At 62.2% G+C, this 56,440-nt stretch carries 55 protein-coding genes, 2 tRNA genes and 1 pseudogene; 25 read left to right on the top strand and 33 right to left on the bottom strand.

What is annotated here, in order from left to right; genetic code table 11:
- Positions 1-161 precede the first annotated feature (161 nt).
- A pseudogene (locus CK228_RS27000) lies at positions 162-381 on the bottom strand (integrase core domain-containing protein); the annotation flags it as partial.
- A gap of 135 nt (positions 382-516) precedes the next feature.
- Here CK228_RS27000 and CK228_RS35460 point away from each other — a divergent pair.
- The gene (locus tag CK228_RS35460; protein ID WP_179296059.1) at positions 517-816 is read left to right on the top strand and encodes a hypothetical protein; all 300 of its coding nucleotides are present in this window, start codon (positions 517-519) and stop codon (positions 814-816) included.
- A gap of 154 nt (positions 817-970) precedes the next feature.
- Here the strand turns inward: CK228_RS35460 and CK228_RS26990 are convergent.
- Together CK228_RS26990 and CK228_RS26985 are read right to left on the bottom strand one after the other, a co-directional pair.
- A tRNA-Phe gene (locus tag CK228_RS26990) sits at positions 971-1,046 on the bottom strand.
- A gap of 316 nt (positions 1,047-1,362) precedes the next feature.
- Complete coding sequence (locus CK228_RS26985; RefSeq protein ID WP_095775269.1) at positions 1,363-2,235, bottom strand: helix-turn-helix domain-containing protein; 873 nt, start codon at positions 2,233-2,235, stop codon at positions 1,363-1,365.
- Positions 2,236-2,339: 104 nt separating this feature from the next.
- Here CK228_RS26985 and CK228_RS26980 point away from each other — a divergent pair, with 104 nt between their 5' ends.
- The 5 genes from CK228_RS26980 (at position 2,340) to CK228_RS26960 (ending at position 8,551) form a co-directional block, all read left to right on the top strand.
- Entirely contained in the window at positions 2,340-3,611 is a 1,272-nt protein-coding gene (locus CK228_RS26980; protein WP_095789769.1) for an extracellular solute-binding protein, read from the top strand.
- Positions 3,612-3,705: 94 nt separating this feature from the next.
- Complete coding sequence (locus CK228_RS26975; protein WP_095775271.1) at positions 3,706-4,566, top strand: sugar ABC transporter permease; 861 nt, start codon at positions 3,706-3,708, stop codon at positions 4,564-4,566.
- Complete coding sequence (locus CK228_RS26970; protein ID WP_019860421.1) at positions 4,563-5,399, top strand: carbohydrate ABC transporter permease; 837 nt, start codon at positions 4,563-4,565, stop codon at positions 5,397-5,399. The genes CK228_RS26975 and CK228_RS26970 overlap by 4 nt, the downstream gene beginning before the upstream one ends.
- 8 nt (positions 5,400-5,407) lie before the next feature.
- Positions 5,408-6,487 (top strand): sn-glycerol-3-phosphate ABC transporter ATP-binding protein UgpC, encoded by a 1,080-nt coding sequence (gene ugpC, locus CK228_RS26965; protein ID WP_095775273.1) that lies wholly within the window; start codon positions 5,408-5,410, stop codon positions 6,485-6,487.
- 36 nt (positions 6,488-6,523) lie between these two features.
- A complete protein-coding gene (locus tag CK228_RS26960) occupies positions 6,524-8,551 on the top strand; it encodes an aldo/keto reductase (RefSeq protein ID WP_095775274.1) in 2,028 nt (675 codons plus the stop codon).
- Between the two features lie 22 nt (positions 8,552-8,573).
- On the opposite strand, the gene CK228_RS26955 is transcribed toward CK228_RS26960, so the two are convergent.
- Positions 8,574-9,629 carry an AraC family transcriptional regulator gene (locus tag CK228_RS26955; protein ID WP_179296060.1) on the bottom strand — a complete coding sequence of 352 codons (1,056 nt, stop codon included), beginning with the start codon at positions 9,627-9,629 and terminating at the stop codon, positions 8,574-8,576.
- Positions 9,630-9,697: 68 nt separating this feature from the next.
- On the opposite strand from CK228_RS26955, the gene CK228_RS26950 reads away from it, so the two are divergent.
- The 6 genes from CK228_RS26950 to CK228_RS26925 all read left to right on the top strand — a co-directional run bounded on the left by CK228_RS26950 (position 9,698) and on the right by CK228_RS26925 (position 18,678).
- Positions 9,698-11,164, top strand: coding sequence for an alpha-glucosidase/alpha-galactosidase (locus tag CK228_RS26950; RefSeq protein ID WP_095789768.1), 1,467 nt, complete (start codon positions 9,698-9,700; stop codon positions 11,162-11,164).
- 100 nt (positions 11,165-11,264) lie between these two features.
- Complete coding sequence (locus CK228_RS26945; RefSeq protein WP_095775323.1) at positions 11,265-13,346, top strand: ABC transporter substrate-binding protein; 2,082 nt, start codon at positions 11,265-11,267, stop codon at positions 13,344-13,346.
- Positions 13,347-13,462: 116 nt separating this feature from the next.
- A complete protein-coding gene (locus CK228_RS26940; RefSeq protein WP_095775276.1) occupies positions 13,463-14,470 on the top strand; it encodes an ABC transporter permease in 1,008 nt (335 codons plus the stop codon).
- A complete protein-coding gene (locus tag CK228_RS26935; RefSeq protein WP_095775277.1) occupies positions 14,471-15,610 on the top strand; it encodes an ABC transporter permease in 1,140 nt (379 codons plus the stop codon).
- Positions 15,611-15,620: 10 nt separating this feature from the next.
- Positions 15,621-17,288: an ABC transporter ATP-binding protein gene (locus CK228_RS26930; protein WP_095789767.1), complete on the top strand. Its 1,668-nt coding sequence runs from the start codon at positions 15,621-15,623 to the stop codon at positions 17,286-17,288.
- A gap of 19 nt (positions 17,289-17,307) precedes the next feature.
- Positions 17,308-18,678 (top strand): alpha-glucosidase/alpha-galactosidase, encoded by a 1,371-nt coding sequence (locus tag CK228_RS26925; protein ID WP_095789766.1) that lies wholly within the window; start codon positions 17,308-17,310, stop codon positions 18,676-18,678.
- 15 nt (positions 18,679-18,693) lie between these two features.
- Here CK228_RS26925 and yacG read toward each other — a convergent pair whose 3' ends face one another.
- From yacG to CK228_RS26880, 9 genes are all read right to left on the bottom strand, one after another.
- The gene (gene yacG / locus CK228_RS26920; RefSeq protein WP_095775280.1) at positions 18,694-18,891 is read right to left on the bottom strand and encodes a DNA gyrase inhibitor YacG; all 198 of its coding nucleotides are present in this window, start codon (positions 18,889-18,891) and stop codon (positions 18,694-18,696) included.
- A complete protein-coding gene (locus tag CK228_RS26915) occupies positions 18,888-19,514 on the bottom strand; it encodes a Maf-like protein (protein WP_095775281.1) in 627 nt (208 codons plus the stop codon). Before CK228_RS26915 ends, yacG begins: the two co-directional genes overlap by 4 nt.
- Positions 19,515-19,537: 23 nt before the next feature.
- Positions 19,538-19,756, bottom strand: a complete 219-nt coding sequence (gene infA, locus CK228_RS26910; RefSeq protein ID WP_006200926.1) for a translation initiation factor IF-1 — start codon at positions 19,754-19,756, stop codon at positions 19,538-19,540.
- A 196-nt stretch (positions 19,757-19,952) separates the two neighbouring features.
- Positions 19,953-20,423 (bottom strand): low molecular weight phosphatase family protein, encoded by a 471-nt coding sequence (locus tag CK228_RS26905; RefSeq protein ID WP_095789765.1) that lies wholly within the window; start codon positions 20,421-20,423, stop codon positions 19,953-19,955.
- A complete protein-coding gene (locus tag CK228_RS26900) occupies positions 20,411-20,896 on the bottom strand; it encodes a UPF0262 family protein (RefSeq protein ID WP_023776484.1) in 486 nt (161 codons plus the stop codon). Before CK228_RS26900 ends, CK228_RS26905 begins: the two co-directional genes overlap by 13 nt.
- A 6-nt stretch (positions 20,897-20,902) precedes the next feature.
- Complete coding sequence (gene hisD, locus CK228_RS26895) at positions 20,903-22,195, bottom strand: histidinol dehydrogenase (protein WP_095789764.1); 1,293 nt, start codon at positions 22,193-22,195, stop codon at positions 20,903-20,905.
- Positions 22,196-22,202: 7 nt separating this feature from the next.
- The gene (locus CK228_RS26890) at positions 22,203-22,634 is read right to left on the bottom strand and encodes a DUF2948 family protein (RefSeq protein WP_095789763.1); all 432 of its coding nucleotides are present in this window, start codon (positions 22,632-22,634) and stop codon (positions 22,203-22,205) included.
- A gap of 168 nt (positions 22,635-22,802) precedes the next feature.
- Positions 22,803-24,095, bottom strand: coding sequence for a UDP-N-acetylglucosamine 1-carboxyvinyltransferase (murA, locus tag CK228_RS26885; RefSeq protein ID WP_010914066.1), 1,293 nt, complete (start codon positions 24,093-24,095; stop codon positions 22,803-22,805).
- A 128-nt stretch (positions 24,096-24,223) separates the two neighbouring features.
- Positions 24,224-24,400, bottom strand: a complete 177-nt coding sequence (locus CK228_RS26880) for a hypothetical protein (RefSeq protein ID WP_095789762.1) — start codon at positions 24,398-24,400, stop codon at positions 24,224-24,226.
- A gap of 163 nt (positions 24,401-24,563) precedes the next feature.
- Here CK228_RS26880 and CK228_RS26875 point away from each other — a divergent pair.
- A tRNA-Thr gene (locus tag CK228_RS26875) sits at positions 24,564-24,638 on the top strand.
- Positions 24,639-24,728: 90 nt separating this feature from the next.
- Here CK228_RS26875 and CK228_RS26870 read toward each other — a convergent pair.
- The 7 genes from CK228_RS26870 to CK228_RS26840 all read right to left on the bottom strand — a co-directional run bounded on the left by CK228_RS26870 (position 24,729) and on the right by CK228_RS26840 (position 30,223).
- Positions 24,729-26,174 carry an adenylate/guanylate cyclase domain-containing protein gene (locus CK228_RS26870; RefSeq protein ID WP_095775286.1) on the bottom strand — a complete coding sequence of 482 codons (1,446 nt, stop codon included), beginning with the start codon at positions 26,172-26,174 and terminating at the stop codon, positions 24,729-24,731.
- Positions 26,175-26,322: 148 nt separating this feature from the next.
- Positions 26,323-26,622, bottom strand: coding sequence for an antibiotic biosynthesis monooxygenase (locus tag CK228_RS26865; protein ID WP_095775287.1), 300 nt, complete (start codon positions 26,620-26,622; stop codon positions 26,323-26,325).
- Between the two features lie 44 nt (positions 26,623-26,666).
- Entirely contained in the window at positions 26,667-27,743 is a 1,077-nt protein-coding gene (locus CK228_RS26860) for a class I SAM-dependent methyltransferase (RefSeq protein ID WP_095789761.1), read from the bottom strand.
- A gap of 260 nt (positions 27,744-28,003) precedes the next feature.
- On the bottom strand, positions 28,004-28,525 hold the full coding sequence (locus CK228_RS26855; RefSeq protein ID WP_095789760.1) for a GNAT family N-acetyltransferase: 522 nt from the start codon (positions 28,523-28,525) through the stop codon (positions 28,004-28,006).
- Between the two features lie 99 nt (positions 28,526-28,624).
- Entirely contained in the window at positions 28,625-28,861 is a 237-nt protein-coding gene (locus CK228_RS26850; RefSeq protein WP_245318306.1) for a GNAT family N-acetyltransferase, read from the bottom strand.
- Between the two features lie 95 nt (positions 28,862-28,956).
- A complete protein-coding gene (locus CK228_RS26845; protein ID WP_245438121.1) occupies positions 28,957-29,388 on the bottom strand; it encodes a DoxX family protein in 432 nt (143 codons plus the stop codon).
- Between the two features lie 289 nt (positions 29,389-29,677).
- Positions 29,678-30,223: a carboxymuconolactone decarboxylase family protein gene (locus CK228_RS26840; RefSeq protein ID WP_095789758.1), complete on the bottom strand. Its 546-nt coding sequence runs from the start codon at positions 30,221-30,223 to the stop codon at positions 29,678-29,680.
- A 118-nt stretch (positions 30,224-30,341) separates the two neighbouring features.
- Here CK228_RS26840 and CK228_RS26835 point away from each other — a divergent pair, with 118 nt between their 5' ends.
- The gene (locus tag CK228_RS26835; protein WP_095775324.1) at positions 30,342-31,256 is read left to right on the top strand and encodes a LysR family transcriptional regulator; all 915 of its coding nucleotides are present in this window, start codon (positions 30,342-30,344) and stop codon (positions 31,254-31,256) included.
- A gap of 117 nt (positions 31,257-31,373) precedes the next feature.
- Here the strand turns inward: CK228_RS26835 and CK228_RS26830 are convergent, their stop codons facing one another.
- The 5 genes from CK228_RS26830 to CK228_RS26810 all read right to left on the bottom strand — a co-directional run bounded on the left by CK228_RS26830 (position 31,374) and on the right by CK228_RS26810 (position 35,046).
- Positions 31,374-31,850 (bottom strand): DoxX family protein, encoded by a 477-nt coding sequence (locus CK228_RS26830; RefSeq protein WP_095789757.1) that lies wholly within the window; start codon positions 31,848-31,850, stop codon positions 31,374-31,376.
- Positions 31,851-31,861: 11 nt separating this feature from the next.
- Positions 31,862-32,617, bottom strand: a complete 756-nt coding sequence (locus CK228_RS26825) for a DNA-binding domain-containing protein (protein ID WP_245438120.1) — start codon at positions 32,615-32,617, stop codon at positions 31,862-31,864.
- Between the two features lie 16 nt (positions 32,618-32,633).
- Positions 32,634-33,662 (bottom strand): DUF692 domain-containing protein, encoded by a 1,029-nt coding sequence (locus CK228_RS26820; RefSeq protein WP_095775293.1) that lies wholly within the window; start codon positions 33,660-33,662, stop codon positions 32,634-32,636.
- Positions 33,663-33,704: 42 nt separating this feature from the next.
- The gene (locus CK228_RS26815) at positions 33,705-33,974 is read right to left on the bottom strand and encodes a DUF2282 domain-containing protein (protein ID WP_095775294.1); all 270 of its coding nucleotides are present in this window, start codon (positions 33,972-33,974) and stop codon (positions 33,705-33,707) included.
- 229 nt (positions 33,975-34,203) lie between these two features.
- Positions 34,204-35,046 carry a hypothetical protein gene (locus CK228_RS26810; protein WP_095789755.1) on the bottom strand — a complete coding sequence of 281 codons (843 nt, stop codon included), beginning with the start codon at positions 35,044-35,046 and terminating at the stop codon, positions 34,204-34,206.
- Between the two features lie 379 nt (positions 35,047-35,425).
- On the opposite strand from CK228_RS26810, the gene CK228_RS26805 reads away from it, so the two are divergent.
- From CK228_RS26805 to CK228_RS26790, 4 genes are all read left to right on the top strand, one after another.
- Positions 35,426-36,340, top strand: coding sequence for a LysR family transcriptional regulator (locus CK228_RS26805; protein ID WP_095789754.1), 915 nt, complete (start codon positions 35,426-35,428; stop codon positions 36,338-36,340).
- Positions 36,341-36,535: 195 nt separating this feature from the next.
- Complete coding sequence (locus CK228_RS26800; RefSeq protein ID WP_095775297.1) at positions 36,536-37,018, top strand: cupin; 483 nt, start codon at positions 36,536-36,538, stop codon at positions 37,016-37,018.
- A gap of 93 nt (positions 37,019-37,111) precedes the next feature.
- Positions 37,112-38,314 carry an MFS transporter gene (locus tag CK228_RS26795; RefSeq protein WP_095789753.1) on the top strand — a complete coding sequence of 401 codons (1,203 nt, stop codon included), beginning with the start codon at positions 37,112-37,114 and terminating at the stop codon, positions 38,312-38,314.
- A gap of 41 nt (positions 38,315-38,355) precedes the next feature.
- Complete coding sequence (locus CK228_RS26790) at positions 38,356-38,820, top strand: DUF302 domain-containing protein (protein WP_095789752.1); 465 nt, start codon at positions 38,356-38,358, stop codon at positions 38,818-38,820.
- 63 nt (positions 38,821-38,883) lie between these two features.
- On the opposite strand, the gene CK228_RS26785 is transcribed toward CK228_RS26790, so the two are convergent.
- Positions 38,884-39,795 carry a LysR family transcriptional regulator gene (locus tag CK228_RS26785; protein ID WP_095775300.1) on the bottom strand — a complete coding sequence of 304 codons (912 nt, stop codon included), beginning with the start codon at positions 39,793-39,795 and terminating at the stop codon, positions 38,884-38,886.
- 274 nt (positions 39,796-40,069) lie between these two features.
- Between CK228_RS26785 and CK228_RS26780 the strand changes: the two genes are divergently transcribed.
- Genes CK228_RS26780 through CK228_RS26765 form a run of 5 tightly spaced genes read left to right on the top strand, consistent with a single transcriptional unit; the run spans position 40,070 to position 44,459 of the window.
- Positions 40,070-40,852, top strand: coding sequence for a 3-hydroxybutyrate dehydrogenase (locus tag CK228_RS26780; RefSeq protein ID WP_095789751.1), 783 nt, complete (start codon positions 40,070-40,072; stop codon positions 40,850-40,852).
- A 23-nt stretch (positions 40,853-40,875) separates the two neighbouring features.
- A complete protein-coding gene (locus CK228_RS26775) occupies positions 40,876-42,033 on the top strand; it encodes a patatin-like phospholipase family protein (protein ID WP_095789750.1) in 1,158 nt (385 codons plus the stop codon).
- 42 nt (positions 42,034-42,075) lie between these two features.
- Positions 42,076-43,470, top strand: a complete 1,395-nt coding sequence (locus tag CK228_RS26770) for an NAD(P)/FAD-dependent oxidoreductase (RefSeq protein ID WP_095789749.1) — start codon at positions 42,076-42,078, stop codon at positions 43,468-43,470.
- 19 nt (positions 43,471-43,489) lie between these two features.
- On the top strand, positions 43,490-43,726 hold the full coding sequence (locus CK228_RS34980) for a hypothetical protein (RefSeq protein ID WP_142877456.1): 237 nt from the start codon (positions 43,490-43,492) through the stop codon (positions 43,724-43,726).
- 28 nt (positions 43,727-43,754) lie between these two features.
- Positions 43,755-44,459, top strand: coding sequence for a peroxiredoxin-like family protein (locus CK228_RS26765; protein WP_095775304.1), 705 nt, complete (start codon positions 43,755-43,757; stop codon positions 44,457-44,459).
- Here the strand turns inward: CK228_RS26765 and CK228_RS26760 are convergent.
- Positions 44,443-45,348: a LysR family transcriptional regulator gene (locus CK228_RS26760; protein WP_095775305.1), complete on the bottom strand. Its 906-nt coding sequence runs from the start codon at positions 45,346-45,348 to the stop codon at positions 44,443-44,445. The two genes, CK228_RS26765 and CK228_RS26760, sit on opposite strands and share 17 nt — an antisense overlap.
- A gap of 146 nt (positions 45,349-45,494) precedes the next feature.
- Positions 45,495-46,385, bottom strand: coding sequence for a LysR family transcriptional regulator (locus CK228_RS26755; protein ID WP_095775306.1), 891 nt, complete (start codon positions 46,383-46,385; stop codon positions 45,495-45,497).
- Between the two features lie 110 nt (positions 46,386-46,495).
- On the opposite strand from CK228_RS26755, the gene CK228_RS26750 reads away from it, so the two are divergent.
- Together CK228_RS26750 and CK228_RS26745 are read left to right on the top strand one after the other, a co-directional pair.
- Positions 46,496-47,161 carry a peroxiredoxin-like family protein gene (locus CK228_RS26750; protein ID WP_095775307.1) on the top strand — a complete coding sequence of 222 codons (666 nt, stop codon included), beginning with the start codon at positions 46,496-46,498 and terminating at the stop codon, positions 47,159-47,161.
- Positions 47,162-47,179: 18 nt separating this feature from the next.
- Positions 47,180-48,412, top strand: a complete 1,233-nt coding sequence (locus tag CK228_RS26745) for an MFS transporter (RefSeq protein ID WP_095789803.1) — start codon at positions 47,180-47,182, stop codon at positions 48,410-48,412.
- A 184-nt stretch (positions 48,413-48,596) separates the two neighbouring features.
- On the opposite strand, the gene CK228_RS26740 is transcribed toward CK228_RS26745, so the two are convergent.
- The 5 genes from CK228_RS26740 to CK228_RS26720 form a co-directional block, all read right to left on the bottom strand.
- Positions 48,597-49,349, bottom strand: coding sequence for a GGDEF domain-containing protein (locus tag CK228_RS26740; protein ID WP_245318310.1), 753 nt, complete (start codon positions 49,347-49,349; stop codon positions 48,597-48,599).
- Between the two features lie 161 nt (positions 49,350-49,510).
- Positions 49,511-50,233, bottom strand: a complete 723-nt coding sequence (locus tag CK228_RS26735; RefSeq protein ID WP_245438119.1) for a thermonuclease family protein — start codon at positions 50,231-50,233, stop codon at positions 49,511-49,513.
- 18 nt (positions 50,234-50,251) lie between these two features.
- Entirely contained in the window at positions 50,252-51,451 is a 1,200-nt protein-coding gene (locus tag CK228_RS26730; protein WP_095789748.1) for an ABC transporter substrate-binding protein, read from the bottom strand.
- A gap of 329 nt (positions 51,452-51,780) precedes the next feature.
- Positions 51,781-52,149, bottom strand: coding sequence for a hypothetical protein (locus CK228_RS26725; protein ID WP_245318312.1), 369 nt, complete (start codon positions 52,147-52,149; stop codon positions 51,781-51,783).
- Between the two features lie 27 nt (positions 52,150-52,176).
- Positions 52,177-56,440: Ig-like domain-containing protein (locus tag CK228_RS26720; protein WP_143750628.1), on the bottom strand; the 4,264-nt coding region annotated here is incomplete at its 5' end.

The following is a 56,440-nucleotide window of genomic DNA, read 5'->3' as shown; positions in this document are numbered from 1 at the left end:
CGTGGCGTTGGTGTCAAACTGTATATGCCGACGGATGCCGAACGCCAGCGAACGGATTTATTCAGTCCTATGTGGCGCACATATGAAGTCAGGTGAGTGGACCTTGATCACGCCCCTGCGATGCGGTCGATTTCGTCGCAGCCGCGGTAAGCCCCGTTTGGTTAGTTGTGGAACCTCAACAGGTTGTTAGCCCGGGGCGGCTGATAGGCGGTCTTGATTTTAAGCTGCCGTGTGGCCTGTGCCAATTGTAGCGATGAAGCTATCGTGGCAGTTCTGCGGTGCGTTCATGAGAAGTGTTGTAGGCTCGAGCATAAACCCATTCGCGCAGGCTCGTCTGGATGAAGCCGCCGCCTTGCCGCTGGTCTCGGGCGTGTATGGTCGGCCAGCCATCGTACTCATCGATCGCCACGAGGAGCTGACCGAATTTCTTTTCATCCGTGATAGCGGCACGACCATTGGCCTTAGGCGGCTGGAGGCGCCCCGGAGGGCAGGGTCGGGTCGCCCTCGGCCTGCAGGGTGACAATCGCCAACCGGAAGGCACTGCCGATCACGCCGCGCAGACGCCGCGCCGTTTTCCCGTCGGCCGCTCTTTTCGATCTTCTGGAGAAGTTGAAGAATCTCCGCTGGAGTGATCTCTTTGATTGGACGTTTGGCGAGCGGGCAGGCCAAGTCTTCGAGGAGCCATTTGGTTTTGGTGGCGGCCGCTGCGGCGTCCCGCTCCTGCATCCGCTTGACGTATTCCTCGGAGATCAAGCCAAAGGTAGTGCGCGCTTCTATGAGAGCCGTGATCTTCTCCTCCCTGCGCGACATGGGTAACGAACCTCCCGGGCAATGGGGAACGTCTGGATCGTTACCCACAAACCGATGCGTTGGAACGGCACACGGCGGGTCCGCATGAGCAGCTCAGACAAGCTAACGCGTTGATTATGTTGATTGGTGGGATGCCGTGAGAAGCTATGGGAAGGGGAAATGGTGCCCAGAGGCGGATTCGAACCACCGACACGCGGATTTTCAGTCCGCTGCTCTACCAACTGAGCTATCTGGGCCTGTTCCGGCAAACGAAAACGCGTGAACCGGATTTCATGAAGGCACCGTGGGGCGCCCCTTGAAAGCGCGTGGGTTATAGCACGGGAATTTAGCCTGTCCAGCGCCTAGGTGGCGATTTCCGGCAGGAAAAGCGAGGCTGTGGAAAGGCTGGCTTCCTCAGGCGCTTTCATTGCCGTTATGGCGCGAGGGCCGGGCCCTTCCGGCCTTTTTTGCCTCCGTCCCGGCGCCGTAGCAACTGCGGGATCCGTCGTTAGGCAATGATCGAGTTGCCGCAATGCATTCGCATCGATGGGAAGGCGGCAACGAGCCCTCACTCTACCTTGCGCCGGCCACACCCTTGCGGAAGTCGGAGGGCGTCATGCCGGCCAGCTTGCGGAAGGATTTGTTGAAGGCGCTGAGCGAGCCGAAGCCGGAGTCCATGGCGACGCGCAGCACGTTGGCATCCTGATGCATCAGCAATGCCTGCGCGTAGCTCAGCCGCAGAAGGTTGACATATTCGTTGAGCGTCATGCCGGTCGATTTCTTGAACAGGCTCATGGCGTATTTGGGATGGATGTCGGCGGCCGCCGCTATGTTCATGCAATCGATGTCGTAGAGGAAATTCTCGGCGATGAAGTCGCACATGCGTCCGACATTGCGGGAGGATTGCTGGTCGAAGGCACTGCCGGCTTCCTGCCCGGCCGCCGTCTCGGGCACCAGCCGGTAGGGCTCGAACCGCACCCGCTCCAGCCGCAGCAGAAGCTCGTTGACGGCATGCTCGGCCTTGGCCGGATCGCCCGAGCGGGCATAGCTGTTCCAACGGGCGAAATTGTCGTTGTCGGATTGGTCGGTGGCGCTGGTCACCAGCGTCGCACCCGTCATCAGCCGGTGGCGCACGTCCGCCGGCAGATGCAGGCGGAAAAAATGCACCAGCGGCAGATGCGCGCCGGCATAGATGGCGTCGTCGCTGAGATCGTCCATCTGGTGCGGCAGGCCACCCCAGAAGAAGCACATCTCCCCGGCCGAAAGCGAGATTTCGTGCTCGTTCATGCGGTAGTGCACGCTGCCGCGGACGATGAAATTCACCTCGACCTGGGCATGCCAGTGCGGCTTGAGCATCACCAGCGGAGCGGTGTGAAACATCTGCAGGAGCAGCGGCAGACCTTCCACGCTGCTGGCCCCTGGCTGGTAAAACGGCCGCTCCGGCATCTTACTTTCCGCCAATTCCGTATTCCCTTTGTCGGCGACAAGCCTTCCGCGCCGAATAGTGTAGCCACGCTCGCAGAGAGAGCAAATGAAATGGGAGGATTTCAATGCGCATCACACTGACCTGCGCCGCGCTCGCGCTTGCCCTGGGCTCAGCCCCGGCCTTTGCGCAGTCCGGCGAAATCACCATCTGGAGCTGGAATGTCGCCGCTTCGTCGCTGAAGGCGACGGTTGCCGGCTTCAACAAGCTGCATCCCGACATCAAGGTCACGGTTCAGGATCTCGGCAACCAGCCGACCTACGACAAGTCGATCGCCGACTGTGCGGCCGGCGGCGTCGGCCTGCCCGACATCGTCACCATCGAGAATGGCGAAGCCGAGAATTACTGGAGCCAGTTCCCCGACTGCTTCGTCGACCTGCATACGCTGGGCTACAGTGCCGAGGACCAGAAGAAATTCCCCGATTTCAAGCGCACCGAGCTCGAGGTCGGCGACAAGGCCTATGCCATGCCGTGGGATTCCGGCCCGGTCGCCGCCTTCTATCGCCGCGACTTCTACGAGAAGGCTGGGGTGGATCCGGCATCGATCAAGACCTGGGACGATTTCATCGCCGCCGGCAAGAAGATCCAGGCCGCCAATCCGGGCGTCTCGATGACCAATGCCGATTTCAACGGCGACACTGAATTCTTCCGCATGATCTCCAACGAGCAGGGCTGCGCCTATTTCGCCGAGGATGGCCAGTCGATCACGGTCAGCGAACCCAAATGCGTCGACGCCCTGACCAAGGTCAAGGAGATGAAGGACGCCGGCATCGTGTCGTCCGCCGACTGGGGCACCAAGATCACCAATAACACGGCGGGCACTGTCGCCACCCAAGTGTATGGCGGCTGGTATGAAGGCACCATCCGCACCGAATCAGCCGGCGAGAACGGCAAATGGGGCGTCTATCTGATGCCGAGCCTGACGGCCGACGGTCCCCGCGCCGCCAATCTCGGCGGCTCGTCGCTGGCCATCACCTCGGCCTCGAAGAACAAGGAAGCGGCTTACGAATACCTGAAATACACCCTCGGAACCAATGAAGGCCAGATCACCATGCTGAAGGAGTTCGGCCTGGTCCCTTCGCTGGTCTCGGCGCTGGATGACCCCTACGTCAGCCAAGGCCTGCCCTATTGGGGTGGCCAGGCGGTATGGAAGGATATTCTGGGCACCTTGCCCAAGGTCGTCCCCAGCCGCGGCACGCAGTTCCAGAGCGATGCCGAAATCATCGTCCGCGCGGTGCAGACCAAATATCTGGCCGGAGGCTATCCCGACGCCAAGGCGGCACTCGACGACGCCGCAAAACAGATCGCGGCGGCGACCGGATTGCCGGTCAAATCATAACCTCCCAGGGACGGGGTCCGGGACGGCTCTTGCCGCCCGGACTCTGCGCCTGCGAGCTTGTCTGAAACACCGGATATGAGGGAGGAGGAGCAGGATGCGAAACCGCAACGCCACGGCCTATCGTTTCCTGGCGCCTTATCTGCTGATCTTCTCCGTCTTCTGGGTATGGCCGATCATCTCGTCGTTCATGATCTCCTTCCAGGCGACACGCACCGTGCCCTGGCGTTTCGCGCCGGGCTTCAACTGGGGCCGGCTGATCGGCGATCCGGCCTTCTTCAACGCGCTGAAGAACACGCTGCTCATCCTCGTCATCCAGGTGCCGGTGATGATCGCGCTGGCCATGGTGATGGCCGTGCTTTTGAATTCGCCGCTCTTGAAGGCGAGGGGTCTCTACCGCTTTGCGTTCTTCGCTCCGGTCGTCGTCGGCGAGGTCGCCTATTCGGCGGTGTTCCGGCTGATGTTCAGCCTCGATTTCGGCATCGTCAACAAGCTGCTGAACAGCGTCGGGCTCCCTAAGGTCGACTGGTTCTCCAATGTCACGCCGGCCATGGCGCTGATCATGATCGCGGTCACCTGGCGCTGGGCCGGCTACAACGCCATCATCCTTCTGGCCGGCATGCAATCCATCCCCGAGGATGTCTACGAGGCGGCGACGCTCGACCGCGTCAGCAAGCTCAAGCAGTTCTTCTACATCACCTTGCCGCTCTTGAAACCGGTCATCGTGTTCTGCCTGGTGCTGTCGATCATCGGCACCATGCAATTGTTCACCGAGCCCTTCCTGATCACCGAGCGCGGCGGGCCGGGCGGCGGCACCGAGACGCTCGGCCTGCTGCTCTACCGCCAGGGGTTCCGCTCGCTCAATTTCGGCTATGCCTCGGCCGTCGCCTACACCATGGCGGCGCTGGCGATCGCGATCACGCTGGTGCAACTGTGGCTGACGAGGGAAAAGCAATGAGTTCGCTCTCCTCCGCCCGCCTGAGGCGCAGCATCGCGCTGCATCTTTTCCTCACCCCGCTGGCGCTGATCTGGCTGTTCCCACTGTGGATGATGGTGGTGTTCTCGACCATGCCCGACAACGGCATCTTCAGCCCTGGCATCGAGCTTTTGCCGCACGGCAATTTCGTCGACAATTTCAACAATCTGCAGCGCGACACCAATTTCGTCGGCGCCATCGGCATCTCCGTCTCGGTGGCGGTGACCTACACCTTCCTGTCGGTGCTGTTGACGTCGATGGCCGGCTGGGCGCTGGCCCGCTACCAGTTCTTCGGCAAAGGTGTGGTTGTCGGCATCATCTTCGGCACCATCACGCTTCCCTATGCGGTGGTGCTGATCCCGCAATTCATCATGGTGGCGCGCGACTTCCAGCTCGCCAACACCTGGGTGGCGCTGATCGTGCCGCCGCTCTTCAATTCGCTCGGCGTGCTGTTCATGCGGCAAAGTTTTTCGATGATGCCGGACGATCTGTTCGACGCCGCCCGTGTCGAAGGCGTGAAGGAGTGGCGTATCTTCCTCTTCGTCGCGCTGCCGCTGGCGCGGCCGATGCTGGCCGCGCTCGCCATCATCCTGTTCCTTGCCTCCTGGAACAATTATCTCTGGCCGCTTTTGATCAACAGCCAGCCGGGTTCGATGACGGCGCCGGTGGCGCTCGGCACGCTGATCGGCCTCACCAAAGTGTCGTGGGGCGGCATCATGGCAGGGGCCGTGATGCTCACCGTGCCGATGCTGATCGTCTTCGTGCTCCTGCAGCGCCATTTCATCGCCGGCATCGCCGCCGGCGCAGTCAAGTAAGAGGCAGCATGGCAACCGTTACGCTGAGCAATGTGGTCAAGCGCTTCGGCGTCTTCGAAGTCGTCCATGGCGCCAACATCGACATCAAGCACGGCGAGTTCGTCGTCTTCGTCGGTCCGTCCGGCTGCGGCAAGTCGACCCTGCTCAGGATGATCGCCGGGCTCGAGGACATCAGCGGCGGCGAGATTGCCATCGGCGGCAAACTGGTCAACGATGTCGAGCCGGCCGATCGAGGCATCGCCATGGTGTTCCAGTCCTATGCGCTCTATCCGCATATGAGCGTCGAGCAAAACCTCTCCTTCGGGCTGCGCATGACCGGCAATCCCAAGGCCGACACCGACCGGCGGGTGAAGCGCGCGGCCGAGATCCTGCGCATCAGCGAATTGATGGACCGGCGCCCGAAGAAACTCTCCGGCGGCCAACGCCAGCGCGTTGCCATCGGCCGCGCCATCGTGCGCGAGCCGCAAGTGTTCCTGTTCGACGAGCCGCTGTCCAATCTCGACGCCGAACTGCGCGTCCAGATGCGCGTCGAGATCTCGCGCCTGCACAAGGAACTCGGCGCCACGATGATCTACGTCACGCACGACCAGACCGAGGCGATGACGCTCGCCGACCGGATCGTCGTGCTGCGCGCCGGGCATATCGAGCAGATCGGCCGGCCGCTCGATCTCTATGACGATCCCGACAATCTGTTCGTGGCCGGCTTTGTCGGCTCGCCGAAAATGAACTTCATCAAGGCGCAAATCGTCGGGCACGATGCGCGTGGGGTCGTGGTCGAGCTTGCGGGCCAGGAGAAAACCCGTATCACCCAGCCGCTGGCCGGCGCCGCGCCGGAAGCGGGCAGCAAGGTTATCGTAGGTGTGCGGCCCGAGCATTTCGGCAGTGCCGGAGAAGGTGGCACCGACCTTGTCGTCGCCATCGACGTGGTCGAGCATCTCGGTGGCACGAGCTTTCTCTACGCCCGAACGGCCCATGGCGAAGACGTGGTGATCCAACGCGACGCGGCGAAGGTTCCCACGACGTCCGAGGTCACCGTTTCCATCCGCAAATCCTACCTGTTCGACGAAAAAGGGCTGCGGCTGCGCTGACCGGCTGCCCCCTTCCAGCCTTCAAGGAGAATGACAATGACCGCAACCACGCCCATTCGCTGGGGCATTCTCGGCCCGGGCAGCATCGCCCAGGCGTTCGCCGGCGGCCTGGCCGCTTCGCGCACCGGAAAACTGGTAGCCATCGGCGCGCGCAATCCCGACAAGCCGGGCCTTGCCGGGAAATTTCCCGGCGCCCGCATCGTCCACGGTTATGAAGCGCTGCTTGCGGATCCCGACATCGATGCCGTCTACATTGCGATCCCGCATCCCGGCCACGCGCAATGGGCGATCCGGGCTGCGGAAGCGGGCAAGCACGTGCTGTGCGAAAAGCCGCTGGCACTGACCGCCTTCGAGGCCGACGCCATGTTCCATGCCGCGCGCAAGGCCGGCACTTTTCTCGGCGAAGCCTTCATGTACCGGCTGCACCCGCAGACTCTGAAGCTGGTGGAACTGATCAGGTCGGGCGTCATCGGCGAGGTCAGGATGATCAAGTCGAGCTTCGGCTTCGCCATGCCGGGCTTCATGCCGGAACACCGTCTCTATGCCAATGATTCCGCCGGCGGCGGCATACTGGACGTCGGCGGCTATACCGTCTCGATGGCGCGGCTGATTGCCGGGGCGGCATCGGGACAACCTTTCGCCGAGCCCGACAAGGTGGTTGGTACCGCTCATCTTGGCCAGTCCGGCGTCGACGAATGGGCCTCGGCGCTGCTGCATTTTCCCGGAGGCATCGTCGCCGAGGTTTCCTGCAGCATCTCGCTGAACCAGGACAATGTGCTGCGCATCCTCGGCACCAAGGGCCGCATCGAAGTGCCGGACTTCTGGTTCGCCGGCGGAAATCGCGATGTCGGCCTCGGCCGGATCGACGTGATCGGCGCCGACGGGTCGCGCGAGACGATCAGCGTCGATGAAAAGCGCCATGTCTATTCCTTCGAGGTCGACGGCGCCGGCGAGGCCATCCTTGCCGGCCGGCAGGAGTTCGCCTGGCCGGGCATGGATTGGGCCGACAGTCTCGGCACCTTGCGCGTGCTCGACAGATGGCGCGCTGCCGTTGGACTGGAGTACGAAATCGAAAAGGCCCCGCTGCGCACCAGCACCATCTCCGGCCGGCCTCTGCGGTCGGGCGGCACGGCGATCGGCAAGCGCGCCATTCCGGGCCTGGCGAAGCCGGCATCGGTGGTGGCGCTCGGCTTCGAGGATTTCCGCACGTTCTCCTCGGGCTCGATCCTGCTCGATGCCTTCTTCGAGGCCGGCGGCAATCTCTTCGACACCGGCTATGTCTACGGTGGCGGCTACACCGAGACACTGCTTGGCCAGTGGTTGCAGAGCCGCGGCGTGCGCGAGCAGTCGGTGATCATCGCCAAGGGCGCGCATTCTCCGCTCTGCTATCCCGACGTGATCGGCAAGCAGCTTGCCCAGTCGCTCGATCGCCTGCAGACCGACCATGTCGACATCTATTTCATGCACCGCGACAATCCGGATGTGCCGGTCGGCGAGTTCGTCGATGCCATGGACCGTGAGGTGAAGGCCGGTCGCATCCGTGGCCCGTTCGGCGGCTCGAACTGGACGATGCAGCGCATGGACGAGGCGATTGCCTATGCCGAGCGCACCGGCAAGCAGAAGCCCGGCGCGCTTTCCAACAATTTTTCGCTGGCCGAAATGCTGGAGCCGATCTGGGCGGGTTGTGTCGCCTCTTCCACCGACGACTGGAAGGCCTGGCTGACATCCAGGCAGATGCCGAATTTCGCCTGGTCGAGCCAGGGCCGTGGCTTCTTCACCGAGCGCGCCGGGCGCGACAGGCACGACAGCGAGGAACTGGTGCGGGTCTGGTATTCGGAGCGCAATTTCGGCCGCCGCGACCGCGCCATCGAGCTCGCCGCGCGGCTGCGCAAGAGCCCGATCCACGTTGCGCTGGCCTATGTGCTCAACCAGCCTTTCCCGTCGGTTCCGCTGATCGGGCCGCGCACGCTGGGCGAGCTGGAGGACAGCCTGCGGGCGCTGGATATCGCGCTTTCGCCTGCCGATCTCGAGTGGCTGGACGGCGGCAGCCTGCACGCGGCCTGATGGAACAGGCCTCAAAGCGGCATCATATCTCGTCGTCCGATACCCTGACGCCGCGTCTGGCCGGCGTTCGCAGACTGGCATACATGCCGGTGGTGCGGAACTGGCTGGGCGTGGTGCCGTAGAGGCGGCGGAAGACCTTCGAAAAATAGTTCGCATCCTCGAAGCCGCACAGGATGGCGACTTCCTTCACCGGCAGGAAGTCCGCCTTGGTCAACAGCTTCGCCGCCCGCTGCAGGCGCTGCTGCAGCACGAATTCAGCGGGCGGCAGGCCTTCGCTCTCGGCGAAGCAGCGCGAGAAATGAGCCCGGCTGAGGCCGCTGATCTGGACGAGCTCCGCCACCGGCAGCGGCTTGTCGAGATTGGCGTTGATATGGTCGATGACCGGTTGCATGGCGCTCTGTTTTTCGGCAAAGGCATGTGAGCCGAAGACATCGTCATAGAGCGCCATCGCCGCCTCGTAAGCGATAGCGGACGCGGCACCCGCTGAGGCCGCCCCCTTGATGAGGCGCAGGCTGCAATCGGCAAGGTGGTCGATCGTAGCCGGCTTAAGCCGGAACACCGGACCGGAGATGCTGAGGATCGACTTGTGGATGCGCAGCGCCTCCTCGCCGTTCATCGAGATCCAGAAATATTCCCAGCGCTCGTCGCTCGCCAGCCAATAGCGGTGGTTGTGCGGCACCAGCACCAGCAGCGTGTCGTTCTCCTGCAGGCGGTAGTTGCGGTTCTCGTAGCGCAGCCGGCCGGTGCCGCTGATCGTGTGCTGGAGCACGGTGAACGGCGTCTGGCCGCGTTTGCGTCCGTCCCAGTCATAGATCTCGTCCTCGCGCACCTCATAGCCGGTGCTTGTCGGCATGGCATGCAGGCGCTGCCGGCCGCGCGGCAGCGAGATCGTGCGCATCGACTGTCCGTTGGCGATCAAATCTCGTAGCACAAAATTACCCTTGAAAGCATAATCCTTCTCTGGTCGCGCTCGTGAATAAGGGCATAATCCCCCTCGAAAAGCGAGAGAGATCCGCAGGCGAGGAGCGGACAGGGAGGTCGACAGGCCAGAATCCGGCTTGTCCCGCACACATGCCATGGCATGTGGCTGCGACCGCCCCCCTTGTCACTCCCGGCCTGTCACTGGAATAGGATGAGGTGCGGGAGATGAGTTTCAAAATCGCTATCATCGGTGCCGGCAGTGTCGGATTCACCAAGAAACTGTTCACGGACATCCTGTGCGTGCCCGAATTCAGGGATGTCGAATTCGCGCTGACCGACCTCAGCGAACACAATCTCGGGATGATCAAGGCGATCCTCGACAAGGTCGTCGAGGCGAACGGATTGCCAACGAGGGTGACGGCGACAACCGATCGCCGCAGGGCGCTCGAAGGCGCGCGCTATATCATCAGCTGTGTGCGGGTCGGCGGCCTGGGGGCCTATGCCGACGACATCCGCATTCCGTTGAAATATGGCATCGACCAGTGCGTCGGCGACACAATCTGCGCCGGTGGCATCCTCTATGGTCAGCGCAACATCCCGGTGATCCTCGACTTCTGCAAGGACATACGTGAGGTCGCCGCGACGGGCGCCAAATTCCTCAACTACGCCAACCCGATGGCCATGAACACCTGGGCGGCGATCGAATACGGCAAGGTAGACACGGTCGGCCTCTGCCACGGCGTCCAGCATGGCGCCGAGCAGATCGCCGAGGTGCTGGGTGCGAAGTCCAGGCACGAGCTCGACTATGTCTGTTCCGGCATCAATCACCAGACCTGGTTCATCGATTTGCGGCTGAATGGCCGCAGGATCGGCAAGGATGAGCTGATCGCCGCCTTCGAGGCGCATCCGGTCTATTCGCAGCAGGAAAAGCTGCGCATCGATGTCTTGAAGCGCTTCGGCGTCTATTCGACCGAGAGCAACGGCCATCTCTCCGAATACCTGCCCTGGTACCGTAAGCGCCCCGACGAGATCACGCGCTGGATCGACATGTCGGACTGGATCCATGGCGAGACCGGCGGCTATCTCCGTTACTCCACCGAAACCCGCAACTGGTTCGAGACGGAGTATCCGCAATTCCTCGAAGCGGCGTCGAAGCCGATCGATCCGGAAAAGCGCTCCAACGAGCATGCCAGCCACATATTGGAGGCGCTGGAGACCAACCGCGTCTATCGCGGCCACTTCAACGTCAGGAACAATGGGGTGATTATCAATTTGCCGCAGGACGCCATCATCGAATCGCCCGGCTTCGTCGACCGTTTCGGCATCAACATGGCCGCCGGCATCACGCTGCCGGAAGCCTGTGCGGCCACCTGCATGTCCTCGATCAACGTCCAGCGCATGTCGGTCCATGCCGCGATATCAGGCGACATCGATCTCCTGAAGCTCGCCGTGCTGCACGACCCTCTGGTCGGTGCGGTGTCGACGCCGGAGGAAGTCTGGCAGATGGTGGACGAGATGGTCGTCGCCCAGGCTCAATGGCTGCCGCAATATGCGCATGCGATTCCGGCCGCCAAGGAGCGGCTGTCGAAATCTGCGGTCAAGACCCGTGAATGGGCCGGTGCTGCGCGGCGAAACGTGCGCTCGATCGAGGAATTGCGTGCCGAAAAAGCCGCGCTCAAACAGGCCGGCTGAAAAATCCGGGCGCGGCGGACACACGGGAGGCAGGTCCACCGCAGCCAGTTTCGGGCAGAAGACGAGCAGCAGAAAACGTCTGAACATGAGGGAGGAGATTATGAGAAACCTACGCAGCATTGGCATTGCCGCCGGACTGGCGCTGAGCGTCTCGGTTCCGGCACTCAACGCTTTCGCTTCAGAGCCGACAGTCCCGCCGGTGCCGGCGACCTTTCCGGCCGAGGGCAAGATCAAATACGTCGCGCGCGACTCCATCCTGGAGTTCAAGGCCCTGCCGGAATATCACGAGCCGGATTGGGTGACCGAAAAATACGTGAAGACCGGCAAGCTGCCGCCGGTGAAGGACAGGCTGCCGAAGGAGCCGCTGGTCTTCAAGACGGCCAACATGCCTGACGGCGTCGGCGTCTATGGCGACACCATGCGCCATGTCATCGGCGGCCGGCCGGAAGGCTGGAACTATGGCGCCGGCCAGACGCAAGGCTGGGGCGGCATCGATATCGGCCTCTCCGAATGCCTGACGCGCACGGCGCCGCTGTTCCAGGTCGAAGCCAAGGACACCGAGCCGCTGCCGAACCTGGCCAAAAGCTGGGAGTGGTCGAAGGACGGCCACAAGCTGACCATGCATCTGATCGAGGGGGCCAAATGGTCCGATGGCGTGGCCTTCAACGCTGACGACGTCATGTTCTATTGGGATGACGAGGTGGTCGACCCGAACGTCTCGCCGCTCAATGGCGCGACGCCGGAAACCTTCGGCGTCGGCACGACGCTGAAGAAGATCGACGACTACACTGTCGAGTGGACGTTCAAGGAAGCCTTCCCGAAACAATACCTCTACGCCATGGCCTACGGCACCTTCTGCCCAGGCCCCGCGCACATACTGAAGCCGCAGCATCCGAAATATTCGAAGAACACCTACGACCAGTTCAAGAACGCCTTCCCGCCGGAATATATGAACATGCCGGTGATGGGCGCCTGGGTTCCGGTCGAATACCGGCCGGACGACATCATCGTCATGCGCCGCAACCCCTACTATTGGAAGGTCGACGAGAAGGGCAACCAGCTGCCTTATCTCAACGAACTGCAATACAAGCTGTCGACCTGGGCCGACCGCGACGTCCAGGCGGTCGCCGGCTCGGGCGACTTCTCCAACCTCGAGCAGCCGGAAAACTTTGTCGCCTCGCTGAAGCGCGCCGCTGAAGCGAACGCGCCGGCACGGCTCGCCTTCGGTCCACGCCTCATCGGCTACAATCTGCGCATGAACTATTCCGCCAATGGCTGGGGCAACCCGGACGAGCGAAGCCAGGCAGTTCGTGAGCTGAACCGCAATGAGGACTTCCGCAAGGCCGTCACCATGGCGCTCGACCGCAAGGCGCTGGGCGCCTCCTTGGTCAAGGGGCCGTTCACCGCCATCTATCCCGGCGGCTTCTCCTCGGGCACCAGCTTCTATGACCGCAAGTCGACCGTCTACTATCCGTTCGACCTCGCGGGCGCCAAGGCCGAACTTGCCAAGGCCGGCCTCAAGGACACCGACGGCGACGGTTTCGTGAACTTCCCGGCCGGCACCGCCGGCGGCAAGAACGTCGAGATCGTGATGCTGGTCAACAACGACTACGGCACCGACAAAAGCCTTGCCGAAGGTGTCGTCGCGCAAATGGAAAAGCTGGGCTTGAGGGTCGTGCTGAACGGCCTCAACGGAACCCAGCGCGACGCCTCGCAATATTCCGGCCGTTTCGACTGGCTGATCCGGCGCAACGACCAGGAACTGACCTCGGTCGTGCAGAACACCGAACAGCTTGCGCCCGTCGGCCCGAAAACCAGCTGGAATCACCGTGCGCCGGAAAGCGGCGAGGTCGACCTGATGCCTTTCGAAAAAGACCTCGTCGACATCGTCAACAAGTTCGTCGCGTCAGAGGACAACGACAAACGCGCCAGTCTGATGAAAGAGTTCCAGAAGATCTCGACCGAACACGTCTACAATGTCGGCCTGACGGAATATCCCGGCGCGCTGATCGTCAACAAGCGCTTCTCGAACATTCCGCAGGGCACGCCGATCTTCATGTTCAACTGGGCCGAGGATTCGATTGTCCGCGAACGCGTCTTCGTCGCGGCCGGCAAGCAGGCGAAATACGAATTGTTCCCGCAGGAGCTTCCCGGCAAGCCCGGGGACAAGGGCCCGATGTAAGTTTACCTCCCCTGACCAAGAGAGACCCGGTCGCGCCGCTGGCGCGGCCGGGACAGACCAACCCTCCGAACGACCCTCAATGGGAGCGTCCGGCGAAATGAGGAAGCCGACCGTCCATGCTGCGATTCTTGGCTATGCGCATAGCGTCGGCAATTCCGGTCCTCGCAATCCTGAGCCTCGTCACCTTCGCCATCATCCAGGCGCCGCCCGGCGACTATGCCGACTACATCCGTTCGCAGCTGATCAACCAGGGTGGCGCGTCCTTCGCCGAGGCCGATGCACAGGCGCAGGCCTACCGCGTCGAACACGGCCTCGATAAGCCGCTGCCCGTCCAGTATCTCAACTGGATCGGCGGCATCATCACCCGCGGCGATTTCGGTTACAGCCTCTACTACAACAAGCCGGTGGCCGATGTCGTCGGCGAGCGCCTGCCGCGCACGCTGCTCCTGGCGCTGGTCTGTCATCTGCTGGCCTCGGTGCTGGGCATCACCTTCGGCATATGGGCGGCGACAAGGCAATACACCTGGATCGACTCGACGCTCTCGGCCATCTCCTTCCTCGGCATGACCGTGCCGCGCTTCCTGATGGCGCTGATCATCGTCTATCTCCTCGTCTTCCAGTTCAACGTGTCGGAAATCGGCTCATTCTTCTCGCCGCAATTTGGCGGCGCGCCGTGGTCGTGGGCGAAGTTCGTCGACCTGGTCAAGCATGTCTGGCCGGTCGTGGCGATCGCCACTTTCGGCGGCCTCGCCTACAATATGCGCGTCATGCGCGGCAATCTGCTGGATACGCTCAACGCACAATATGTCGAGACGGCGAGAGCCAAGGGTCTGACCGGCAGCGCTGTCGTCATGCGCCATGCCGTGCCCAATGCACTGCATCCCCTCGTCATGTATCAGGGCGTGGTGTTGCCCTACATGCTCACCGGCGAGATCGAGACGGCGATCATCTTCGCGTTGCCGACCGTCGGCCCGGCGATCGTCGGTTCGATGGCGGTCGGCGACGTCTATGTCACCGCTACCTTCATGATGGTGCTGTCGGCGACGCTGATCGTCGGCAACATCATCGCCGACATGCTGCTCGTCCTGCTCGACCCGCGCATCCGCCAATACGGAGAGAGCTAGATGCTTGCCCGCGATCCATCACCCCCGCCGCTGCCGGCCGAAGGACCCATCGTCGCCAAACCGGCGCGCGGCAATGAGAGCTATGTCGCGCTCGTCTGGCGCCGGCTGAAGCGCTCCTGGACCGGCATGGCAGGGCTTTGGCTCGTCGTGCTGCTGCTGGTGATGGCTGTGTTCGCCGAATTCCTGGCACCGATGGATCCGAAGGCTACCGATGTCGGCTTCGCCCCGCCACAACTGCCTTCCTTCCACGACAAGGACGGCAATTTCGTCGCGCGGCCGCGGGTCTATGCGCTGGCCGATTCGGCCGATCTCGATCCGGTCACCTTCCAGCCCGTCGTCGGCCCCGACTACGACCATCCGAGGCTACTTGGCTTCTTCGTCGAGGGCGCGCCCTACAAGCTCTTTGGGCTGATCCCGGCGGACCGGCATTTCTTTGCTTCGACGGACGGCCAGCCTGTACATTTCCTCGGCACCGACAAGTTCGGCCGCGATGTGCTGTCGCGCGCCATCCACGGCTCGCGGGTCTCGCTGATGATCGCGCTGACCGTCGTCTTCATCATCACCGTCATCGGCACCACCGTCGGCATGGTTTCCGGCTATTTCGGTGGCCGGTTCGACGTCTGGATGCAGCGCTTCGTCGAACTGGTGCTGGCCTTCCCGCAGCTGCCGCTCTATCTGGCGCTGACGACGCTGATCCCCGTCACCGCGCCGACCAACGTTTTCCTCGCCTTCGTCATCATCGTCATGTCGGCGCTGGGCTGGGCGCAGATGTCGCGCGAGGTGCGCGGCAAGACGCTGGCGCTGGCGCGCATCGAATATGTGCGCGCCGCCATGGCGGTCGGCGCCACTGACCGGCGCATCGTCCTGCAGCACATCTTGCCCAATGTGATGAGCCACGTGATCGTCGCCGTCACCTTGGCGATCCCGACGGTGGTGCTGCTCGAATCCTTCCTCGGGTTCCTCGGCTTCGCGGTCAAGCCGCCGCTGATCTCGTGGGGCCTGATGCTGCAAGACACCGCGACCTATTCCGTCATCGGCACCTATCCCTGGATCCTGTCGCCGGTCGGTTTCGTGCTTGCCACCGTTTTTGCCTTCAACGCGCTGGGCGACGGCCTGCGTGACGCCGTTGATCCGTATTGAGGTGGCTGGGATGACCGTCGTACTCGCCGATTCCTTCGCCCCGACCGTTCGTCATGACCATGACGGTCGCCAGGACCAGCCCATCATCGATGCCCGCAACATCGAGGTCGCCTTCAAGGTCGAGCACGGTGTTGTCGAAGCGGTCAAGGACATCTCGTTCCAGCTCTATCGCGGCGAGACGATTGCCATCGTCGGCGAATCCGGTTCCGGCAAGTCGGTGACGGCGCGCGCCGTCATGGGGCTGCTGTCGCGGCGGGCCACCGTGTCGCCCCGGTCGAGCATTTGTTATGACGGCCGGAACATCCTGAAATTCCCCGAGAGCGAGCGGCGCAAGCTGCGCGGCAACCGCATCTCGATGATCTTCCAGGAGCCGATGAGCTCGCTCAACCCGATCTACACGGTCGGCAGCCAGATCGTCGAGGCGATCCGGGTGCACCGCAAGGTGAGCCGCCGGCAGGCCTGGGCACGGGCGCTCGAACTGCTGCGGCATGTCCAGATCCCCGAGCCGGAGGCTCGGCTCAAACAGTATCCGCACCAGCTTTCGGGCGGTCAGCGGCAGCGCGTGATGATCGCCATGGCGCTGGCCAACGATCCCGACGTGTTGATCGCCGATGAGCCGACCACCGCGCTTGACGTCACCGTCCAGGCGCAGATCCTGAACCTGATCCGCAATCTGCAGAAAGAGCTGCGGATGGCGGTGATCCTGATCACCCACGATCTCACCGTGGTGCGCAAATTCTCCGACTATGTTTATGTCATGCAGCATGGCGCGATGTGCGAGCACAACGTCACCGAACGGCTGTTTGCGGACCCGCAGCACCCCTACACGCAGCGGCTGCTCGCCTCGGAGCCGCGCGGACGTCCGCAACCGCTTCCTGAGGGCAGCGGCGCCATCCTCGAGGCGAATGACGTGCGCGTCTGCTTCATGCTGCGCCACGGCGGTTTCCTGAAGCCGGACTGGCGCGAGCTGGTCGCCGTCGACGATCTCGGCCTCAGGCTTTGCCGCCACGAGACGCTGGGGCTGGTCGGCGAATCCGGTTCCGGCAAGACCACCTTCGGCCAGGCGCTGCTGAGATTGATCGACGCCAGGCGCGGCGAGATCCGTTTCGACGGCCAACCGATCCAGGGCCTGTCGCGCAGCGAGATGCGGCCGCTGCGCTCGCGCATGCAGATCGTCTTCCAGGATCCGTTCTCCTCGCTCAATCCGCGCATGACGATTGGCCAGATCATCGAGGAAGGGCTCATCGTCAACAGCATCGGCGCGACGCGAGCCGAGCGGGTCGACCGGGTGCGCGAGGCGCTGGTCAGCGCCGGCATGCCGGGCGATATCCTGTCGCGGTTCCCGCACGAATTCTCCGGCGGCCAGCGCCAGCGCGTCGCGATCGCCCGCGCCATCGCGCTTGAGCCCGAATTCATCCTGCTCGACGAGCCGACATCGGCGCTGGACCTCTCCGTCCAGGCGCAGATCATCGACCTCTTGCGCAAGCTGCAGGACGAACGCGGCCTCAGCTACCTCTTCATCTCGCACGATCTCAAGGTGGTGCGCGCGCTGTGCCACCGCGTTATCGTCATGCAGCACGGCAAGATCGTCGAGCAGGGACCTGTCGACGAGGTCCTCACCAATCCCAAGACCGCCTACACCGAACGGCTCGTCCGAGCCGCTTTCGATGTGGCTTGAACATATGCCGGAGGTTAGCATGGCAAGACATCCCAGGATCACTTTCATCGGCGCCGGCTCGACCGTGTTCATGAAGAACATTGTCGGCGACGTGCTGCAGCGGCCAGCCCTCTCGGGCGCGACGATCGCGCTGATGGACATTAATCCGCAGCGGCTGGAAGAGAGCGCCATTGTCGTCAACAAGCTGATCGCGACGCTCGGCGTGAAGGCGAAGGCCGAGACCTATTCCGACCAGCGCAAGGCACTTGCCGGGGCCGATTTCGTCGTCGTCGCCTTCCAGATCGGCGGCTACGAGCCCTGCACGGTCACCGATTTCGAAGTGCCGAAGAAATACGGCCTGCGCCAGACGATCGCCGACACGCTCGGCGTCGGCGGCATCATGCGCGGCCTGAGGACCGTGCCGCATCTATGGAAGATCTGCGAGGACATGCTCGCCGTCTGCCCCGAAGCGATCATGCTGCAATACGTCAACCCGATGGCGATCAACACCTGGGCGATTTCGGAGAAATACCCCACCATCAAGCAGGTCGGGCTCTGCCATTCGGTGCAAGGCACGGCGATGGAACTGGCGCATGATCTCGGCATTCCCTACGAGGACATCCGCTACCGCTCGGCCGGCATCAATCACATGGCCTTCTACCTGAAATTCGAGCACCGCCAGCCCGACGGCTCCTACCGCGACCTCTATCCGGATCTCGTGCGCGCCTATCGCGAAGGCCGCGCGCCCAAACCCGGCTGGAATCCGCGCTGCCCCAACAAGGTCCGCTACGAGATGCTGACCAGGCTCGGCTATTTCGTCACCGAAAGCTCGGAGCATTTCGCCGAATACACGCCCTATTTCATCAAGGAGGGTCGCCCCGATCTGATCGAGAAATACGGCATTCCGCTCGACGAATACCCCAAGCGCTGCATCGAGCAGATCGAGCGCTGGAAAGACCAGGCGCAGGCCTACCGCTCGGCCCAGCGCATCGAGGTCGAGGAGTCCAGGGAGTATGCCTCCTCGATCATGAACTCGGTCTGGACCGGCGAACCGTCGGTGATCTACGGCAATGTCCGCAACAATGGCTGCATCACCTCGCTGCCCCGCGACTGCGCCGCCGAAGTGCCATGCCTGGTCGATGCCTCCGGCATCCAGCCGACCTACATAGGCGACCTGCCGCCGCAATTGACGGCGCTGATCCGCACCAACATCAACGTCCAGGAACTGACGGTGCGGGCGCTGATGAGCGAGAACCGCGAGCACATCTACCATGCGGCGATGATGGATCCGCACACGGCGGCCGAACTCGACCTCGACCAGATCTGGTCACTGGTCGATGATCTCCTGGCTGCTCACGGCGACTGGCTGCCGGCTTGGGCACGCGTCAGCCGCAAGACCGAGGCCGCCTGACGGGCGATCCCGGTCTTACTTGGGCTCGTCGGTGTCGGGTTCTTCCTCGTCGTCGCGGGCCTTGATGACATAGGCGCCCTTCAGCCAGCGATTGAGGTCGATGTCCTTGCAGCGGGCCGAGCAGAACGGAAAGGTGTCGCGCGCCGACGGCTTGCCGCATTCGGGGCAGGGGCGCTTCGGCCGCAGCGGCGTGATTTTGGAGTCGGAATTCATGGCCGTGCGGTCAGCCAGCTCTGATGGATCTTGAAGCCTTCGCCCGATAGCAACGCCACCGTCTCATAGAGCGGCAGGCCAACGATGTTGGTGTAGGAGCCGACCAGCTTGACGACGAACGAGCCGGCGAGACCCTGGACGGCATAGCCGCCGGCCTTGCCGCGCCATTCGCCCGAGGCGACATAGGCTTCGATCTCCTCGCGCGGCAGCCGCTTGAAACGCACCCGCGTCTCGACCAGTCGCTGGCGCAGCTTGCCGCCCGGTGTGATCAGGCAGATGCCGGAATAGACCCGGTGCGAGCGGCCGGACAACAAGCCGAGGCAGTTGGCGGCATCGTCCAGCGTCTCGGCCTTGGGCAGGATGCGCCGCCCGACCGCAACCACGGTGTCGGCGGCCAGCACGAAGCTCGGCGCATGATCCGTCTCGGTGTTCAGCGACGCGAACGCCTTCTCGGCCTTTTCCTTCGACAGCCGCTTGGCCAGCGAGCGCGGATGCTCGGCACGCAGCGGCGTTTCGTCGATATCGGCTGGCAGGATACGGTCCGGCTCGATGCCGGCCTGCTGCAACAGTTCAATGCGGCGCGGCGAACCCGAGGCAAGCACCAGCTTCTGCAAAATGCTCATCGCGTTCCGGCCAAGCCTCGATCTTACTTGAAGCGGTAGGTGATGCGGCCCTTGGTCAGGTCGTATGGCGTCATCTCGACCAGAACCTTGTCGCCGGTCAGCACGCGGATGCGGTTCTTGCGCATGCGGCCGGCCGTATGGGCGATGATCTCGTGTTCGTTTTCGAGCTTCACCCGGAACATCGCGTTGGGCAACAATTCCGTCACGACACCCGGAAACTCGAGGACTTCTTCCTTCGGCATTCGATACCTTTGCTTGGATTGCAGTTCCAGCGCTTAGAGCATGATGCCGAAAAGTGTGAAGCGGTTTTCGGACGACATCATGCTCTACTTCTTGGTTTAGAGTCGGATGATTTCAGGTCGAACAGACCTGAAATCATCCGACTCTAGCCGGAATTTCGGCGGAACCTATATGATAATCGTCCGCTTGTGAACACGCTTAATCTGTCGCGTTTTTTGCCTCTGAAGCCAAGAAACGTCGGCTTATGCGCAACTTTAGCCGCTCGCGCACGTCGCGGTAGGCCGCCAAGATCTGCTCGCGCGTGCCGCCGGCATTGGTCGGGTCCTGTGTCGGCCAGTATTCGACCTCGACGGCGAGCGAGCGGGTGAGCTCCAGCGCGGCATGGTGCGCCTCCGGCGCCAGCGTCACGATCAGGTCGAAATAGTCGTCCTCGAGATCGTCCAGCGTCCTGGGATGACGCTCGCCCAGCGACAGCCCCTCCTCAGCCAGCACCGCATCGACGAACGGGTCGCGCTCGCCGGCGCGTACGCCGGCCGAGGCGACGAAGATGGTGGCGGGCAGCATCCGGCGCGCCAGTTGCTCGGCCATTGGCGAGCGCACGGCATTCATGCCGCACACGAACAGGATCGAGCGGGGCAGGGCGCCGGGTACCAGGGCTAGCCCCGCCAGTGCAGCACGCAGACCAGCGTGAACAGCCGGCGCGCCGTATCGAAGTCGATGTCGATCTTGCCGGACAGCCGGTCCATCAGCGTCTGCGAACCTTCATTGTGCAAGCCGCGCCGGCCCATGTCGATCGCCTCGATATGGCTGGGCGTCGAGGAGCGGATGGCGTCGTAATAGCTTTCGCAGATCATGTAGTAATCCTTGACGATGCGCCTGAGCGGCGTCAGCGACAGGATGTGGGTGACCACAGCGGTACCGTCCTCGCGTGCTACGGCAAAGACCAGGCGCTGCTCGGCCAGCGACAGTTTCAGCCGGTAGGGGCCCGCCCCGCTGTCGTTGACGGGCTGAAAGCTGTTCTCTTCGATCAGGTCGAAGATCGCCACCGCCCGCTCATGCTCGACATCGGGTGTCGAACGGCCGATCGATTCATCGAGTTCGACATCGATCAGTTTTGCGCGGGTTTGATCGGAGCCCGTCATCTCGGCCTACATGTTCAGCCGGATAGCGACGGACCGTCCATGCGCGCCGAGCCCTTCCGCCTTGGCGAGCGCGATCGCCGCTGGCGCGAGCACGCGCAACTGCTCCGGTCCGAGCTTCAGGATCGAAGTCCGCTTGACGAAATCGAGCACGGACAGGCCCGACGAGAAGCGCGCCGAGCGCGCGGTCGGCAGCACGTGGTTGGAGCCGCCGACATAGTCGCCGATGGCTTCCGGCGTGTGGCGCCCGAGAAAGACGGCGCCGGCATTGCGCATCCGCGACAGGAACCCTTCGGCATCGTCAATGGCCAGTTCGACATGTTCGGCGGCGATGCGGTCGACCAGCGGCAGCGCGGCCTCGATGGTCGCGACCTCGATCACCGCGCCAAAATCGCGCCAGCTCGCCGCTGCGGTTTCACCGCGCGGCAGGGTCTGCAACTGGCGTTCGACCGCCTGTTCGACCGCCTTGCCGAGGGCCGGATCGTCGGTGATCAGGATCGATTGCGCCGACACGTCGTGTTCGGCCTGGGCGAGCAGATCGGCGGCGATCCAGTCGGGATTGTTGTTGCCGTCGGCCACCACGAGCACTTCCGACGGACCGGCGATCATGTCGATGCCGACCGTTCCGAACACCTGGCGTTTGGCCGCCGCGACATAGGCATTGCCCGGTCCGACGATCTTGGCGACCGGCCTTATGGTCTCTGTGCCATAGGCAAGGGCGGCGATCGCTTGCGCGCCGCCGACGCGGTAGATTTCGGTCACGCCTGATATGTCGGCCGCCACCAGCACCAGCGGATTGATGATGCCACCAGGAGCCGGCACAGCCATGACGACGCGCTCGACGCCGGCCACGCGGGCCGGCACGGCGTTCATCAGCACCGAGCTTGGATAGCTCGCGGTGCCGCCCGGCACATAGAGCCCGACGGCCTCGATCGCTGTCCAGCGCCAGCCGAGTTCGACGCCGGCGGCATCCGTGTAGCGATCGTCTTTCGGCCGCTGCCGTTCGTGGTGGGAGCGAATGCGATCGCGCGCGAATTCGAGCGCTTCGATCGCCTTTGGATCAGCCATCTCGTAAGCGGCTGCAATGTCTTGCTTCGACACGGCAATGCCGAGGCTCGTCAAATCGGCCCGATCGAACCGTTGGGTGTAGTCGATCAGTGCCGCGTCACCCTCGGCGCGCACGCGCGCGATGATGTGGCGAACCGCTGCGTCGACATCCTCGGACGCTTCCCGCTTGGTCGTCAGGAAAGCGGCGAAGCGCTGCTCGAAATCGGCGTCGGACTGGCGAAGCGTGATGGCCATGGCGCGCTCAAGCCTTGTGAATGGGGCGCGACGTGGCTTCCCACGCGCCGCCTATATCGGCAAGGCGGGCCTCGATGCATTCGACATCGAGCATGATGGTGCCGCCGCCCGAAAAGATGATTTCGACGATGCCGGCCGGCTTGCTGATCTCGATGAAGCTGATCGCCAGCAGGGACAGCACCTCCGCCGGCTTGTCGCGGGCAATGCCGTTGGTCTTGGCGCCCAGCACCCGGTCGAAATGCAGCACTGCCTGCCGCCGCTCATTGTGTTGGCGGAACAGGCCCGACTTCGCCTCCCAGACGAAACGGTTCATGGTCAGCACGAAACGCTTGGCCGCAGGCAGGAATTCGAGGTCCGACACCTTCATCACGGCGTCCTGGACATGGGCCGAGACGATGCTCAGATCCTGGTCGTCGAGCGCGATAAGCTTGAGGGCCATGCGGAATTTGCACCTAAGGTTGGTTTCAGCCTTCTGTTAGGCGGTCTTTCCGGCCGGTGCAACCGCGACGCGACTTCCACCCGAGGCTATTGCCTCGGGTTTGCGGTGCCGGCAGGGGATGAAGGCCTATGGGGCTGTCTCTATGCGAAAGCTGGCGGCTTTCAATCGTCAGGCGGAAATGCGCTCGATCACCGCGCCGCAGTTGGACAGTTTTTCCTCCAGCCGCTCGAAGCCGCGGTCGAGATGGTAGACGCGGTTGACCGTGGTCTCGCCTTCGGCGGCGAGGCCGGCGATGACCAGAGAGACGGACGCGCGAAGGTCGGTGGCCATGACCGGCGCGCCTTTCAGCTTCGCCACGCCGTCGACGATCGCCGTCTGGCCAGAAAGCGTGATGTGGGCGCCGAGTCGGGCCAGTTCCTGGACGTGCATGAAGCGATTCTCGAAGATCGTCTCGGTGATACGCGACTTGCCCTTGGCCATCGTCATCAGGCCCATGAACTGCGCCTGCAGATCGGTCGGGAAGGCCGGGAAGGGCGCGGTCGTCACGTCGACCGGCGAAATGCCGGCGCCGTTGCGCTTCACGCGGATGCCGGAATTGGTCTGGGTGATCTCGGCGCCCGTCTGCGAAATCACGTCCAGCGCGGTCTGCAGCAGCTCCGGCCGCGCGCCTTCGAGCACGACGTCGCCGCCTGTCATGGCGACGGCCATGGCATAGGTGCCGGTCTCGATGCGGTCGGGAATGACGCGCACGCGCGCGCCCGACAGCGATTCGACACCGTCAATGGTGATGGTCGGCGTGCCGGCGCCGGAAATCCTGGCGCCCATGGCGTTGAGGCATTCGGCGAGGTTGACGATTTCAGGCTCGCAGGCGGCGTTTTCCAGCACTGTCTCGCCCTTGGCCAGCGAAGCCGCCATCATCAGCACATGGGTGGCGCCGACCGAGACCTTGGGGAAGACGTAGCGATTGCCGACCAGGCGGCCATTCTTGGTCTTGGCGATGACATAGCCGGTGTCGACGTCGAGATCGGCGCCAAGCGCCTGCAGGCCTTCGAGGAACAGGTCGACCGGGCGCGTGCCGATGGCGCAGCCTCCGGGCAGCGACACCTTGGCCTCGCCCATGCGGGCCAGCAGCGGCCCGATCACCCAGAATGACGCCCGCATCTTCGACACCAGTTCGTAGGGCGCCGTCGTGTCGACGATGTTGCGGGCGGAGAAGTTGATGGTGCGCGAATAGCCCTCATTCTGCTTCTCGCGGCGGCCATTGACCGAGTAATCGACGCCGTGATTGCCGAGGATCCGGATCAACTGCTCGACATCGGCCAGATGCGGCACGTTTTCCAGCGTCAGCGTGTCGTCGGTCAAAAGCGAGGCGATCATCAGCGGCAAGGCGGCGTTTTTCGCGCCCGAGATCGGAATGCTTCCGGCAAGCTTGTTGCCGCCGACAATTCTGATGCGATCCATTGGAGAATGTCCCTCTCGGCCAAAAAGGCCGGTTCAATCGTTTGAGTATCGGCCCGTCTAGACCATTGGCCGGTATGGTTCAAGAAATAGGATTTCCACGCATCCGGGCCAAGAGTGGCCGATTTGAGTTAATCTTTCCGTATTTCCTTGGCCGCACCGAGCCCGTCCGGCCTCTGGTCGGCTTCACCCGTGCGGCGCGAGCGCGATTGCGCCTTGCGCTTCTGCAGATTGGCGCGCAACTGCTCGGCGAGCCGGTCCTTGCGGTTCGTGCCGCCCTTTTTCGGTGATATCGTCTTGTCGCTCATCGTCCCGTCCCGGCCGGCGACCCGGCCAAACCTGCCGTTCAGGGATAGCCAACATTGTGGCGCCGCCATGTCATTGAAAGCTATCCGGCAAAGGCTTTCACAGAAGCGTTGTTCTTGGCCTTGCGCTCGCCGGTTCGATATGGCAGAAGCCCCGCCATCAGCGGCTGCGGTAGCTCAGTGGTAGAGCACTCCCTTGGTAAGGGAGAGGTCGAGAGTTCAATCCTCTCTCGCAGCACCAGTCTATCCCCTTGAATTGCTCAAGACCTTGGCGGACGACCTGAGGTCCAACTCCTAGGCTGTGCGAAATGGCGTTGGCACGCAATGGTGTCTATTCGCGCATGATGCGATAGACGGTTGCATCACCCTCCACACCTCGAAGAGGGGCGTCAAAAGCCACGACACGATGGCCGGCAAGCATTTCGCGAACCCCGGGCGCGCAATAGAGCGCCTCGGAAATGCAGATCTGTCCGGCTTCCGCCAAGGACTGCACGCGCGCGGCGACATTCACGGTCTGGCCGAAATAGTCGAGGTTGTCGTTGAGCGTCACGGCGATCGACGGTCCACAGTGGGCCCCGATCTTGAGGATGATCCCCGGCCCGTCATGGTCGCCGTTGAAGCGATCGATTTCTTCAAAGATGTGGAGTGCAGCCGAAATCGCATCCGAAGGCTGCGAGAATACAGCCATCACCGCATCCCCAATCGTCTTGACCACCGCTCCGGAGTGTTGCTGAACCGCCGCGTTGACCAGAGCAAAATGCTCGCGGACCAAGGCATAGGCGTTGAGGTCACCCAGGCGCTCATACATGGCGGTCGAACCCTTGAGGTCCGTGAACAGGAAGGTGATCTGCCGGATGCCGAGCCCCTCCTTCTCGTCGACACGTTCGGACCGGAAGAGCTGGCGGAAGGTTTGCCGCGCAAGCAGCGCTCCACCGGAAACATAAGGGTCGAAATCGAGCGCCGGCTTGGTGGTCAGCGCGACAAGCTCGGGCGGCCAGTTGATGACAAGCAACGAACCTCGCACTGTCCCCGTATTCGCTACCTCGATGACAATCGGACCAGGTGGCACAGCGGGCAACGCCGGCAAGAAGCGTTTGCCGTCATAATCGATCTTCAGAAGTGTCGGCGCCAACACCGGATCGCCTGATATTGGCACAGCGAATGCGGCCTGCGTCTGCACGTTGACGCCCGAAAGGCCGCCCGGTCCCAGGTCGGCGCGGAGAACTGTGGTGGTGCCGGGCGGCAGAAACGTCATGCCCCGAACGAAGCCGCGCAGAACGTCAAGAAAGCGAACGTCTTGCCCCGGTAGCCGCCCGTCATGTCCGAAGTGGAGCTTCCAGTGAAAATCCTCGACAGGGAGTGTCTCGGGATCGTGGTAAGGCAGGCGCCGCAACTTCGGCGATACCGAGAAGGTGACCTCGATGAAGTCGTCGAGGTTGGTGTCGCCCGATACGTCGCACAGGCCACAGACGTAGTGGGTCTTCAGCGTGCGCAGGGCGCCGAAACTGTCGAGCACCATCCCGGACTGGGGACACAGCACATCCCAGCTCATGTCGAACAAGCCACAACGGGCGGCATGCAGGAAGAGGTCGATTGCTTCAGGCTCGGCGATCGCGCGGTCGCGAGCAAAGGTCAGCGGATTAACGCGATAGAGTGAGTGGTCGTCGGCGCTCTTGATCAGCGTCTCGAATTTCGAGATGACGCGTGGGCTCCAGGCTCGCGCCTGCTCCACCTTGGTCATCTTGCTTTCAAGAAGACGATCGTCGACTATCGTCACGCCGGATCCTCAACCTTGCCTCACGACAGCCTATACGTCGAAGGCTCAGCGCACTCCAGTAATTCGTGCGTCGCTCACTGATTTTGATGGACCGGCCCCCACATAAGCGGTCGAGGGGGGTGCACACCAAGCCCGCAGCCAGGCCCCTTCAGGCCCTGATATCGGCGACGACCGTTCCGGAGACAGGATCGGTCATGCCAAGGTCGCCGCCGAGATCCTCCAGCATGTCTCGCATGGTGTCCAAAAGGCCGATCATCTGGGGCCGTGCCGCCGCGAGGCTGTCCAAGTCGTTCCATTCACCGACGACGCAGAAGGTCCGGTCGCCGGTCTTGATCAGAGCGGCCTTTCGGAAGCCCGTGGCGTCGAGGCTCGCTTTCTTGTGTGCATCGATGAATGCCTGTTCCTTGCCCGGCTTGGTGCGGAACCGAACGACGTTGTAAGCAGTCATGCCTTCCTCCAATCGACTGCGAAGACTCTCTTGCTTGGCCAGCCTTATGGGCGTGCCTCGAGAACCATGTTGAACGGGGTTTCGGTGGCGCGGCGGAACCGCTTGAACCCGCCGCCCGACACCACCTTGCGCAGCTTGGCCTCGCCCGCCTGGGCGCCGAGGCCGAGACCAACCTCCTGCGAAAGCGAGGCAGGCGTGCAGATGAAGGTCGAGGCGGCGTAATAGATGCGGCCGACCGGGTTGAGGTTCGCCGAGAGCTGGTCGTGGGCGAAGGGCTCGACGATCATCCAGGTGCCATCCGCTTTGAGCGCGTTGTGCACATGCTTGGCAGCACCCTCCGGATCGCCCATGTCGTGCAGGCAGTCGAAGAATGCGACGAGATCGTAGGTGCCTGGGAAATCCTTGGCTGCCGCAACTTCGAAGTGGGTGTTGCCGGCGACGCCCGCCTCTTTCGCGGCGGCGCGGGCGCGCTCGATCGACGGGGTGTGATAGTCGAAGCCGGTAAAGCGCGAATTCGGGAAGGCCTTGGCCATCAGCACGGTAGAGGCGCCATGGCCGCAGCCGACATCGGCGACGTCTATGCCTCGCTCCAGCTTCTCGACCACCCCATCGAGCGCTGGCAACCAGGAGCCGATCAGATTGGCGTTGTAGCCGGGCCGGAAGAACCGTTCCGTGCCGCGAAACAGGCAGGCGCTGTGATCGTGCCAGCCGAGGCCGTTGCCGGAGCGAAACGCCTGTCTGACCTTCTCCTCGTCGAGCCACAGCGCCGAGACGACCTCGAAGGCGCCGGCCATGAAGGCGGTGCTGTCCTCGTTGACGAAGACCTGCTCCTGCTCGGGGCTGAGGTAGAAGCTGTCGCCCACCTCGTCATATTCGACATAGCCTGCCGCCGCCTGCGCCGAGAGCCATTCGCGGACCAGCCGCTCCTGCGTGTCGGTCCTTTTGGCGAGCTGTGCGGCGGTCATCTTGCCGCCCGCGCTCATTGCCGCGAAAAGGCCGAGCCTGTCTCCCAGCAGGACCGCCGCCCCGGTGGTAATGGCACCGAGATCGCCGACCATCCTTCCTAGCAGGGCCTCCAGCTTTTCCTGGTCGGGCAGTTTTTCCTGATTGCGCTTTAGCATCGGGTTTCTCCTCCGGCTCGATCCCAAACACTTGCCATGGGCGACAAGCCATATCCCGTCGCCGGGGAAGGCCTCGCCATAACAGTCCACTATTCGCCCCGTAGCGATTGACCGTTACAGCTTCACAGGAACGTGACCGATGCCTTGGAATTCTCAGCGAGAGCGGGCCTATACGTCGGCAGAGCATCGGAGCGAATGTGCTAGCTCAGGGGCGCCTGGCTCATCGCGTCAAAGGGATGTGAATCCTCATGCTAAGGCGCTCAAGTTTCAGAAAGAACAAGGCGCATGGCGCAACGTTGGCTTGCCGGCATTCCATGTTCGACCTCTCGGCGCAGCACCTGGCGAAGCCGCTCTCCGGCCTGCGCATCATCCATCACCCGAAAACCCAGCTTCTGGTAGAATGGCGCGTTCCAGATCACGTCTCGGAAGGTCGTCAGAGTAAGAGCGACAAGGCGGCGACGCCTCGCATCCGCAATGGCCTTTTCTAGCAAGGCGCGTCCGATACCCAAGCGTTGTCGATCAAGGCGCACGGCAAGTTCCCAGATGTGCAGCGTGTCATCCTGGATCTCCGCGCTCAGGAATGCGACCGGCGGGTCGTCGAGCTCCGCCGCGACCCAGCACGTGCCCTTGGCGATGAGTTCACGGTGGCGCTCGACTGTCTGGTTATCGCCATCGGCAATCCAGGCAAGCTCCTCGATCCCACGGTAAGCTTCACCCGCCGACTGTTCGATATCGGGTAGTGCTTCCGCGTCAGGGTCTTGCGCAATTCGGATGGGGGTCATTGGGTTGCAGTCGGCTCTTCAAGTATTTTGCAGAGAATGACGTTTGAGTGTCCCTCGGGCCAATCCGCAAATTCAGCTACGCGCACGAAGCCGGATTTTTCATACACTCCTGGCTTGGAAATCATGGCTCTGCACCCAAATCCGCCGAACGCCTCGAGCTTCGGCCTCGGCCGCGAAGGCGTTCAACAACGCTCGCGCATAGCCACGTCCCCTATGCGCCTCGTCGATCCACATCTGTTTGAGTTCGGAAGTGTCTGCCCAGGAAAATCCCGTTGCAACGCCGACGATACGTCCAACCGCGTCGCGGATCACAAAACCAGGGCCCTGAAGCGTCATCACGCCCGACAGCTACCCGGTTGTAGGCGTAGATCTGTCTTCGAAGGCGTCGATCTCAATTGCAGAAAGATCGTGCTCGGGTTGGGCAAGGGTGGTCATTTCGAGCGCTCATTTCCCTTGGTTCGAGACAAGACCGTCTCAAGCGACAAAGGGCCAGGACCGCCTACTGCAAGCGTTGCAAGGCCGGCTAGGTAAAGCAGGACGATTTCGTAGCCGACAGGCCCAAACCGGATCCCCTCGGCCGTCACCTCAGCAAATTTCACCGAGAAGAATCCATACTGGGAATGGACCGTGAACAATGCAGTCAAAAGCACAATAGCCATCGGCACGCTAACGAGCGGAATGAATGCGCCCGCTAGGACAGCACCGCCGCCGACAAGTTCAACCAGCGTTGTCAACCATGCTAGCGCTTGAGGCTCTGGGACACCGAGTGTTTGAAGTACGACGCCAAAGCTTCCCGGCCCTCTGCTGAGTTTGGCATAGCCATGGGCAAGGAAGCCAAAGCCCACGATCAACCTTATCGGCAACGGCGCCCATCCGGCTGCCGCGGTGGACGAGGAGAGTTTAGTTCTCGTGATAATTCCACGGAGATGCATTACCGGTATACCTTTCTGTGGGCGGCGTGCCTGAGTTCGGCGCTATCCGAAAAAAGCCCGCCATGGCGGGCTAGGGAGACGACCTCTTATTCGCCCAATGGGACCGACCGTTACAGCCTCACGGCATCGTTACCGCCGCTGCGGGAGCCTCGACGAGACCACCGAAATCGCCCTGCCCACCTTAGCCGGCGGACCGGGCGTAATGTGGGAGCGGGGTCGGTCAGGCGGCTTCGGCGGCGAGAACGACGGGAAAGTCGATATCGGTCTCGGCGACATTGTTGATGAGATTGGTCAGGAAGTTCTCGGCTACGATGACGACGATCTCGATGACTTGAGCCTCGGTAAAACCTGCCGATTTCACGGCCGCAATGTCGGCGTCCGTTACCTTGCCGCGGGTCTCCGCCACCCTGGCAGCGAAACGCACCGCCGCGTCAGCCGTCGAATCGCTCGATTTGCCCTTGCGGTTAAGCGCGATCTCCTCGGGGCTGATCCTTGCCAGGTTAAGGCCGAGATAGGTATGAGCGGACAGGCAGTAGTCGCAGCCGTTCACCTGGGCAACGGCCAATGCAATGCGCTCGCGGGTTTTCACGTCCAGTGCTCTGGTGAGCGCGCCGGACAGGCTGGTCATGCCCGCCAGAGCGACAGGGCTTATGGATACGAGGCGGAAAAGGCCGGGAACGACGCCAAGCTGCTTGTTCACGGCGTCTAGAATGGGTTGCGAGGCGGTCGGGGCTGCTTCACGGGTCGGGATGGCAATGCGCGACATTTTATAGCTCTCCTGTTCGATGATGGCGGTGCGACAGGTGCTACCTATTATCTTCCAGAAGACGAGAGTATTGGATAACTTGGAGATATGGCCTCTCAATATGTGGAAGGGCTTGCGCATGGACCGCCTCGAAGCCATGTCAATTCTGATCGCCGCGGCCGAAACCGGCAGTCTCTCCGCTGCAGGGCGCAAACTTGGAACACCCCTTCCAACGATCAGTCGCAAAGTTGCGGAGTTGGAGGCCTATTTGCACACCCGATTGCTCGTCCGATCGACACGCCGGCTCATCTTGACCGACAGCGGAGCCGCCTATGTCGCCGCCTGCAAGAGAATTCTGGAGCAGGTGGGCGAGGCGGAGAGAACCGCATCTGGTGAATACAACGCGCCAAAGGGCGATCTGATCATTACGGCTCCGGTCGTATTCGGACGACTGCATGTGCTGCCGGCGATAAATGATTTCTTGTCGCACTTTCCGGACATCAATGTCCGGTTGTTGTTGTCAGACCGCAATGTGAATCTCGTCGACGATCATGTCGACATGGCTGTGCGGATTGGCCCTTTGCCAGACAGCAGCATGGTGGCTACGCGGGTAGGATCCGTGCGTCGCGTTGTCTGCGGCAGTCCGGCCTATTTGGGTGACCATGGCGTGCCAAAGGCGCCGGCCGATCTTGCTGGAGTTTCTTGCGTCACCTTCGATGTTCTGGCGTCCGCCACATCCTGGAGTTTTGCCACGCCAGGCTCGAATGTCGAGCAGACCGTAGCTATTCGCTCACGCCTTTCAGTGAATACGGCTGAAGCCGCAGTCGACGCGGCCGTGGCAGGTGTAGGCGTCACCAGGGTGCTCTCCTATCAGGCGGCAAAGGCGATTGCGCAAGGAAAGTTGGTGGCCGTTCTTGAACAGTTCGAACCGGAACCCATGGCGGTCAGCCTCGTCCATGCAGGCCAGGGGCTTTTGCCACTCAAGATGCGATTCTTTCTTGATTTCGTAGCCCCGCGTTTGCGAAAAGCCCTCGCGCCGCCAAAGCATGAGTGATGGCCACCCGCCATTGATGGTCGAGGTTGTCTTCTGCACGAGCCCTAATTCACACGGATTTCAGGACATAGGTGTCTGGAAGTCGGCGAGCCTCGGATGCGCACCGTGCTTCCTCAGTCATTTTCTAGACGCTGAAAAGGTCCGCTCTGCGACGTAGTCGAGCGAAAGGACGCCGGCGCCCCGTGTTAGAACGAGCAGCAACAGCGAGGCCCACAGCAGATGCTCGGCCCAGTTCTCCGGGAACACGAAGATCTCGATCACTGAAACAACGCCGAGCAGCATCAGCGCGCCGAGACGCGAGAACAGCCCCAGGAAAAGCAGCACCGCCCCGGTGATCTCTGCCGTTGTCGCCAGCGGCGCCGCGATCGACGGATCGATGAGGGGTAGATTGTATTCGCTGGCGAACAGCTGCAGCGTCACCGGCCAGGACGCCAGCTTCGATTGTGCAGACTGCCAGAAGACATGCGCAATCGCGACTCGAGCTGCGAGCTGGACCAGTGAAAATGGGACATACTCCGGCAACTTGATCACTCGTCGGTAAAGACCAACAAGGCCGGCAGGGCGAGGGGTGGAATATTCCTGTATCGCAGTCATGATCGTGTCCTTCAGTTTGAGAGGGGGAGCACCGGGACGCGCACGTCGGTGACGAGCCTGTCGCGGAAAAGACGCACAAGCGCTGAAACCAGGTCGAAGGCCGGGTCGAGCGCCAAGGCGCAACCAGCGGCATGCTCAAGGCCGAAGCCGTGCTTCAGCGAATGCCAGAAGGCGAAGCTCGCGCGGTCGAGCAGAAAAAGCCGCACGTAGTTCCCCGACCGCCACAGCGCCACGCGTTCGGGGCGCCTTGTCCAGGTGATTTTTTCATCGGCCGCCGTCTCCTTTTGATGCTCCATCCATACCGATAGGATCGACCAGTGCGAGACGATCAGTCGCAGTGAGGGCTGGAGCAGGATATCCGGCGACAGGCCAAGGTCGGTGCTGTCGTATTCTGAGAGACTGCGGGCCGACAGCGAAGCTGTATCGAGCGCTTCGGCAATGGCCCATTCGAGCCGCGCCGTTTCGGCGACGATCGGCATGTCGGACAGGGTGTCGATGGTCTTCAGGAAGCGAGGGAAGCCCGCGCCATATCGCGCCAGGCGTGACTCCACCGGCGGATGCCGTCGAATGAACTCGCTCGCCATGAAGCGGAAGAAACGTTCGTCGACGAGGCGGGCCGTAACGGGGAACACCGCCATCAGCACGGCAGTCAAAGAACTGCGTGTGTTGTTCTGGTAGATGCGCAGGCGAGCCATTGGGTCGGCCTTGCCGGCGGTGAGCATTTTTGCGTCGATCAGAGGCTCCATGGCCAGCACCGAGCGCGCCACGATGGTCTGCAGATGTTCAAGCGGCAGCATGATATCCTCCCCCGATTGTCGGCAAGGCGACGGGCATCGCCGGTCTTGTTCTGGCGGCGGCAAATGCCGCAAGCACAGGCATGCTGGTTCGCGTGCTTTCGAAAGTTGGCAGGCTGGACACTGGCAGGACCATGGTCGGGACGGCCTGCCTTGCGGCCTGCTTGCGGTTGAACATGATCGAAGCGGAAAGCATGTCGGCCCACATCGCTTCGCCGAGCAGCACATCGAGAACAGGAACATCAGTGTCCCATTCGATCAGGGTAGGGCGCGGTCCAAGCCGACTTATGGCATGCTGGTAGAGCGTCCAGACAACCGGTGGCACGCGCGAGCCATGATCGTCGATGAGGACGGTGTCGGCCCCGACGTGATTGGTCGCATGTCCGGCAAGATGGATCTCGCGGATAGCCTCTACTGGCAGCGCATCGATGAAGGCTTTTGCATCATATTGGAGGTTGTGCGCCGAAACCTGGACATTGTTGACATCCAGCAGCAGGCCGCAGCCCGTTTGCGCCACCAGTTCGGCCAGAAATTCAGCTTCATTCATGGAGGAGTCTGCAAACGCGACATAGGCGGACAGGTTTTCGATCAGCACCTGCCGCCCCAGAGCGCCCTGGACAGTCTCGACATTGCGCGCCACGATCGCTAGCGCCTCTTCGTCATAGCGCAGCGGCAACAGGTCGTTCAGGTAGGCGCCGTCGGCCACGCTCCAGGCCAGATGTTCCGAGACGAGATCGGGCTGGAAGCGCTCGCAGACCTTGCGCAGCCTTTCCAGATGATCGCGGTCCACCCCTCGCGCGCTGCCCAGCGAGAGGCCAACGCCATGAACCGATAGCGGATAGATCTGGCGCAGTCGGTCCAACGCCTCGACGCCGGCGCCGTGGCCCATGTAGTTCTCGGCATGCACTTCGAGCCAGCCAGCGGAGGGTCTGCGGATCAGCATCTCGCTGATGTGGGGTGAGCGAAGACCTATGCCCGCTGATGGGGGGATCGAGAGGCGCTGAAATGCACGGGACATCGGTCTGCTCCTTCCAAGGGGGTTGGCTCGAAGTCTGATCGGTCAGGCCTTTGGCTTGTCGCTGCCGCCAGCGATCTTCGCGCAGCTGCCGGCCGGCACGTAGAGCCACGAATCCGGCTGGTTGTCGGCGGTGGAGGTGCCGGCGCAGGAATGCGTCGCGGTCTGGCAGTCGTTCTGGCCAGCCTTGACGACGCCGTAGCACTTTTCGAAGGCGAAGGCGGGCTTGGCAGCCGGGCCGCTATAGGCTGCAGTTGTAGCAAGCGAAGTGGCTGCCGCGAGGGCCGATCCGATGAGGGTCTTGGTGTTGATCACAGACGTGTCTCCTGGTTGCGTTTCGAGGGAAAGACCGACCTTGCGGCCTGTCTGCAAGCAGTGTCCCTGATCCGGCAGCCGAGCTGAAATGCTGTCTCGGCATGGAATTGATACGCGGTCACTATGTTGAAGCCCTTGCCAAGCAAAAGCCCTCCGGCGGGGAACCGGAGGGCTTGGCGCCTGCGTTCGTGAGCGGGCGAAGCAGGCGCGGCCAGGCGGAGGGAGGCGCCTAGACGTATCGATTTTTGCTGTCGACGACGGAGCTTTCGCTTGAGGCCGAGTGGTCGGCGAGGAGCCAGTCCTCGGCTCGCTGCCGTCCGCGGTCACGCATGTCGGTCAATTCGCCCCAGTCGGTCCAAGGCCTGGTAAACAGGGCAGCGCTTGTTCTGTGATGACTGTCGAAGAGGACAGATGCTGGGTTCACGGCATTCGCGGCGGGGCGGTAAGCCGCACAAGGTGTCATGCAACCGGAGGGTTTGCCGCTGACGATGAGCCAATGCCCAGCCTCGATCGGCTGCATCGGCGGCAATGCCGAAAAATCGCCTTCGCCCCAATACGTATCGCCGTTGATTTCCACGGACGGAAAGAGGAATGGGACTGTCGCTCCCGCCAGGATCGCGTCGATCGACAACTGGTCGCCGGAGAAAATCGTCACGGTGTCGGTGCTGGCATTCGAAGCCAGGATGTTGAGCTTCAACTGGCAGCTATTTTTGTGCAATTCGGCAATGTCGATCGACTGCTCCAGGATCGATTTCAATGGATTGGCTATCGCGGCCACAGACATCGATGCGTGGCTGACGCGCCGCCAGAAATTGGTAAGCGCCGTCTTTGCCCCACGCCTGCCGCCCAAAGCAAGTCCGTAGGCAAGAACCGCTGCTTCCATGCCTCCGAAACCGGATGCGGTGATGCTGCGGAAGGAAAGGCGAGGTTCATCCAGCAAGCGATCGAGAACGCCCCAGACAAATGCGCCGTGCGCGTCGCTTGCCAGGGTAATGTCGATAAGCTGCCGGTCTTCCATCGCGGGTCTTGCACCGGCAATGAAGGCTTCGTCGGTTGTGGCCTGGATTTGCATCTTGGGTCTCCTCCCGAAACGCCAGGCAGGGCGTTCGATGGAGACACTGCCGCATGATCCTCCGTTAGCGAAATGCCAAGGTGGCATGAACTCCATAGGGAGATTGCATTGGCTGCAATCCCTTGCGCACCGCAAGGTTTTGCCAGGCTGGCGAGAATCCCGCGATCTCGCTTCGGAACGGAGGCCAAGAGGGTCGCCGGCGGGCCTTCAGCACAAAGAGGAGCGTGTCAGCAACACAAGCTGTCCGCCGCGCGCACCGTCACGGGCGCCATGACGGACCGCTATCGACTTTATAGCCGCAGTGCATTGGCGCCAAAGCGAGCCTTGCTGCAGTCTCCGACGCACGAACAGCCTCGTATGCAACTCGGGACAAATCGGCATGGACATTCACCACATCCGCTACTTCCTGGCCGTGTGCGAGACACGAAACTTCACGCGGGCAGGCGAAAAGTGCAACGTCACTCAGCCGGCGCTGTCTCGCGCCATCCAGCAGCTCGAGGAGGAGGTCGGAGGGTTGCTGTTTCGTCGTGAACGAAGCTTGACCCACCTGACCGATCTGGGTGTGCTTCTTCGCCCCCGTTTTCAGCAGATACTCGACGAACTGACAGGAGTGCGGCAGGAGGCATCGAGGTTCCTGTGCCTGGAAAACGCCAACCTCAAGGTCGGTGTCATGTGCACCATCGGCCCGCGTCGCTTCACCGGCTTGCTGACCGATTTCAACAGACGCCAGCAGGGCATCCAGCTGCAGCTGGTCGAAGGCGTGCCGGCATCGCTCTCCCAACTTCTGGAGTCGGGCGAGATCGACGTCGCCATCATGGCGTCAAGCGACAGCTTCCCGGACCGCTTCGACGTCACACCGCTTTATCGCGAGCGCTTTGTCCTCGCCTTTCCAAACGGCCATCGGCTGGCTCGCAATGACAACGTGGCCATCTCCGAACTCGATGGCGAAAATTATCTCAGACGTCTCAATTGCGAGTATCGCGATCACCTCGCCGGCCTGTGCACGGATCGGGGTGTGAAGCTCAGGATCTCCTACGCCAGCGAACGCGAGGACTGGATCCAGAATATGGTGTCCGGAGGACTGGGCATCTGCTTCATCCCCGAATTCAGCGCGGTGATTCCAGGGTTGCAGGTCCGTCCCGTCATTGATCCTGAGGTCTGGCGGGAAGTATCCCTGGTTGTCGTTGCGGGCCGCAGGTTCTCGCCTGCGGCATCGGCTTTCGTAAACAGCGTCAAGGCGCATGGCTGGCCTGAGAGCGCGATTGTCCAGGCGGTCCAAAAGACCGCTGCCTGAAGCAAAATCGAAGAATTAGAGGATCGCGCGAGGCGGTTTGCCGCGTGTGCCTCACATGCAGGTGTGATGGTCCACGATAGTTTTCAGGTATCGAATCGAAAGCCAGTCAGCATTTCTCTTTCTTCGCGGCTCCGATCACTCTCCCTGTCATGCCCCGCCTCCCGCGTTTGGGCACCGACAAAGGAGAAATACAAGATGGCCATCAAGAAACTCAACCTCGCGTTTGCGGTCGGGCTGCTTTCAGCAACTGCTGCCTTTTCCGCTGCTCCGGCCTTCGCCGGCGACTGCCCAGCCGGCCAGGCCGCCACGACCGACATCCAGGAACATCCAAGCAAGCCGGTCGGCGTCGTCGACACGGTTCTCTCCGCGATCGATCTGAGCAGCAAGGGCGAGGCCTGGAAAGGCAATATGCTGCGCCTGCGCAAGCTCGTCGTGCAGCCGGGCGGCGTCGTGCCGTGGCATGAGCACAATGTCCGCCCAGCCAACATTATCGTCGTCGAAGGCTCGATCACCGAATATCGCAGCACCTGCAAGGTCGGCATCGAGCATCCGGCAGGCGACGTGACCGCCGAGTTCGGCCAGCTCGCTCACTGGTGGAAGAACAACGGCAAGGTGCCGGCGGTGCTGTATTCAGCCGACGTCCTGCCGCCGGCAATGCACGAAGACCACATGATGTGAGCCGCTCGGCGCGGCGAACAGATTCCAACATCAGCAACCGAAAGCGCGTCCTCGGGGTGATCTCCTGGGGACGTCCGGCCACGGAGCCCCGTCATGACAACCAGTGAACAGACAGAGACGGCGCGGCTGCACACGGTGGCCGCCGACAGTTGGCGTTTTGGCCTTGTTGCGTTGATCGCATTTCTTACGCTTGTCGATCTGTTCGCCACCCAAGCAATACTGCCCTCACTGGTGATAAAATTCGGCGTCAGCCGCGCGACCATGGGCTTCGCCGTCAATGCCAGCACGTTCGGCATGGCGGTAGCCGGGATCGCCATCGCTCTGTTCGGGCGCGGCATAGATCGCCGCAATGGCATCTGGATCAGCCTCGCCATCCTTGCCATCCCAACGACGCTGCTTTCGCAAACAGACAGCATCGTCGTCTTCGCCTTTTTGCGAGTGGCGCAAGGCCTGTGCATGTCGACCGCGTTCACGCTGACGATGGCCTACCTGGCCGAGCATTTCTCCGCGCGGCAGACGACGAGTGCGCTTGCCGCCTATGTGACGGGCAACGTCGCCAGCAACTTTTTCGGACGCCTGATGTCGGCCGCCGTCGCCGACACGTTCGGCATCTCCACAAACTTCCTGACCTTCGCGGCCCTCAATCTATTTGGCGCGGCGCTCGTCTGGCACACGCTGCAAAAGACCTCCGCAACGACGCGCGCCGATACGATCGGTCAAACTGCCCGTGCGTCCTGGAAGGGCCCGCTGGAAAATGCCGAACTGCGCGCTTGTTTCGCGATCGGCTTCCTGATCCTCTTCGTCTTCATAGGAACCTTCACTTATGTGAATTTCCAGCTTGTTGCCCCGCCGCTGTCGCTGTCGCCGATGGCACTGGGACTGATCTATTTCGTTTTCCTGCCATCGATGTTGACCACGCCACTCGCCGGGCGTGTCACGGCCGGTCTCGGCCCGAGGATCGGCATCGGTGCAACGCTTGCGATGGCAATCGCCGGGCTGCTGCTGTTGCTCACGACCAGCCTGCCGATCGTCCTTGCAGGGATGGCGTTGGTCGCAATGGGAACCTTCCTGGCGCAAGCGATAGCTACCGGACATGTCAGCCGGACAGCCTCGCGAGATCGCACCGCCGCGAGCGGCATCTACCTGGCCTCCTACTACGCGGGTGGGCTCGCTGGCAGCTTCGTCATCGGACAGATTTACGACCGAGTCGGGTGGACCGCATGCGTGGCCGTGCTCGCCGCCTTCCTTGCGGGTGCGATCGCAGTGGCGCGCGTGCTGCAACCCTCAAAAACGTGACACCCAGAACCGAAAATGGCTATCCAACAAAGGAGACTGACATGACCAACTCCCTGAAAACCATGATTGCCGGAGCCGCCATCCTGATAGCTGCCGTCATCCCGGCCGCCGCTTCTGATGGCGTTGTGACGGTGAAGAGCGACTATTCCGTCGGCGAGACGGTCGCGCGCATCAAGAGGGATGTTCTCAAGAAGGGCATCAAGTTCTTTGGCGTCATCGACCAAGCAAGACTTGGCAAGAATGCCGGCAACGATGTCAGGCCGTCGCGGCTGGTGATGTTTGGCAATCCGGCGGTTGGGACGACCTTCATCACGTCAAATCCGGAAGCCGGCCTCGACTGGCCGGTGCGCGTGCTGGTCTACCAGACAGCGGATGGTGCGGTTTACGCCGCCTATAGCGACTTCGACTGGATCGCCAAGCGCCATGGTATCACCGACCGCTCGCCGCAGTTCAAGATGGCGACCGAGGTCATCCAGTCCGTGACCTCGACGATCAGGAAGAACTGAGCCTGGACACGTACCGGAGATCCCGCGCTCCGGCATGCGAAAGAACGCGTTTGCGCGCAGAGGCTATTCCGCGGCGGATAACGCCTTTGCACGCTCGCCGAACCACTTCTTCTGCGTGGCCTCGCGCACGAGCGCGCCAACCGCCGGCGAATGCCTGCGGCCGCGCACCGTGACGAGATTGACCTCGCGCCAGAATTCCGGATCGGTGATCGGCAACGGCACCACTCCGGGGTGCTTGGCGGTATGCTCAGGCATGAACCCGAAACCAAGCCCGGCGGCGATCATCGCGAGCGTCCAATCGTCACGATCGCTCCAGTAAACAGGACTGACCGTGACGCCCTGCTCGGAAAGAATGGCGTCGGCATAACCGGCAAATTCACAATTGTTGCGGTGGATGTAGGTCTCATTGCTCATATCCGTCACCCGAACGCTGGGCTGGTTGGCCAAGCGATGGTTGAGATGAACAGCCATCACCATCTGTTCCTGAAACAACGGCAAGGAGTGAACTTCCTCATCGGGCACATTTGACGGCAGCGCGTAAATAGCCGCCTCAAGGTCGCCTCCGAGCAGCCGTCGTCGCAAGCTCGGTGCATCGGCATCGCATAGATGAAGCTCAACGCCGGGATGGTGTGTGCGCACGGACGAGATGAGTTCGATGATCTCATCCGGAGCTATCGTGCTCATGATGCCGACCCGGAGAGGCGTTTTCTTAAGGTGCACATATTGCTCGGCGATCTCCTTTGCCTGCCGGGAGTTCTCGAAAACGCCTTCGAGATAGGTCTCGACCATGCGACCAAGTTCCGTCAGATGTGTAAAGCGTCGCTCGCGGTGAAAAAGCGCGCCGCCGAACTCGTATTCGAGCAGCTTGATCGCGCGTGACAGTGCCGGCTGCGTAACGTTGCACAGCTCTGCTGCCCTGGTGAAATTCAGTTCCTTGGCGACGGCCAAGAAATATCTTACCTGGCTGATCTCCACTGCGAGCTCCCCAGCGGCTGGCATGCGGGACGACCCACGTTGCCGCGTGATCTTACTAGTTGCCCCGACGTCAAACAACCCGATCTGGTGATGATGTCCCAGGCGACAGGTTGACGATCTGACCGTCGGCTATCGAATCCATGTCTCAACGGCATTTCCGCTGTCTCCAGCTGCCCGCCATACTTGGTCCAGAACTCAAGACCCGGGCCTAGGGCCCGTGCTCGCAGCGTTTTGCGGGCCATTTTGGCTGCGGTTCCAATCGAAGGAAACAACGATGCTCAGAGGAAAGACGGCACTGATCACAGGCTCGACCAGCGGCATCGGGCAAGGCATTGCCGAAGCCTTCGCCGCAAAGGGCTGCAATATCGTCTTAAACGGTTTCGGCGATCCCGGCGAGATTGAGTTGCTGCGGGCAAAACTTGCCGCGGACCATGGGGTGCCTGTTCGCTACGACGGTGCGGATATGAGCAAGGGCAGCGCAATCACCGCGATGATGGACAAGGCAATCGCCGAGTTCGGCGCGGTCGACATCCTCGTGAACAATGCCGGCATCCAGCATGTCGCGCCTATCGACGACTTTCCGATCGAGAAATTCGAAGCAGTCGTGGCGATCGATCTGATGTCGTCCTTCTACACGATCCGGCGTGCGCTGCAGGCTATGAAAGAACGCAAATGGGGCCGCATCATCAACGTTGCGTCGGCCCACGCCCTTGTCGCCTCGCCCTACAAATCCGCCTATGTCGCCGCCAAGCATGGCATCGCCGGGCTGACCAAGACGGTTGCGCTGGAGGTCGCCGAACAGGGCATCACCGTCAATGCGGTTTGCCCGGGATACGTGCTCACACCGCTGGTCGAAAAGCAGATACCGGATACGGCCAAGGCCCGCGGTATCACCGAGGAGCAGGTGATCAAGGATGTGCTCCTGGCGGCCCAGCCGACCAAGCAGTTCGTCACCGTGGCCGAGGTCGCGGCGCTCTGCCTGTTCCTCGCCTCGACCGATGCGGCCTCGATCACCGGCGCCATCATCCCGATCGAAGGCGGCTGGACGGCCCATTGAACCGGCAACGAGGAGCAAGAACCATGAACAGGATCACCCGAAATCCTCCGATCGCCGAACCTTTGCCGGAGGTCACCCATCCGGCCGATGCTTCCGTTCAGCGGCAAACGGTGTTGGTGCTGCAAGGCGGTGGCGCCCTGGGTGCCTATCAGGCCGGTGTCTACCAGGCGCTCGTCGAAGGCGGGATCGAGCCGGATTGGGTCATCGGCACCTCGATCGGCGCTATCAACGCGGCCTTGATTGCCGGGAACGATCCAACGGTTCGGCTGGCGAGGCTTCAGGAGTTCTGGGAAGGCGTCAGCCGTATCAGCCCTCTCGATGAGTTTTTTCGAATGATGGTGCCAAGCAATGTCTTCGCCAATATGGGCACCGTCATGCGGGGGATACCGGGATTCTTCGAACCGAATCCAGGCGCCATGTTCGGAGTGAACCGCGAAGTGGGCGTCGAGAACGCCTCCTATTACACGACCGATCCGCTCAAGAGGACGCTGAATGACCTGATCGACTTCGATTATCTCAACGGGCGCCATACCCGCCTGACGGTCGGCGCAGTCAACGTCAACACCAGTGAACTCAAATACTTCGACACCCGAGAGATGACCTTGTCGGCAGCGCACATCATGGCGTCGGGCGCCTTGCCGCCGGCCTTTCCGGCGGTCCGTATCGACGGCGAGCCTTACTGGGACGGCGGCATCTATTCGAACACGCCCATCGAGGTCGTGCTCGACGCCCGTCCGCGGCGCGACTCGCTGATCTTTGCCGTCAACATGTGGCAGCCTCGCGCCACCGAGCCCAAATCGATCTGGCAGGTCATGGGCCGGCAAAAGGACCTTCAATACGCCAGCCGCGGCCGGAGCCATGTTGCCCGTCAGGAGCAACTGCATCGTCTGCGGCACGTCGTGCGCGAAATAGGAAAGCTGGTTCCAGAGGAACGGCGCGAGGATCCGATGTTCAAGGAACTTGCTTCCTATGGTTGCCCGTCGGTCATGCACCTTGTGCGGCTGCTTTCGCCACGCCTGGACGGCGAGGACCACACCAAGGACATCGACTTCACGCGCGCCGGCATCCGCACGCGCTGGCAGGCGGGATACGAACATGGCCGGCGCGTCCTCTCGGAGAAGCCGTGGGAATGCGATGTCGACATGCTGCAGGGCATCGTCATCCACGAATCGCAAGAATGATCGGTTCGATCGCGGCGCCGAGATGAAAGACGGAGAATATTGATGCAGATCGTCACTCCAGGGATGCGGCTGGTTCCGGAAGCTGTGCTTGCCAACAATGCCGCGCTTTTCCGCACGCTACCGGAGACGCCATCTCACGCCGACAGTTCACGGCATCGCGTAGTCATCGTCGGCGGTGGTGCCGGCGGACTCGAATTGGCAACGCGGCTTGGCAGCAAATTCGGCAAGCGGCGGCTGTCCATAACACTTGTCGATCGCAACCGCACATATGTCTGGAAGCCACTTCTGCACGAGGTGGCGTCGGGCACGTTGAACCCGTCGAACGATGCGGTGGAATACATCGCACATGCCAGCACCCACCACTATCGCTTCCGGATCGGCGAAGTCGTCGGCATCGACCGCGCCAAGCGCCAAGTTTTTGTGGCGCCGAGCTTCGACGACGATGGCAGACAGATCATCCCGCCACGCGTGCTAGGCTACGACACGCTGGTGCTGGCCGTGGGCAGCGTCAGCAACGATTTCGGCACGCCAGGAGCGGCGCGTCATGCTATCGCGCTCGATACCGCAGGCCAGGCCACCCGCTTTAACAGGCGCATGGTCGACGCCTGTCTGCGTGCCAATGCGCAATACGAGCAGCTCTCACCGGGCCAGCTCCATTGCATCATCGTTGGCGCCGGAGCCACCGGCGTTGAACTGGCCGCCGAGTTGCACAAGTCGATGCGGGAAATCGCCTCGCACAATCTCGACAACATCGATTTCGAGAGGCTGATCCGCATCACCATCGTCGAGGCGGGACCGCGCATCCTGCCGGCTTTGCCGGAACACCTTGCGCGCTCTTCTGCGCAACGGCTTGTAGATCTCGGCGTTCAGATCCGATGCGGCATCAAGGTCACCGAAGTGACAGAAGACGGTATCAGGCTTGGAGAGAAGCTGTTCGTGCCGGCCGAACTCGTCGTGTGGTCCGCCGGGATCAAGGCGCCAGATTTTCTGAAAAGACTCGATGGCCTCGATACCGATCGCATCAACCGCTTGGTCGTGGATGAGACGCTGCGGGCAAAGGCAGACGAAAATGTGTTTGCGATCGGCGACTGCGCGAGTTGTGTATTGCCAGGCAGCGAGGGCCCCTTGCCGCCGCGCGCCCAGACGGCCCATCAGCAGGCCGATCATATGGTCAAGGTGATCGCGGCACGCCTCGAAGGGCAGGCGGCGCCGGCGTTCCGTTTCCGCGACTACGGTTCTCTCGTTTCACTGGGCGACTACGGCACCTTTGGCAGCCTGGTGGGCGGACTGAAGGTCGAGGGTTTGCTTGCCCGGCTGATGTATCATTCGCTCTACAAGATGCATCTCAAGGCGGTGCACGGGACCTTCAAGACCATGCGGGATACGATCGTGGGTATCCTGTCGCACCGCACCAAACCGCGGGTCAAATTGCATTGAATCTCGGTAGGCCGGGACGGTGAAAAAATATGATGTCGCGATCCTCGGTGGCGGTGGTGCTGGGATGGCTGTGACAGTAGCCACACGCGATGCCTGGCTGCCGCTTTCAGACTTCCGCTTCGGAAGTCAGGAAATCTGCTGTAACGATTCGAGCCGCAATACCGAACGGAAGATGAATCCGGATAGCTTCGATGCACGCAGGGCATCGACTCCATGCAAGAAAAACATGGCCGTCTCCGTGGGGCTTCAATGTTAGGCTGCATGGAAATTGCGAAAGTGCAGAGATGGCCGCCGACGACCAGCCAATGACATTTGAACAGTCCGTCCAGGCTGCCATCGAACTCGATGCACCTCTCAACGAGAGGCTGGCGGTGATCGCGAGCGCAGTGCGCAGACTGAACTCGGAGTTCGCTGACGCGGTTGACCGGCTCGTGGCGCGCCTCAGGGAACAGGGAGCTGGTGCAAGTGCTCCCGCCCCCGGCGATGTCATGCCCGCATTCCTGCTGCCTGATGACGAGGGCAGGCTCGTGAGCCTATCTGAAATCCTTAGCCACGGGCCGGCCGTCATTACGTTTCAGCGCGGACATTGGTGTCCCTATTGCCGCCTGAATGCGATCGGCATCGTCGAAGCCCAACAGGAGATTACGACGCTGCGCGGCCAGGTCGTGGTGATCATGCCGGAGCGGCGCAAATTCGCAAAGGCAATGAAGGCCTCGGTTGGTGCTCAGTTTCCTTTCCTGACGGACATGGACAATGGCTACGCTTTGTCCCTCAACCTCGCGATCTGGGTGGGAGCCGAGATGGAGCGGTTGATGGGCCTCGGCCTCGATCTGCCGAACTATCAGGGCAACAGCAGCTGGTTCCTGCCGATCCCTGCTACTTTCGTCGTTGGAACTGATGGCACCATCACAGATCGGTTCGTCGATCCCGACTACCGTCGGCGGATGGACATCGACGACTTGATCGCGGCGCTCAGGCGGGCTCGCTGACGCCAAACGTCGACCAGTCGGTCGATCGCAGGAGGTTGAGGAGCGTCATGGCCACCTGTGAGCGATGTCGACCGGCGACAGCGTAGACGGCGACGATCCGCGAAACATCCAGATCACGCAGCTTGAGTCGGCGGACGTTGGGCGAGCGGGGTGCAGTTGTGGAGACAAAGCCAACGCCTGCATTGGCTTCCAGCAGCGCCAACAGGTCCTGATCGGTTTCAACCTCATGTGCGGTGCGAGGCGAAATTCCTCTGGCTGAGAGACCGCGCGACAGATCTTCGCTCGTTTCCCAGTCGATCCGACTGAGCACGGGCTCTGCGGCCAACTGGCTCAGCGCGACGTCCGCCTCGTTTCGGCGGGCAAGAGGGTGATCGGAGTTCACGACGAGTTCGATCCCTTCCTGGAAAAGCGGCCATGCGTCGAGCCGATCCCACGCCTGTCCCAGCGGACCGGCAACCGCCAGTTCGACCTCGCCGTTCTTGAGGGCGTCGATAACAGCGGTCGGCGAGCCGCGACTAATCTTGAGATGCACTCCGGGGTAGGCCCGGAAAAGCTCGGTGAACGGTGAAACCAGCAGCGCTATGTTGACGCTATTGGAAATGGTGACGTTGAGAGAAGCTACGTCGCTGCTTTGCACGGCCTTGGCGAGGGATTTTGCGGAGGTGGCAGCATCGTAACATTGTTGTAGCAGGGGCAGCATGCGCCGGCCAAGCTCGGTCAGATGGGAATGCTGGCGCTCGCGCCGAAGCAACTCCCCGCCCAACTCGTCTTCCAGGGTCTTGATGGCACGCGTCAGGGCCGGCTGCGTGACATTGCACTCTTCCGCTGCTCGGGTGAAATTAAGCGTGTTGGACAGGGCCAGAAAATAGCGGACCTGCTGCATCTCCATGAATTTTCGCCCCCTCAGCGAAATGGGCTATCAGCGATGGTGCATATTCGAAGATTAACGCAATAAGTCGTTTTCAGCAAAGTGGCCTGCACCATGGTGCGAATGGCCGCCGACGGCAAGACAATCAAGACTCTGACAATCTAGAGTCATGACGAACCGAGCGATCTGCTTAGCCAATCGGCAAACCCTCTTGCCCGTTTGCTCGGCTGGCGCCCGGCCGGGAACAGGACATGGATGGGGATGGTCGGCAGCGGAAACTCCGGCAGCAGCCGGCGAAGGCGGCCGTCCGAGAGTTCGGCATTGAACATCCAGCCGGAACCGAAGGCCACGCCAAGTCCGGCCAGCACGCAGGCGGTGACGCCGGCTGAACTCGATACCCGGATGCGCGGGCTTTCCGGCAGAGTAAAGTTGGCCTCCGGGCCGATCAGTTCTTGAAAAGTAGCGCCGGTGCTGTCGGAGGGGCCGAAGATGACCTCGTGCTGAACCAGATCGCCAGGGCTTTGCGGCAAACCGCGCCGTGCAATGTAGTCCGGTGAGGCCACGAGCAGTCGCGGCGTCTGCCCGACCTTGCGCACCATCAGGCTGGAGCTGTCGAGTAGACCGAGCCTGACCGCGACATCGGCGCCTTCTTCGACAAGGCTTCGCCTGCGATCGTCCATCATAAGTTCAATGGAGAGGTTGGGATGCTCGGCAAGAAGGCCGGGCAGCCGCGGAATGAGCGCGCGCACGGCGAAAGTGACGGACAGCTCGACGCGCAGCAGCCCGCGCAACTCCTCATTCCCGGCTGCGGTATCGGCCGCCGCCCCAAGCTCGGCAAGCAGCGGCCGGACCTGTCCAAGATAACCATGCCCCGCCTCGGTCAGCCCGACCTTCCGGCTGGTGCGGACGAGGAGGCGGGCGCCGATGCGCCCCTCCAGATCGTTCAGAATCCGCGACACTGAGGGCTGCGACAGCCCGATTTCGCGGGCGACCTGTGAAAGGTTGCCACGCTCCGCCACCCGAACAAACACTTCAAGTTCCTGGAGCCGGTCAGCCATCCATTTTCCGAATGATTGCTATCCTTTCCGGCAGGCTACCCCTGTTTTGGGAAATAGGCGAGGACGTTTCCGCCGCTGTGAGAGCGGTGAGAAATCTTCGGAGTAATTCCATGTCGCTTCAAGACAAGCTTGATGCCTTCAAGGCCGACTTTGAGAGCAAGAAGGCGCCCAGACAGGCGGTCGAGATCATGCATCGCGCCACCGCCGAGCTTCTCGCTTCCGGTCAGGCCGCCCGCGCCTTGGGGGTCGGTGCTGTCGCGCCGACCTTCACATTGATGGAGGCTGACGGCGGCCTCGTTTCGTCGGCCGACCTGCTGGCGCTCGGTCCGCTGGTGCTCAGCTTCTACCGCGGTGTCTGGTGCCCCTATTGCAACATCGAACTTGGCGCACTGGAGGAAACCTGGCCGGCAATCAACGCCACCGGCGCGCAACTGGTCTCCATCTCCCCACAATCACCGGCGAACGGTCGCAAGGCCAAGCGCGACAAGCAGGTAACGTTCCCGATGCTGAGCGATCCGAACGGCGAGGTCGCCAGCGCCTTTGGCCTGCGCTTCCGCCTGCCCGACGATCTGATCGCGCTCTACAAGAGCTTCGGCGTCGATCTGCCTGCCATCAACGAAGACCCGTCATGGACCTTGCCGATGCCGGCGCGGTTCGTGATCAGGCGCGATGGCATCATCGTCTACGCTGAGGTGAGCCCGGACTACACAATCCGACCCGACCCGGCCGGTCTGCTTCCGCTGCTGAAGCGGTTGCAAAACGTCGTCACCGTCTGAGACCGCCAGATGGAACCCATGGCAGCCACGAACCCGGTCGGCATTGGCGCCGGCCGGCGCTGGTCGATGCTGGCGGTGATCTGCGCCGGCGCCTTCCTGCCCATGACTGCCTGGTTCTCGGCTACCGCGATCGCGCCGCAGCTGACGCAAGTCTGGGGGTTGTCGCCGGCGCAAGGCGCCTGGATCACAGGCGCCGTGCAGGTCGGCTTCGCGGTTGGCGCGCTCGCCTCCAGCATTGCTGGCCTGCTGGACATCGTCTCGCTTCGCAAGGTGATCGGCATCAGTGCCCTGATCACCGCGATTGCCAATCTCTGCCTGCTGGTCACCCCGTCCGTCGGCTTGCTGCTGCTTGCCCGCTTCGCCACCGGCGTGGCCCTGGCAGGTGTCTATCCACCGGCGCTCAAACTGGTTTCGACCTGGTTCCGCCGCGGGCGCGGCGTGGCACTGGGTGCCTTGCTCGCGGCGCTGACGCTAGGATCGGCGTTTCCGCATCTGCTGTCCGCATTTGCGACCGATGTCTCCTGGCAGGATGTCATCATCGCGACCTCGCTCGCTGCATTGGCAGGCGCAATCCTGATCCTGTGTCTTGGCAGTGAAGGCCCTTATCCCTTCGCCAAATCTACCTTCGACCGCCGCCATATCCGGGCGGTCCTGCAGAACCGCCCGCTGGCTCTCGCCAATCTCGGCTATCTCGGACACATGTGGGAGCTCTACGCCATGTGGGGCTGGATGCTGGCCTATATCAGGGCGGGAAGCCCCGGCCTAGGCACCGATGGCCCAAGGATGGCGTCCCTGCTTGCCTTCCTTGTCGTCGCGTCTGGCGGGATCGGCTCGATCCTGGGCGGGATTGTCGCCGACCGCATCGGCCGCACGGCAACAGCAGCAATGATGATGACGCTTTCGGGATTTTGCGCGCTGACGATCGGCCTCGCCTTCGACGGGCCGCTTTGGCTGTTCATCGCCATCGCCATTCTCTGGGGGATGACCGTCATCGGCGATTCCGCGCAGTTTTCCGCAATGACCACCGAATTGAGCGACCCGCGCTATGTCGGCACGGCACTCTCGTTGCAGTTGAGCGTCGGCATCGCGCTCACCTTTGTCTCGATCCACCTGACTTCATCGGTGGCGGAGGTTTTCGGCTGGCGCTGGAGCTTCCTGATCCTCGCGCCTGGCCCGCTGCTTGGCGTTGTCGCAATGGTAGCGCTGCGGCGGATGCCGGCTGCGCGACTAATAGCGCATGGACTGATGTAAAGGTTTCAGCGGGTGCTGACCTTAATACGGCACCGGAGGTGTCTTTTGGGGTCATCTTGTCGGTCGTCACAATGTTACAAACTATTGACGTAAGATATTGATTTATATAGAGGTATTCAGAGTTCAATCCTCTCTCGCAGCACCAGTTCCCCTGAATTGACCCGCTTTGCCGCCCCGGCTGTCGTCAGCTGTGGAGATGCGTCAGTTCGAACCCGGCTTCATCCTGCGCGTCGGACAGGTGTTGTTCGGCCGACCGGAACATGTCCGAGAACTCCATTTCCTTCTCCAGCATCACGCCGCCGACCTTGATGGTGAGGACATCCTCGGTGCCTTTTGGCGCGAAATAGACTTGCGCGATACGGGTGCGGATGCGCTCGCCGATCTCCTTGGCCTCCGCTTCGGTCGCGCCAGCGAGGAAAACCCCGAACATCGAGGCCCCGATGCGTCCGATCAGGTCCTCCTCGCGCACCGACGACTGGATGGTCGAGACGATGAGCCGCAAGGCCTCGTCGCCCCATTCAAGGCCGAAGCGCATGTTGATGGATCGAAGGTGTTCGGGGTGGATGATCAGGAAGGCGCCCGAGCGCGGTCCTGGCCCCGATCGCCTGGCTGCACGTCGCTCGACCATCGACGTGAAAACCGGCCCGTTCAGGCAGCCCGTCAGCCTGTCATACGTCCCGGACCTGTTGAGTTCCTGCCGGTAGCGGTGGATCTCGACCCGGTTCCAGCCGATCAGCGCGAAAAGCGGCAGGCCGATGATAACCGGCAGCAGTCCCGCGGTGATCATGCTGCGGGCGAATGGCGTCAGCGCGTCGCTGAACAGGAGGAGGTAGTTGAGGCCAAGGGAAAGGCCGAGGCTTCCGGCGGTCCCCAGCAATGTCAGCCACGCGACCTGCTTCCAGGGCTGGGCAGTGGTGGTCGCCATCGGTCTCGTCATTGGCCAATCTCCTGTCAGGTCGGCTGGTATAAGGCCTGCCTGCCGTAATTTCGGTTTCGCCGAACTGTACAATTTGATGGAAAAAGGCCGAATGGTGTTTTTCCATACCGGGGACGAAGCCGGTCTGCGAAAAACCCTGCATTTTGACGATCAAACTCTGCCTATTGCGGCGGTCCGAAGATACCCATCCCGGCATTCCTGGCAACTGTTTCCGCCTTGCCATAGATACCGCCGGGCAGCGCCATCGCCCAGCCGTTGGACACCAGCCAGGCGCCGACATCCTGCTTGCCCAGACGGCACGGCGCGGCGATGGCGAAACGCTCGGTTTCCGGCGGCAGGAAACAGTTCAGCGCGCGCCCCCGCAGCCAGGCATTGAAGGCCGAGCGGGCCCGCTGGCCGCAGGGCCAGACCTCGTCGCGAACCGAACAGGTCTGGTCCACGCCGATGTCCTGAGTTCCGCTGATGACCACCTTCCACCCCATCGATTCGAAAACCGCCGACGACGTTGCAATCGGACGGTAGAGCAGGGTTTCATGCCAGTCCTGCGGCATGGGTGCTGGGGGGCGTACGGCGAGGCCGAGTTCTCCGAGCGGCGGCCGGGCTTCGACCCGCTCGATTTCCGACACGTCGACCGGCGGTGGAGCGATAAGGCTTTCGGCAATCCGCCGCGCCGGTTCCCGCAACTGTCCTTCGGGAATGGCCGCGGCCGTCGGGGTTGCTTGCTTGCCGGCAATTTCCAGGGAAGGCGCACGGGCAGGCCGGCCGAGAGAAAGCAAGGCTCCGGCCTGCATGATCAGGACAATTCCGAGCATGAGCTCGAGGCCCCCGATCGCGATCACCAGGCGGGCATGCCGGCCCATCAGGCCGGCGCGGCGTTCACGCAAGGTCCCGCCGGCGGCCGGTCAGAAGCCCGACGTCGATTTGGCAACCAGTTTGAGCGCACCCTTTTCTATCCGATAGAATGGCATCGATCTTTGACTGGAACCGTCAGCTCGAAAACGGAACAAACCCGTCGATCCGCGAAACCCGTTCGGGTTTTCGAGGGTCTGTTTGCTGAAGCCGTCGGGTCCGACGGCGCTGGCAATTCCTGCGGTCAGGGCAACCATATCATAGGCATAGGCCACATTGACGTCGGCAGGATAATTGTATGTCGTCCTGAAGCGGTCGGCGATCGGTCCAGTTTCGCCTGGATCGAGCGTGGCGATGTATGCCCCCTCGAACAGTGGATCCATCGGGCGCTCCAGCCAACGGTCGGTTCCGACGATTGAAACCGCTTTCCCCGGAATGCCCTTTGATTTCAGGGCGGCAAGGACGGGCGCGGGGCTGGCATCGCCGCTGGCAATAATGACAGCGTCGGGAGCGTCGACGAGTGAGCCCATCTGGTCGACAGCCTTGCTGCCCCCGTCGCCGGCCGGATAGGGCAGGGTGACCGCGAGCGTCGCGCCATAGATGCTGAGGCCGTTCGCCACCCGCTTCTCCACGGCGCTGGCGTTCGAGCCTTCCGCGACAAGCAACACGAACTTCTTGCGGCCTTTCGCGGCGAGCCCCGCGGCACCCGCCGCGGCGCTGTCGGCTTCGCTGAGGCGCACGGCATAAACCCCGGCGCTGCCGGCGAAATTGTCGGCAAGCGCCAGAACCGGGGGGCGCGTCGAGCCGGACAGCGTGGCAATATGCTGGGCCGCCGGCAGTTCGGTCGGGCCGATGACGACCTTGGATCCCGTCGTGATGGCTTGCACGGCCAATTTGCCGGCCTGCGCGCTGTCGCCTTTCGTGTCCTCTATCGTCAGCGTCAGCAACCCATTGCCGATATCCGTCATCGCCAGCTTGGCGCCGTCGAGCATCTTGCGCCCGGTTTCCCCTGACGGGCCGGGAGCGGACAAGGGCAGCAGCATCGTGACTTTGGCCGAACCGGTGCCGAGCGACTGGCTCGCCCGGGCCGGAGCGGCGCCGGCGGCGCCATTCTGTCCCGCGGGCGCGGCGACGGCGGCCGGATCGAGCACTTCGGAAACGCCGCCTTTCGACTGGCAGCCCGACAACGGCATGGTGAGCGCCAGGGCGATTGCCCAGATCCGCGGACTGCGGCCCTGCCGGACAGCTTCCATGATTGCTCCACCCCGTCTGCCGCCGGATATTGCCCGGTCTGGTCCTCAATTCATGTTACGGCGGACTTGCCGCGCCGTCTTGCTGTTCTTTAATCGGCGAAAGCCGGGAGTCGGCGCCTTGACGCGCCTGGCGGCGCGATAGTCGGTAGCATTTCATCTGTCGTGGCCCGGGCACGAACACGCCGCGCACGCAATCGGCACCGGCCCAGCCAGTTGGCGCCGGCCTGCGCGGCGGACAGATCAAGGCTGGACAGGGCGATCGTTGCGGCGATCGCCGATGAAATTGATCCGTCCGATGTCATGATGGCCAACAGGCGCGGCCCATCCGGTCAGTGCATGTACTCGACCATGCGATCGTGGAAACACTCGCATTTGTTGAGCGTGTCTTCGTCTTTGTAGTTCGTCTTCAGATAGCCATAGGCCATGCCGCAGGCGACCTTGGCTTCCGAAGCCCAGACGAAGGCAGGCCGGGATGAGTTGATCCATTCCGGGCTCTTGGCGACCGCAACCGATTCGTCCATCAGCTTCACCACCTGCTGCTTGAGGTCGACGATATTGTCGTTCAACACCAGGTTGGACGTGCCGACGGTGCGGCAATAGTCGCCTACAGGTCCCTCGATGATGTCCGCGGCTTCAAGCCCGGTCGCAACAATCGACAGCAGCCCGGCCCCGAAAGCCACACGCAAAATTCTGTTCATGCTCATCCACCTCGTCCCTTTCGCCCCTTAGGCCACGTCCGTCTTGGTGCCGTGGCTGTCATCGTAGAGTATTTTCACCGCTTCCGCAGCACTGTGGAACGTATAGTTCTCCAGCACGGCGACCGTATGGTAGTTGTCGCCACCGCCATTCGTGTCGACCTTGACTTCGGCATTCGCCGCATTGGCCAAGGACTGCGAGATCTCCACAAAGCCGCCGGCTTCGAGATCGGTGACGCCGGCCAGACCTTTCAGCAGCGAGGAGAGATCGATCTTGTCGCCGTTGGCGCCGTCGTGGAAGTCGGCGATCAGATCGGCGACTTCGAGCGAGCCGATAGCGAATGTCCGGGTACCATCGGAGGCCACCGATGGCTGCGCCGGGGCAACCAGCGATGTATCGAGTTCCACCTCTATATAGTTACCGCTCGTGCCGTCGGTCATCTGGAACGTGCCGTTGCCGGTCAAGGCCTGCCCGTCGATTTCGCCGACAGCCGGATGCGCTGCGGTGCTGATGGAGGCAACACCATTGTCGGCAAGGCTTGACAGTTCTCCGGCGTCGCTGGTGCCGTTGGCGTTGGCGTCCTTCCAGATCAGCAGGCTGCTGAACGCCGCGTCGTTGTGATCGATGACGCCATCATGGTTGCTGTCGAGCGAAGTCAGTGCGGCAGCCCCGCTGGCGAAATGGCCGCCGCCGAAGTTCGGCGTGAACAGTTCGGTGCCGTCATTGATCTTGCCGTCGTGGTTGAGGTCGACCGCCAGCATGCCGTCCTTCGACGTGTTCCAGGCCAGTTGTTCCTTGGTGCCGTCGCCGTTCATGTCGAACTGAACACCGTGGCTGACATCGGAGAAGGTAAAGCCATTGTGGTTCAAGTCGAGGATAACGGGATCGACCGATCCACCGATCAACGTGTTCAGGTTCGCTACGGTGACGCCCTGGAGATCGACCAGCGCTCCGACGCCGGCGCTGGCGGTTGTCTGGGTATAGACGTAGGTGTGATTCACCCCGGAGATCGTTGCCGTGAATGCGAGCGTCGCCCCTGCATTGCCGATGTCCGTGCCCATGAGATACTGGACCGCCGCGGCCACGCCCGATGTTGTGGCGATCGCCAAGGGCGAGGCGCCGGCATCGGTCCCGAAGAAACTGGCGATGCCGTTCGTGACCGAATGGGACTCAACCGTGTCTCCGCCGATCGTCAGGACGGAATCTCCTGCCCCGTCGACGAGGCCGGCAGTGGCCGCCACCAGCGTACCGGGCAGGGTCAATTTGTCGGTCCCGGCGACGAAGTCGGTGATGATGTCATAGCCGGAGATCGTGCCGCTATTGCCGGATCCGCCGATGACGGGCGTCGAGTCGCCGGTCCCGATGATGAAGGTGTCGGCGCCGGCTCCGCCGGTCATCGTGTCCCCGCCCGCGAGGCCGTTGATGGTGTCGCTACCGGACGTCCCTGTTATGGCATCGTCGCCTGCCGTCCCATTGATCGGAGTGCCTGCCGGGTGTTCGCCCAGAGCGGTGATCGACAGCGTTTGACTGGCGGAATGATCGCCGTCCCCGTCCACGCCTGACACGGAGAAATTGAACGTCTGGTCTGAAGGCAGGATAAGCTTCGAATAGCCGAAATTGTCGAATTTGGCTTTGCCTTCCGTGACAGTGAACGTGATGGAGGTGAAATCGCCTGTCGGATCGATGGTGAGCAAGCCGTCCACGCTGGTCGTGGCGGTACCCGACTGCCCGGTATTCGTTGTCCAGGTCATCGTGAAAGCACCGGCGGCCTCATGCTCCACGAAGAAGTTTAGCTTGTCGATTGCTGTTGCGAAGTTGACCTGAAATTGCTCTCCCACATCCAGGTTTCCATTTTGGACGCCAAAGCCATTGCTTGTCGGCTTCAGTTCTTCGGTGCTGCCGATGCTGCCGTTGTTGTTGGTATCAACCGCCTTGAAGGTAGCATCTCCCAGTGTGAACTGTATGGTACTAGCACCGCCAGACACGCCGCTGAAATCGAATGTCTGATTGGCAACGGGGCGAGATTCGATCAAAGTAAACTTATAGGTTCCATCAGCATTGATCTTCAGATCGAAGAAATTCGATCCCCCTGCCTGCGCGATGAGATCCGCAGAGCCATCAGCATTGTGGACGACAGGCAGATATGTCAGTCCGCTGATGTTGGTTAGCGGCGTGATCTCGATCGACTGCTCGCCATCGGCACCGAAGGCAAGGTTGTGCGTGCCAACCACAACGTTGTTGTCTTGATTGGCGACGATACCATTCGTGATGTGCGTGAAGGTCGGTGTGTCGTCGTTCACCTGCACTGTAAGCGAGCCGGTTGCCGCATCGGAGTCACCATCCGTGACCGTGAAGCCGATCGTCACATTCATGGTCTCTTCCGTCGTGCCGACGGTGGGGTGCACCAGCGGTTCCGACAGAGTGAAGGCGTAGGAACCGTCTGGCGCAACGTCGAGCACGAACACTGTGCTGCCTGAGATCACACCGGTCGCGGTGAGAATCGTGTGCCCGGCATTCGTCGTCGTAGCGTATTGCACTCCCTCCTGTGCGGCGAGCCCGCTTGGGGTCTTGTAGATCGCCATTACATTGGGGCCGGCAAAGCTGAGTGCTTTCAGGCCGTCCGCGCCCACCGTAAACAGCGACCCCGCGCCGCCCGACAAGACTTTCGCGTCGGCGACATCGCTCGTCCCTCCCGGATTGCCGGTAAACAGCGTCTGTGCATCGTCGTCCAGTACGGGGGTTGCCGTCACGACTTTCGCAACCGGTATGTCGTCGTCGACTGTCACGGTCAGCGTGCCGGTCGCGGCCGTTGCAGCCGTGTCGTCGGCGTCATAAACCTTGTAGCTCAGATTGAAGGCGAGATTGTCCTCGGTGCCCGCGATCGGATGCTGGACCGGCGACAGCAGCGTTACCGTATAGGTGCCGGTGACCGCATTGGTCAGGTCGACCTGGAACACATTGACGCCGCCGGCCGACGCGATGATCTGCGTGCCCGCCCCATTCGCCGTGTAGGTGTAGGTGGTGCCGTTCACCGTCTCCGATCCGGACACCAGCGCGATGTGGCCCGCGCCGTCCGCGCCATAATTGTGCGTCAGCGTCCCGGGCTGTGCGCTCGGTGTGTCGTCACCCAGGGCTGTGTCATGGTTGCCCGTGGCAAGGTCGTCCTCGTCGACCAGGGTTGCGGACACGCCCGCCGTCGCATGGTTGTTGTCGCCCGAGAAGGTGAACGACAGGACCGCCTGCGAGGTGTCCCCGTCCGCGTCCTTCATCGTGTAGGTGAAGCTGTCCACTGTCCCGTCCGGCACCGACGCCTTCGGGGTATAGACATAGGAGCCGTCGCTGTTCAGCGTCAGCGTGCCATAAGCCGTCGCGATCGGGTTGCCGACCGTACCGCCCGTCACCGCCGTCACCGTGCCGGGCTGGTCCGCACCGACATGGTCGTTCGCCAGAACGCCATTGGCCGCGTTCGCCACGATCGCCGCGCCGCCTTCCGTCGCGGACTGACCGTCATTCACCGCAACCGGTATGTCGTCGTCGACTGTCACGGTCAGCGTGCCGGTCGCGGCCGTTGCAGCCGTGTCGTCGGCGTCATAAACCTTGTAGCTCAGATTGAAGGCGAGATTGTCCTCGGTGCCCGCGATCGGATGCTGGACCGGCGACAGCAGCGTTACCGTATAGGTGCCGGTGACCGCATTGGTCAGGTCGACCTGGAACACATTGACGCCGCCGGCCGACGCGATGATCTGCGTGCCCGCCCCATTCGCCGTGTAGGTGTAGGTGGTGCCGTTCACCGTCTCCGATCCGGACACCAGCGCGATGTGGCCCGCGCCGTCCGCGCCATAATTGTGCGTCAGCGTCCCGGGCTGTGCGCTCGGTGTGTCGTCACCCAGGGCTGTGTCATGGTTGCCCGTGGCAAGGTCGTCCTCGTCGACCAGGGTTGCGGACACGCCCGCCGTCGCATGGTTGTTGTCGCCCGAGAAGGTGAACGACAGGACCGCCTGCGAGGTGTCCCCGTCCGCGTCCTTCATCGTGTAGGTGAAGCTGTCCACTGTCCCGTCCGGCACCGACGCCTTCGGGGTATAGACATAGGAGCCGTCGCTGTTCAGCGTCAGCGTGCCATAAGCCGTCGCGATCGGGTTGCCGACCGTACCGCCCGTCACCGCCGTCACCGTGCCGGGCTGGTCCGCACCGACATGGTCGTTCGCCAGAACGCCATTGGCCGCGTTCGCCACGATCGCCGCGCCGCCTTCCGTCGCGGACTGACCGTCATTCACCGCAACCGGTATGTCGTCG

Source organism: Mesorhizobium sp. WSM4312 (assembly GCF_002294875.1).
GTDB lineage: Bacteria > Pseudomonadota > Alphaproteobacteria > Rhizobiales > Rhizobiaceae > Mesorhizobium.
This window is presented reverse-complemented; position numbering and strand designations above follow the sequence as displayed.

Coding starts and splice junctions, on each gene's coding strand:
- CK228_RS26985 (WP_095775269.1), bottom strand. CDS start 2,235: ATGCCGGAGCGGCCGTTTTACCAGCCAGGGGCCAGCAGCGTGGAAGGT.
- CK228_RS26980 (WP_095789769.1), top strand. CDS start 2,340: ATGCGCATCACACTGACCTGCGCCGCGCTCGCGCTTGCCCTGGGCTCA.
- CK228_RS26975 (WP_095775271.1), top strand. CDS start 3,706: ATGCGAAACCGCAACGCCACGGCCTATCGTTTCCTGGCGCCTTATCTG.
- CK228_RS26970 (WP_019860421.1), top strand. CDS start 4,563: ATGAGTTCGCTCTCCTCCGCCCGCCTGAGGCGCAGCATCGCGCTGCAT.
- ugpC (WP_095775273.1), top strand. CDS start 5,408: ATGGCAACCGTTACGCTGAGCAATGTGGTCAAGCGCTTCGGCGTCTTC.
- CK228_RS26960 (WP_095775274.1), top strand. CDS start 6,524: ATGACCGCAACCACGCCCATTCGCTGGGGCATTCTCGGCCCGGGCAGC.
- CK228_RS26955 (WP_179296060.1), bottom strand. CDS start 9,629: ATGGCATGTGTGCGGGACAAGCCGGATTCTGGCCTGTCGACCTCCCTG.
- CK228_RS26950 (WP_095789768.1), top strand. CDS start 9,698: ATGAGTTTCAAAATCGCTATCATCGGTGCCGGCAGTGTCGGATTCACC.
- CK228_RS26945 (WP_095775323.1), top strand. CDS start 11,265: ATGAGAAACCTACGCAGCATTGGCATTGCCGCCGGACTGGCGCTGAGC.
- CK228_RS26940 (WP_095775276.1), top strand. CDS start 13,463: ATGCTGCGATTCTTGGCTATGCGCATAGCGTCGGCAATTCCGGTCCTC.
- CK228_RS26935 (WP_095775277.1), top strand. CDS start 14,471: ATGCTTGCCCGCGATCCATCACCCCCGCCGCTGCCGGCCGAAGGACCC.
- CK228_RS26930 (WP_095789767.1), top strand. CDS start 15,621: ATGACCGTCGTACTCGCCGATTCCTTCGCCCCGACCGTTCGTCATGAC.
- CK228_RS26925 (WP_095789766.1), top strand. CDS start 17,308: ATGGCAAGACATCCCAGGATCACTTTCATCGGCGCCGGCTCGACCGTG.
- yacG (WP_095775280.1), bottom strand. CDS start 18,891: ATGAATTCCGACTCCAAAATCACGCCGCTGCGGCCGAAGCGCCCCTGC.
- CK228_RS26915 (WP_095775281.1), bottom strand. CDS start 19,514: ATGAGCATTTTGCAGAAGCTGGTGCTTGCCTCGGGTTCGCCGCGCCGC.
- infA (WP_006200926.1), bottom strand. CDS start 19,756: ATGCCGAAGGAAGAAGTCCTCGAGTTTCCGGGTGTCGTGACGGAATTG.
- CK228_RS26900 (WP_023776484.1), bottom strand. CDS start 20,896: ATGACGGGCTCCGATCAAACCCGCGCAAAACTGATCGATGTCGAACTC.
- hisD (WP_095789764.1), bottom strand. CDS start 22,195: ATGGCCATCACGCTTCGCCAGTCCGACGCCGATTTCGAGCAGCGCTTC.
- CK228_RS26890 (WP_095789763.1), bottom strand. CDS start 22,634: ATGGCCCTCAAGCTTATCGCGCTCGACGACCAGGATCTGAGCATCGTC.
- murA (WP_010914066.1), bottom strand. CDS start 24,095: ATGGATCGCATCAGAATTGTCGGCGGCAACAAGCTTGCCGGAAGCATT.
- CK228_RS26880 (WP_095789762.1), bottom strand. CDS start 24,400: ATGAGCGACAAGACGATATCACCGAAAAAGGGCGGCACGAACCGCAAG.
- CK228_RS26865 (WP_095775287.1), bottom strand. CDS start 26,622: ATGACTGCTTACAACGTCGTTCGGTTCCGCACCAAGCCGGGCAAGGAA.
- CK228_RS26860 (WP_095789761.1), bottom strand. CDS start 27,743: ATGCTAAAGCGCAATCAGGAAAAACTGCCCGACCAGGAAAAGCTGGAG.
- CK228_RS26855 (WP_095789760.1), bottom strand. CDS start 28,525: ATGACCCCCATCCGAATTGCGCAAGACCCTGACGCGGAAGCACTACCC.
- CK228_RS26850 (WP_245318306.1), bottom strand. CDS start 28,861: ATGACGCTTCAGGGCCCTGGTTTTGTGATCCGCGACGCGGTTGGACGT.
- CK228_RS26840 (WP_095789758.1), bottom strand. CDS start 30,223: ATGTCGCGCATTGCCATCCCGACCCGTGAAGCAGCCCCGACCGCCTCG.
- CK228_RS26835 (WP_095775324.1), top strand. CDS start 30,342: ATGGACCGCCTCGAAGCCATGTCAATTCTGATCGCCGCGGCCGAAACC.
- CK228_RS26830 (WP_095789757.1), bottom strand. CDS start 31,850: ATGACTGCGATACAGGAATATTCCACCCCTCGCCCTGCCGGCCTTGTT.
- CK228_RS26820 (WP_095775293.1), bottom strand. CDS start 33,662: ATGTCCCGTGCATTTCAGCGCCTCTCGATCCCCCCATCAGCGGGCATA.
- CK228_RS26810 (WP_095789755.1), bottom strand. CDS start 35,046: ATGCAAATCCAGGCCACAACCGACGAAGCCTTCATTGCCGGTGCAAGA.
- CK228_RS26805 (WP_095789754.1), top strand. CDS start 35,426: ATGGACATTCACCACATCCGCTACTTCCTGGCCGTGTGCGAGACACGA.
- CK228_RS26800 (WP_095775297.1), top strand. CDS start 36,536: ATGGCCATCAAGAAACTCAACCTCGCGTTTGCGGTCGGGCTGCTTTCA.
- CK228_RS26795 (WP_095789753.1), top strand. CDS start 37,112: ATGACAACCAGTGAACAGACAGAGACGGCGCGGCTGCACACGGTGGCC.
- CK228_RS26790 (WP_095789752.1), top strand. CDS start 38,356: ATGACCAACTCCCTGAAAACCATGATTGCCGGAGCCGCCATCCTGATA.
- CK228_RS26780 (WP_095789751.1), top strand. CDS start 40,070: ATGCTCAGAGGAAAGACGGCACTGATCACAGGCTCGACCAGCGGCATC.
- CK228_RS26775 (WP_095789750.1), top strand. CDS start 40,876: ATGAACAGGATCACCCGAAATCCTCCGATCGCCGAACCTTTGCCGGAG.
- CK228_RS26770 (WP_095789749.1), top strand. CDS start 42,076: ATGCAGATCGTCACTCCAGGGATGCGGCTGGTTCCGGAAGCTGTGCTT.
- CK228_RS26765 (WP_095775304.1), top strand. CDS start 43,755: ATGGCCGCCGACGACCAGCCAATGACATTTGAACAGTCCGTCCAGGCT.
- CK228_RS26760 (WP_095775305.1), bottom strand. CDS start 45,348: ATGGAGATGCAGCAGGTCCGCTATTTTCTGGCCCTGTCCAACACGCTT.
- CK228_RS26755 (WP_095775306.1), bottom strand. CDS start 46,385: ATGGCTGACCGGCTCCAGGAACTTGAAGTGTTTGTTCGGGTGGCGGAG.
- CK228_RS26750 (WP_095775307.1), top strand. CDS start 46,496: ATGTCGCTTCAAGACAAGCTTGATGCCTTCAAGGCCGACTTTGAGAGC.
- CK228_RS26745 (WP_095789803.1), top strand. CDS start 47,180: ATGGCAGCCACGAACCCGGTCGGCATTGGCGCCGGCCGGCGCTGGTCG.
- CK228_RS26740 (WP_245318310.1), bottom strand. CDS start 49,349: ATGACGAGACCGATGGCGACCACCACTGCCCAGCCCTGGAAGCAGGTC.
- CK228_RS26730 (WP_095789748.1), bottom strand. CDS start 51,451: ATGGAAGCTGTCCGGCAGGGCCGCAGTCCGCGGATCTGGGCAATCGCC.
- CK228_RS26725 (WP_245318312.1), bottom strand. CDS start 52,149: ATGAACAGAATTTTGCGTGTGGCTTTCGGGGCCGGGCTGCTGTCGATT.